35 protein-coding genes are annotated in these 43,080 nt (G+C 34.8%); 19 read left to right on the forward strand and 16 right to left on the reverse strand.

Features of this window, described 5'->3' with window-relative positions; all coding sequences use genetic code 11:
- The first annotated feature begins 6 nt into the window (after positions 1 to 6).
- The 6 genes from ACJAZK_RS09780 (at position 7) to ACJAZK_RS09805 (ending at position 5,890) form a co-directional block, all read left to right on the forward strand.
- Positions 7 to 150: a GIY-YIG nuclease family protein gene (locus ACJAZK_RS09780; protein WP_415223816.1), complete on the forward strand. Its 144-nt coding sequence runs from the start codon at positions 7 to 9 to the stop codon at positions 148 to 150.
- Between the two features lie 229 nt (positions 151 to 379).
- Positions 380 to 1,132 carry an enoyl-CoA hydratase/isomerase family protein gene (locus ACJAZK_RS09785; protein WP_415223783.1) on the forward strand — a complete coding sequence of 251 codons (753 nt, stop codon included), beginning with the start codon at positions 380 to 382 and terminating at the stop codon, positions 1,130 to 1,132.
- An 85-nt stretch (positions 1,133 to 1,217) separates the two neighbouring features.
- On the forward strand, positions 1,218 to 1,814 hold the full coding sequence (locus ACJAZK_RS09790) for a transferase hexapeptide repeat family protein (RefSeq protein ID WP_415223784.1): 597 nt from the start codon (positions 1,218 to 1,220) through the stop codon (positions 1,812 to 1,814).
- Positions 1,815 to 1,870: 56 nt separating this feature from the next.
- On the forward strand, positions 1,871 to 3,157 hold the full coding sequence (locus tag ACJAZK_RS09795) for a dihydrolipoamide acetyltransferase family protein (RefSeq protein WP_415223785.1): 1,287 nt from the start codon (positions 1,871 to 1,873) through the stop codon (positions 3,155 to 3,157).
- Positions 3,158 to 3,264: 107 nt separating this feature from the next.
- Positions 3,265 to 5,316, forward strand: a complete 2,052-nt coding sequence (locus tag ACJAZK_RS09800) for a thiamine pyrophosphate-dependent enzyme (RefSeq protein WP_415223786.1) — start codon at positions 3,265 to 3,267, stop codon at positions 5,314 to 5,316.
- Between the two features lie 202 nt (positions 5,317 to 5,518).
- The gene (locus ACJAZK_RS09805) at positions 5,519 to 5,890 is read left to right on the forward strand and encodes a hypothetical protein (RefSeq protein WP_415223787.1); all 372 of its coding nucleotides are present in this window, start codon (positions 5,519 to 5,521) and stop codon (positions 5,888 to 5,890) included.
- A gap of 70 nt (positions 5,891 to 5,960) precedes the next feature.
- Here ACJAZK_RS09805 and ACJAZK_RS09810 read toward each other — a convergent pair whose 3' ends face one another.
- The 6 genes from ACJAZK_RS09810 to ACJAZK_RS09835 form a co-directional block, all read right to left on the reverse strand.
- Positions 5,961 to 7,637: a SulP family inorganic anion transporter gene (locus ACJAZK_RS09810; protein WP_415223788.1), complete on the reverse strand. Its 1,677-nt coding sequence runs from the start codon at positions 7,635 to 7,637 to the stop codon at positions 5,961 to 5,963.
- Between the two features lie 132 nt (positions 7,638 to 7,769).
- Positions 7,770 to 8,384: a DUF4136 domain-containing protein gene (locus tag ACJAZK_RS09815; RefSeq protein ID WP_415223789.1), complete on the reverse strand. Its 615-nt coding sequence runs from the start codon at positions 8,382 to 8,384 to the stop codon at positions 7,770 to 7,772.
- Between the two features lie 21 nt (positions 8,385 to 8,405).
- Entirely contained in the window at positions 8,406 to 10,403 is a 1,998-nt protein-coding gene (locus ACJAZK_RS09820; protein ID WP_415223790.1) for a urocanate hydratase, read from the reverse strand.
- Complete coding sequence (locus tag ACJAZK_RS09825) at positions 10,403 to 10,588, reverse strand: DUF5522 domain-containing protein (RefSeq protein WP_415223791.1); 186 nt, start codon at positions 10,586 to 10,588, stop codon at positions 10,403 to 10,405. The genes ACJAZK_RS09820 and ACJAZK_RS09825 overlap by 1 nt, the downstream gene beginning before the upstream one ends.
- Before the next feature lie 374 nt (positions 10,589 to 10,962).
- On the reverse strand, positions 10,963 to 15,351 hold the full coding sequence (locus ACJAZK_RS09830; protein WP_415223792.1) for a T9SS type A sorting domain-containing protein: 4,389 nt from the start codon (positions 15,349 to 15,351) through the stop codon (positions 10,963 to 10,965).
- A gap of 441 nt (positions 15,352 to 15,792) precedes the next feature.
- Complete coding sequence (locus ACJAZK_RS09835) at positions 15,793 to 20,091, reverse strand: GEVED domain-containing protein (RefSeq protein WP_415223793.1); 4,299 nt, start codon at positions 20,089 to 20,091, stop codon at positions 15,793 to 15,795.
- A gap of 205 nt (positions 20,092 to 20,296) precedes the next feature.
- Between ACJAZK_RS09835 and ACJAZK_RS09840 the strand changes: the two genes are divergently transcribed.
- Genes ACJAZK_RS09840 through hemL form a run of 3 tightly spaced genes read left to right on the forward strand, consistent with a single transcriptional unit; the run spans position 20,297 to position 23,281 of the window.
- Positions 20,297 to 21,187 (forward strand): 1-aminocyclopropane-1-carboxylate deaminase/D-cysteine desulfhydrase, encoded by an 891-nt coding sequence (locus ACJAZK_RS09840; RefSeq protein WP_415223794.1) that lies wholly within the window; start codon positions 20,297 to 20,299, stop codon positions 21,185 to 21,187.
- A gap of 5 nt (positions 21,188 to 21,192) precedes the next feature.
- Entirely contained in the window at positions 21,193 to 21,993 is an 801-nt protein-coding gene (locus tag ACJAZK_RS09845; RefSeq protein WP_415223795.1) for a glucosaminidase domain-containing protein, read from the forward strand.
- 1 nt (position 21,994) lies between these two features.
- The gene (gene hemL, locus ACJAZK_RS09850; protein ID WP_415223796.1) at positions 21,995 to 23,281 is read left to right on the forward strand and encodes a glutamate-1-semialdehyde 2,1-aminomutase; all 1,287 of its coding nucleotides are present in this window, start codon (positions 21,995 to 21,997) and stop codon (positions 23,279 to 23,281) included.
- Between the two features lie 49 nt (positions 23,282 to 23,330).
- Here the strand turns inward: hemL and ACJAZK_RS09855 are convergent, their stop codons facing one another.
- The 3 genes from ACJAZK_RS09855 to ACJAZK_RS09865 form a co-directional block, all read right to left on the reverse strand.
- Positions 23,331 to 23,660, reverse strand: coding sequence for a hypothetical protein (locus tag ACJAZK_RS09855; RefSeq protein ID WP_415223797.1), 330 nt, complete (start codon positions 23,658 to 23,660; stop codon positions 23,331 to 23,333).
- 118 nt (positions 23,661 to 23,778) lie between these two features.
- Positions 23,779 to 24,228: a hypothetical protein gene (locus ACJAZK_RS09860; RefSeq protein WP_415223798.1), complete on the reverse strand. Its 450-nt coding sequence runs from the start codon at positions 24,226 to 24,228 to the stop codon at positions 23,779 to 23,781.
- A 95-nt stretch (positions 24,229 to 24,323) separates the two neighbouring features.
- Complete coding sequence (locus ACJAZK_RS09865) at positions 24,324 to 25,835, reverse strand: hypothetical protein (protein ID WP_415223799.1); 1,512 nt, start codon at positions 25,833 to 25,835, stop codon at positions 24,324 to 24,326.
- A 151-nt stretch (positions 25,836 to 25,986) separates the two neighbouring features.
- On the opposite strand from ACJAZK_RS09865, the gene ACJAZK_RS09870 reads away from it, so the two are divergent.
- The 7 genes from ACJAZK_RS09870 to ACJAZK_RS09900 all read left to right on the forward strand — a co-directional run bounded on the left by ACJAZK_RS09870 (position 25,987) and on the right by ACJAZK_RS09900 (position 31,165).
- Positions 25,987 to 26,145: a hypothetical protein gene (locus tag ACJAZK_RS09870; protein WP_415223800.1), complete on the forward strand. Its 159-nt coding sequence runs from the start codon at positions 25,987 to 25,989 to the stop codon at positions 26,143 to 26,145.
- 1 nt (position 26,146) lies between these two features.
- Positions 26,147 to 26,605 carry a hypothetical protein gene (locus ACJAZK_RS09875; protein WP_415223801.1) on the forward strand — a complete coding sequence of 153 codons (459 nt, stop codon included), beginning with the start codon at positions 26,147 to 26,149 and terminating at the stop codon, positions 26,603 to 26,605.
- 49 nt (positions 26,606 to 26,654) lie between these two features.
- Entirely contained in the window at positions 26,655 to 27,137 is a 483-nt protein-coding gene (locus ACJAZK_RS09880) for a hypothetical protein (protein WP_415223802.1), read from the forward strand.
- Between the two features lie 466 nt (positions 27,138 to 27,603).
- Positions 27,604 to 28,890 carry a DUF2157 domain-containing protein gene (locus ACJAZK_RS09885; protein ID WP_415223803.1) on the forward strand — a complete coding sequence of 429 codons (1,287 nt, stop codon included), beginning with the start codon at positions 27,604 to 27,606 and terminating at the stop codon, positions 28,888 to 28,890.
- Between the two features lie 3 nt (positions 28,891 to 28,893).
- Positions 28,894 to 29,448 (forward strand): GDYXXLXY domain-containing protein, encoded by a 555-nt coding sequence (locus tag ACJAZK_RS09890; protein WP_415223804.1) that lies wholly within the window; start codon positions 28,894 to 28,896, stop codon positions 29,446 to 29,448.
- A 57-nt stretch (positions 29,449 to 29,505) separates the two neighbouring features.
- On the forward strand, positions 29,506 to 30,384 hold the full coding sequence (locus ACJAZK_RS09895; protein ID WP_415223805.1) for an alpha/beta hydrolase: 879 nt from the start codon (positions 29,506 to 29,508) through the stop codon (positions 30,382 to 30,384).
- A gap of 34 nt (positions 30,385 to 30,418) precedes the next feature.
- Positions 30,419 to 31,165 carry an alpha/beta hydrolase gene (locus ACJAZK_RS09900; RefSeq protein ID WP_415223806.1) on the forward strand — a complete coding sequence of 249 codons (747 nt, stop codon included), beginning with the start codon at positions 30,419 to 30,421 and terminating at the stop codon, positions 31,163 to 31,165.
- Positions 31,166 to 31,171: 6 nt separating this feature from the next.
- On the opposite strand, the gene ACJAZK_RS09905 is transcribed toward ACJAZK_RS09900, so the two are convergent.
- The 7 genes from ACJAZK_RS09905 to ACJAZK_RS09935 all read right to left on the reverse strand — a co-directional run bounded on the left by ACJAZK_RS09905 (position 31,172) and on the right by ACJAZK_RS09935 (position 41,412).
- Positions 31,172 to 31,795 (reverse strand): RDD family protein, encoded by a 624-nt coding sequence (locus tag ACJAZK_RS09905; protein WP_415223807.1) that lies wholly within the window; start codon positions 31,793 to 31,795, stop codon positions 31,172 to 31,174.
- Positions 31,796 to 31,921: 126 nt separating this feature from the next.
- Positions 31,922 to 34,411, reverse strand: coding sequence for a zinc-dependent metalloprotease (locus tag ACJAZK_RS09910; RefSeq protein WP_415223808.1), 2,490 nt, complete (start codon positions 34,409 to 34,411; stop codon positions 31,922 to 31,924).
- A 143-nt stretch (positions 34,412 to 34,554) separates the two neighbouring features.
- Positions 34,555 to 35,811 (reverse strand): hypothetical protein, encoded by a 1,257-nt coding sequence (locus ACJAZK_RS09915; protein WP_415223809.1) that lies wholly within the window; start codon positions 35,809 to 35,811, stop codon positions 34,555 to 34,557.
- Positions 35,812 to 35,937: 126 nt separating this feature from the next.
- Positions 35,938 to 37,473, reverse strand: coding sequence for a fibronectin type III domain-containing protein (locus ACJAZK_RS09920; protein WP_415223810.1), 1,536 nt, complete (start codon positions 37,471 to 37,473; stop codon positions 35,938 to 35,940).
- Positions 37,474 to 37,711: 238 nt separating this feature from the next.
- Positions 37,712 to 39,400 carry a lysine--tRNA ligase gene (lysS, locus tag ACJAZK_RS09925; RefSeq protein ID WP_415223811.1) on the reverse strand — a complete coding sequence of 563 codons (1,689 nt, stop codon included), beginning with the start codon at positions 39,398 to 39,400 and terminating at the stop codon, positions 37,712 to 37,714.
- A 418-nt stretch (positions 39,401 to 39,818) separates the two neighbouring features.
- Positions 39,819 to 40,250, reverse strand: coding sequence for a DUF1573 domain-containing protein (locus ACJAZK_RS09930; protein WP_415223812.1), 432 nt, complete (start codon positions 40,248 to 40,250; stop codon positions 39,819 to 39,821).
- Between the two features lie 106 nt (positions 40,251 to 40,356).
- Complete coding sequence (locus ACJAZK_RS09935; protein WP_415223813.1) at positions 40,357 to 41,412, reverse strand: helix-turn-helix domain-containing protein; 1,056 nt, start codon at positions 41,410 to 41,412, stop codon at positions 40,357 to 40,359.
- A 114-nt stretch (positions 41,413 to 41,526) separates the two neighbouring features.
- Here ACJAZK_RS09935 and ACJAZK_RS09940 point away from each other — a divergent pair, with 114 nt between their 5' ends.
- The 3 genes from ACJAZK_RS09940 to ACJAZK_RS09950 form a co-directional block, all read left to right on the forward strand.
- Complete coding sequence (locus tag ACJAZK_RS09940; RefSeq protein ID WP_084142278.1) at positions 41,527 to 41,685, forward strand: YqaE/Pmp3 family membrane protein; 159 nt, start codon at positions 41,527 to 41,529, stop codon at positions 41,683 to 41,685.
- A 40-nt stretch (positions 41,686 to 41,725) separates the two neighbouring features.
- Positions 41,726 to 42,496: a hypothetical protein gene (locus ACJAZK_RS09945; RefSeq protein WP_415223814.1), complete on the forward strand. Its 771-nt coding sequence runs from the start codon at positions 41,726 to 41,728 to the stop codon at positions 42,494 to 42,496.
- A 164-nt stretch (positions 42,497 to 42,660) separates the two neighbouring features.
- Positions 42,661 to 43,080: lipoyl(octanoyl) transferase LipB (locus tag ACJAZK_RS09950; RefSeq protein ID WP_415223815.1), on the forward strand; the 420-nt coding region annotated here is incomplete at its 3' end.

Consider the following 43,080-nt stretch of genomic DNA (forward strand, 5'->3'; position numbering starts at 1 on the left):
TATATAATAACAAATAAACCAAAAGGCGTTTTGTACATTGGAGAAACAGGTGGATTAAAGAAAAGAATATATCAGCATAAAAATAAAGTACATCCAACGACGTTTTCAGCAAGATATAATTTAGATGTGCTTATTTATTATGAAGAATAAAATTCAGAAGTAGAATCTAAATTAAGAGAAAAACAGATGAAGAAATGGAATAGAGATTTGAAATTAGAGTTGATTGAAAAAGCAAATCCTGATTGGAAGGATTTCTATGAAGAAATTTAAGTTTAATAATTAAGAGATTCCCAAAGGTTTCCCGAGAAATCGGAATCTTAAGAAGATAACGTTTAACCATAAAAATAGATTCCCATTTTCACGGGAACACGCAAGCCTGATGACAGACCCATACGTTAAAATAGACATACAAAACGAAGTAGGATATATCGAGTTTTTCCATCCTGCACACAACTCTTTACCAGGAGATGTACTTGCTAAATTAGCAAATACAATAACAGAAGCAGGAGCAAACAATGCTATTAAAGTGATCGTTTTAAAAAGTGGAGGAGCAAGAACTTTCTGCGCAGGTGCAAGCTTTAAAGAATTAATAAATATCAATGATGCAGCCACAGGAAAAGTATTCTTTTCTGGATTTGCGAATGTGATTAATGCCATGCGTAAATGTCCGAAATTTATTATTGGACGTATACAAGGGAAAACCGTTGGTGGTGGTGTTGGTTTAGCGGCGTCGACTGACTATTGCATGGCATCAAAATTCGCAGCAATTAAGTTGAGTGAATTAAATATTGGTATTGGACCATTCGTTGTTGGGCCAGCTATTGAGCGTAAAATGGGTTTAAGTGCTATGTCGCAAATTGCTATTGACGCGAATTCGTTTTATCCCGCAGAATGGGCTAAACAAAAAGGCTTATTCACACAGGTATATGAAAGTACAGAAGAATTGGATGCTGCTGTAAGAGAAACAGCTGAGCATTTATGTACGTATAACACGGAAGCGATGACGGCGATGAAAAAAGTATTCTGGAAAGGTACTGATGACTGGGATGAGTTGTTAGCAGAACGTGCAAAAATAAGCGGACGACTTGTATTGTCTGAGTTTACAAAAGATAAATTAAAAGGATTTAAATAGGGCTGCCATTCAGAGCATAGCGAAGACTCTTATTATAAGATTGCCACATTTTCGTCCTCGTAACGATATAATTAATAATGTATTTATGATCTACAGTTTTAAAGGCTATACACCAGTTGTCCACGAAAGTAGTTTTGTGCACCCTTTGGCAGCAGTTACAGGAAATGTAATTATTGGTAAAAACTGTTACATAGGTCCAGGCGCTGCAATTCGTGGTGATTGGGGACAAATCATTTTGGAAGATGGTGTGAATGTTCAAGAAAATTGTACAGTCCATATGTTTCCTGGAAAATCAATTACACTTAAAGAAGGTGCACATATTGGTCATGGAGCCATTATTCATGGTGCTAATTTGGGAAGAAATTGTCTCATTGGTATGAATACCGTTATTATGGATGATGCTGAAATTGGAGATGAGTGTATTGTAGGTGCGATGGCATTTGTAAAAGCTCAAACTAGTATTCCAAAACGAAGTTTAGTAGTCGGTAATCCAGCAAAAGTAATTAAAGAAGTTAGTGATGATATGATTGCTTGGAAAACAAAAGGAACACAATTGTACCAGCAATTACCAGCAGATTGTCATGAGAGTTTAAAAGAAGTAGAGCCTCTAAGAGAGGTGCCTTCAACGATGAAAATTCAAGAAGGAGTCTATGATACTTTGAGAGATTTTATGAAGAAATAAAGAGTTTAAAAAGACCTCACGGGCTTTTAAAGCCTGTAAGGTTTAAAAAAATAAACATGTCGAAATTTGAATTAGAAATGCCTAAAATGGGTGAAAGCATCACTGAAGGTACAATCATTAGTTGGTTGATTGCTGAAGGTGATAGCTTTGAAGAAGGTGATGTCATACTTGAAGTTGCTACAGATAAAGTGGATAACGAAGTACCTGCTCCAGTATCTGGAACATTGGTGAAAACTATATTTCATGCTAAGGATGTCGTTCCCGTAGGAGAGGTGCTTGCAATTTTAGAGAGGTCTGAAGAGGTTAAGCCAAAGTCTGAAAATACGCCAATTTCCACAGAGAAAAAAGAGCTTAAGAAGCAACGAGCTGTTAAGCCTCAGACGTCTTCTGCTCAAAGTTTTAATGTGCCAAATTCAAATAATTTCTTTTCACCTTTAATTATTGAAATAGCTAAAACGCAACATATCAGTTTTGAAGAGTTAGCTAGAATTCCTGCAACTGGTCAGGAAGGGCGTTTGCGTAAAAGTGACGTTTTTCAGTATATAGAGGCTGGTCGACCATATAAATTTGCGCAACCTGTCGCAGAGAAAGATCCAACTGCATATAGAATCCCACAACTAACCTTCGATAAAGGAGAAGGGAAAGTGATTGAAATGGATAGAATGCGTCAAATGATTGCTGATCATATGGTGTATTCAAAGCACACAGCTCCTCACGTTACAGCTTATGTAGAAGCCGATATGACTACTATGGTTAATTGGCGAAATGCTAATAAAGTGGCTTTCCAAGAAAAATATGGAGAACGTTTGACCTTTACGCCGCTGTTCGTTGAAGCAGTGGCAAAAGCAGTAAAAGATTTTCCTAATATCAATGCTTCAGTCGATGGTCATAACATTATCGTAAAAGAGGATATTAATATTGGTATGGCAACAGCTTTGCCTAGTGGGAACTTAATTGTTCCAGTGGTTAAGAATGCGGACACAAAAGATTTGAAAACAATAGCTTCAAACGTAAATGAACTAGCAGGAAAGGCAAGAGAAAATAAGCTATCTGGAGATGATATTAAAGGAAGTACGTTTACGATCTCTAATGTAGGAACCTTTGGGAGTGTCATGGGAACGCCAATTATTAATCAACCAGAAGTAGCTATTCTCGCCTTAGGGATTATCAAAAAAAGACCTGAAGTTATTACTACTGAAAAAGGTGATGAAATAGCCATTAGGAGTATGATGTACCTGTCGCTATCATTTGACCATAGAGTAGTTGATGGGTTTTTAGGTGGAAGTTTTGTTAGAAGAGTAGCAGATTACTTCGAGCAATTTGATGTTGATAGAAAAATATAAAGTGTTTGTCATTCCTGCGACGGCAGTAATTCACAAAACGAAGAAATAAATAGATTCTTGCCTTCGCAGGAATAATAAAAAAATACCTGCGTTCGCAGGCATTTCATATGAATAAAGACATACTAAGAAGAGGATTTTTAAATTTGTGTACAGCGAAAGCAATGACGGAGTTGTACGAAGCTAATTTTAAGCAAGTTTCAAAATATGTACATGCCACCTCTAGAGGTCATGAAGCCATTCAAATCGCTTTAGGAATGCAGCTATTGCCTCAAGACTATGCATTTCCATATTATAGAGATGATGCGATGTTGTTGTCATTTGGATTAGAGCCTTATGATTTAATGTTGCAATTGTTGGCTAAAAAAGGGGATCCGTTTTCTGCAGGTAGAACCTATTATTCTCATCCGAGTTTAAAGGATGATGATAAACCTAAAATTCCACATCAATCCTCAGCAACAGGAATGCAGGCTATTCCTGCAACTGGAGTTGCGATGGGAATGCAGTATAAAGAATTGCAAGGTTTAGATGATAAAGCACTTAAAGATTTACCGTTTGTAGTGTGTTCTTTAGGGGATGCATCTGTAACAGAAGGTGAAATAGCTGAGGCTTTTCAAATGGCAGCTTTAAAGCAAATGCCAATTTTGTACTTAGTGCAAGATAATGGTTGGGATATTTCGGCAAATGCTGCAGAAACAAGAGCGCAAAACGCTTTTGAATATGCACAAGGTTTTCATGGATTAGAAGCTATTTCTATTGATGGTGCTAATTTCGTAGAGAGTTACGAAGCGGTTGAAAAAGTAATTGATACGATTAGAACAGAACGTCGTCCATTTTTGGTGCATGCTAAAGTACCTTTGTTGAATCATCATACTTCTGGTGTGCGAATGGAATGGTATCGCGATGATCTCGAAGAAGCAAGATCGAGAGATCCTTATCCTGTTTTAAAACAGCAATTATTAGATAACGGATTTATTTCGGAAGCGATAGATAGTATTGAAAAAGAGGCAAAAGAAAAAGTGCAGTCCGACTTTGAAAAAGCTTTAAAAGCAGAAGATCCAAAGCCTGAAGATTTATTTACTAACGATTTTATACCAACGCCTATTTCCGAAGAAAAAGGAACACGAGCACCGGAAGGCGCAGAAAAAGTAGTCATGGTAGATTGTGCTTTATTTGCAGTTGAAGAACTCATGAAAAAACACAAAGAGTGTTTACTTTACGGACAAGATGTTGGAGGAAGGCTTGGTGGTGTTTTTAGAGAAGCAGCAACGTTAGCTCAAAAATTCGGTGATGATCGTGTCTTTAATACGCCAATTCAAGAGGCGTTTATTGTTGGTTCTACAGTTGGTATGAGTGCTGTAGGGTTGAAGCCGATTGTTGAGGTTCAATTTGCCGATTATATTTGGCCTGGGCTTAATCAATTATTTACAGAAGTGAGTCGTAGTTGCTATTTAAGTAATGGGAAATGGCCTGTGTCTATGATTCTTCGCGTACCAATTGGAGCTTATGGTAGTGGTGGGCCTTATCACTCATCTTCGGTGGAAAGTATCATTACCAATATTCGTGGCATAAAAATAGCGTATCCAAGTAATGGAGCCGATTTAAAAGGTTTACTGAAAGCAGCATATTATGACCCCAATCCTGTTGTGATTTTAGAGCATAAAGGCTTGTATTGGAGTAAAGTTAAAGGGACACAAGGCGCAACATCAATTGAGCCAAGTGAAGATTATGTATTGCCGTTTGGTAAAGCATGGGTATTACAAGAAATCTGGAAGCAAGAAGATGTAGACACATTAACCATAGTAACTTACGGAATGGGTGTGCATTGGGCAATGAATGCATCGGAAGAATTAGGAATGAAAGATCAGATTGAGATTATTGATTTGAGAACGTTATTTCCTTTAGATGAAAATACTATTATGACGTCTGTCAAGAAAACAGGAAAGTGTTTAGTGGTCACCGAAGAACCGTCGAATAATAGTTTTGCACGAGCTTTGGCTGGAAAAATCCAAGAAGAATGTTTCAAGTATTTAGATGCTCCAGTAATGACTATTGGTAGTGAGAATATGCCAGCAATCCCGTTAAATTCAGTTTTAGAGGAAACCATGATTCCTTCTACGGAAAAGGTTAAAGATAAGATTGAATTAATACTCAATTATTAATTAGCGTTTATGTATGCTTGTTTTTTTATAGTAAGCAATCGGTAAATATACTAATAACAGTCTATTAGAATACTGCTATCTTGCTATCTGATTGCAAGCTACGGTTAGCTAAGTTATAATTTGATATATATTATTTACAAAATGGGGTAGTGTTGATTGAACAAATTTTGTATATTGAACGTCTAATTCATTAACATATATCATGAAAAAATTTTTATTATTAAGCGTCGCATGTTTTTTATTTGCTGGTAGCCAATTGTCTTTTGCTCAAACAAAAGCAGATTCTCAAATACTATCGTCAAGTACAACAATTCAAGATTTCCCAAAAGAGAAGACTAATCAGATTGTTAATATGTTAGCAAGAACTAACAAACTAGAAGCTGATCAACAGAAAAAAGTTTATACTATTTTTGCGTCTGTAGAGAAAAAGATGAATGGTATTGAAGCTATGGAAGATGCGTCAAAAAAGAACGCAAAAAGAGCTAAAATGCGAGACTATATCAATAGTAAATTGAAAACTGTTCTAACAGAACAGCAATTTAAAACGTATTTGGAAAATACAATAGCGAGGTAATTTTATCTTCGTTTAATAGTTAAATGACCCTAATACCTTAACTTATTATTGTTAAGGTATTAGGTTTTTTTTACATTTTATATTCTGAAAGTGGCTTTGTGAATTTCTCAGGATCTGCTGCCAAGTGATAGCGAGGATCGTCTATAGCTTGTACAATAACTTCCTTAAATTTAGGGCTTGCTTTAAACATTAGTAGTTTACAGTCTTCACTAAGATGCTTCAGTCTTATGGTCTTGCCTTCGGCTTCATATTTGTTCACTAAATTAGATATAGCTTCTAACGCAGAATGGTCACTCACTCGAGATTCTACAAAGTCTATTTCTACATTTTGCGGATCATTTTTAACATCAAATTTGCTATTGAAATTTTGAATTGAACCGAAGAATAGTGGTCCCCATATTTCATAAGTTTTCGTACCATCAGCTTGTATACGTTTTCGTGCTCTAATCATTGTTGCATTTTTCCATGCAAATACTAAAGCAGAAATAATTACACCAGCAATAACTGCAATTGCTAAATCCTGCCAAACGGTAATTGCAGATACTGCGATAAGTACAATAGCATCTGATAAAGGGATTTTTCTAATAACTCTGAAACTACTCCAAGCAAACGTGCCGATAACTACCATAAACATAACACCTATCAACGCAGCAATTGGGATTTGCTCAATCAACGGAGCTCCAAATAATACAAAGCAAAGTAGGGCTATAGCGGCTATTGCTCCCGATAGTCGGCCACGACCTCCAGAATCAACATTGATAATAGATTGTCCAATCATGGCACAGCCTCCCATACCTCCAAATAATCCGTTAAGTAAATTTGCTCCACCTTGAGCAATACACTCGCGATTTCCACTTCCTCTAGTCTCTGTCATTTCATCAATGAGGTTAAGCGTCATAAGAGATTCAATTAAACCAACAGCAGCAAGTATGAAAGCAGTTGATAATATTAAATCCCAGTGGCCAGCAATTGTTCCGAAGAGACCAAAAATTTGATCTTGAAATGCTGGTAATCCGCCTTCTAATCCTTCTCCGCCTTTTTCAACGATAAAAGATCCTACTGTACTGACATCGATGCCTCCAAAAATAGTAATACATGCAACAACGAGGATGGCAACTAACGCAGAAGGGACTTTTTTAGTGAGTTTAGGTAAACCAAACATGATTCCCATAGTTAAGGCAATAAATGCCATCATTTTCCAAAATATCCCATTAGAGAATAAAGCTGAAAACCACTCTGAAGTATTATCTAAGAACGAAATATCGTTGGGCACTGCATTAGGAAACATTGTTAATTGTGAAAGAAAAATCACTATTGCCAATCCGTTGACAAAGCCCATCATCACAGGATGCGGAATTAGTCGTACAAATTTTCCTAATTTAAAAACACCTGCTAACATTTGAATGCCACCAACAAAAAGTAAAGTGATAAATAACCATTGTAGCCCAAGTAGTTCAATTGGAGTTTCTAAATTTACACCAACCTCATTTCCTTTCTGAATTAAATGCACCATGACTACTGCCATTGCGCCTGTAGCTCCAGAAATCATTCCTGGTCGACCTCCAAAAAGAGCGGTTATAATACCCATCATAAAGGCACCATACAAACCTACAAGAGGTGGTATTCCAGCAACAAAAGCGAAGGCAACCGCCTCGGGAACCAATGCTAATGCTACGGTTAATCCCGAAAGAATATCATTCTTTGGGTTTTGCGTGAAATTTTTTCGGGTTATTTGGCCTAGTATCATAGTTTATATCTCTTAAAAGTCGGCAAAGGTAGGCTTTTAGAAATGAAGCACAAATGCTTAGACGTCAACCATAAAAAAAAAGGAGCACCAACATAAATGTCAGTGCTCCTTTTGATTTTTATTTTCTAAATTTTATTTTTGAACCTCAGGAGGGAATTTTTCCATAACTTTTGATACGAATTCTTTGATGCGTTCATCTTTTTTTTCTAAATTTCGAGAGATGTATCCAGTTCCCATACCTTGCCAAATGAGTTCTTTTTCCTTAGCATCGATTAAGTCAATAAAGAGCGTGCCTTCAGATTGCGTTGAAACCATGGGTTGATTCATTCCCATTCCACCAAATCTCCCCATTCCCCAAGGACCAAAGCCTCCCCAGCCCCAGCCACCCATGCCCCAATTGTTATTGTAGACGTCTACACGTTGTTGGGATTTAGTGAATATACTTATTAATAAGTCTGGGTTTTCAGATTTGATATAGCCTTGAGCTAATAATTCGCTTTCAATTGCTCGCAGAATTCTACGCTTATCTAAATCACTAATTTCAGCCTTATCGATACCTGTTTTGAAGAAGGCAAATGTCTTGTAGCTGTCAAAATTTGCTTCTTTATCATAATCTGCAGCAACTCTAATAGAGCTACATGATGTTATGAACATTAAAACTATTAAGATTGTTGCTATTCTCAGTAATTTTTTACTCATGCCACTCATATTGACTTTGTATTCGTCGACATTTTTTAAATCTTTCATATTGATTTTTTTTTATTTGAATTACTGTAATGTGTCCAATAGTATATCATCTACTATGTTAGGAAGAGTTACCTTTAGATTAGGTTCGTTCTCCATTGCGCGTTTGATAGCAAAAATAGCTCCTTCATTTCTTGCCCAACTACGTCTTGAAATCCCATTGTTGACATCCCAAAAGAGCATGGATTTTAAACGTCTTTCCGCATCTTTACTACCATCAATAACCATACCAAAACCACCATTTATGACTTCGCCCCAACCAACACCTCCACCATTGTGTATGCTTACCCAAGTCGCTCCTCTAAAGCTATCTCCAATCACATTTTGAATAGCCATATCTGCTGTAAAGCGAGAGCCATCATATATATTGCTAGTTTCACGATATGGAGAGTCTGTTCCCGATACATCGTGATGGTCTCTTCCCAAAATCACGATGCCTATCTCTTCCTTTTTAATGGCATCATTAAAAGCTTGGGCAATTTTCATTCGCCCTTCTGTATCTGCATATAGAATTCTAGCTTGAGAGCCAACAACTAATTTATTGTCTTGAGCTCCTTTAATCCATTGGATATTATCTTCCATTTGTTGTTGGATTTCTTCAGGAGAATTCTTTTTAATGTCTTCAAGTACAGCGCATGCAATCGCATCAGTCTTCGCTAAATCTTCTGGTTTACCAGAGGCACAAACCCATCTAAACGGACCAAAACCGTAATCAAAGCACATAGGTCCCATGATATCTTGAACGTATGAAGAGTATTTGAAATCTATACCGTTTTCTGCCATGATATCTGCTCCAGCCCGAGAAGCCTCTAATAAGAAGGCATTTCCGTAGTCAAAAAAGTAAGTGCCTTTAGCAGTATGTTTATTAACTGCTTGTGCATGGCGACGTAATGATTCTTGAACTTTCGCTTTAAATACATCTGGATCATTAGACATCATCTCATTAGCGTCATCAAAAGATAACCCAACAGGATAGTATCCACCAGCCCAAGGGTTGTGAAGTGAGGTTTGATCACTCCCTAAATCTATATGAATATTGTCTTGATCAAATTTTTCCCAGACCTCAACAATATTCCCTAAGTACGCTAAAGAGATAGTTTCTTTCTCTTCTTTTGCTTTTTTAACACGAGTAACTAATTGGTCTAAGTCTGTGATTTTTTCATCAATCCAACCTTGGTCTAATCGTACTTGTGTGATTTTAGGGTTTACTTCTGCGCAAACCGTAATGCAGCCCGCAATATTTCCTGCTTTTGGTTGCGCTCCGGACATTCCTCCAAGTCCTGAGGTGACAAAGAGATTTCCTTTTGGTGATTTTTTTATTTTTCTAAAGGCGTTGAGTACTGTAATAGTGGTTCCATGTACAATTCCTTGTGGACCAATATACATGTAACTTCCTGCGGTCATTTGTCCGTATTGTGTAACACCTAAAGCATTAAATTTCTCCCAATCATTAGGTTGTGAGTAATTAGGAATCATCATTCCATTGGTGACAACAACTCGTGGTGCGTCTTTATGACTAGGGAATAATCCCATTGGATGACCAGAATACATGGCAAGTGTTTGCTCATCATTCATTTCTGAAAGATATTTCATCGTAAGTCGATACTGAGCCCAATTAGAAAAGACTCCTCCATTACCTCCATAAGTAATAAGCTCATGTGGATGTTGAGCTACAGCATGATCTAAATTATTTTGAATCATTAACATAATGGCCGCTGCTTGTTTTGACTTTACAGGATATTCGTCAATTGGTCTAGCATATATTTTGTAGTCTGGACGAAAGCGGTACATATAAATTCTTCCATAGGTATCTAATTCATTCTTGAATTCTGGAAGTAGCGTTTTATGATGTGCTTTATCAAAATAACGCAATGCATTTTTTAAGGCTAGTTTTTGTTCTTCCGAAGATAAAATAGCTTTACGCTTTGGTGCATGATTTATAGATGAATCGTACGCTTTTGGTTCTGGAAGACTATTTGGAATGCCTTCTTGTATTTGATCTTGAAATGTTGTTTTTGGCATTACTTTTTTTTTAATGTAGAGTTGTTTGTCTTGGTTTGTGTAGAAGCATTAAAACCATAAGGGCAATGCCTGCATCCACTTTCACAACAATAGCCTCTTTTGAGATGATATTGTTCTGTGAAACAGCGATAGCCTTCGGGTGTTAGATAGTAGTCACCGTCTTCTATGGGAATAAATTTCTTCATATCTTACAAAGATAATGTAAATTAGAAAGATTTTTGAGTAGAGTTTAATATGGTTGTAATTTCTAAATTTTTGGTTCCTAGAGGATACACTAGTACTGCTATTTGTCCTTTTGTTTTTCTAAAATATATAATGTAAAATCAAATACTGTTGTAATGAATCATGAGCAGATTCAATTGAGACAGCAAATTGAATTATTGATCTTCCCTTTTTATATCTATCTATATTATTGAGTTTTTAATACGCTTGTTAAAATATAAGAAGGGGTATTTGGCATGCCAGAATATTTCTTTTGAGCGTGGAGCCTATTTACATGAAAAAGACCTTAATTGTCTCAAATCAAGGCCTTTTTGGGCATTTTTATAGTTATTTTAGCTTATTGGTTGAGAACAACTTTTTGAATTTTTTGCTTTTCGTTAAATAATTTTGCCTTAACAATATAGGTGCCATCAGAAAACTTTGTTTGCTTTAATATGAATTCTGATTGATTTATAGCTTCAGTTTTGAAAACGACTCTGCCTACAATGTCATAAATAGTTATCGTATCGATGATGCCAATTTCCGAAGTGACTTTTATATAGGTGCTGTTAGGAGCAATTATTGAAATACCATCAGTACCGTCTAACGCGTTTACACCTAAAGTTTCATTTGTATATCTTAGTTCAAACCTGTCATTGATAGTTTCTGTTTGATTAGAAGTAAATACATAAGGAGCGTTTTTTAAATTATGAATACTATTCAACAGTTTATCTTCTATATAGATTTGTTGATTAGATAAAAATAAACCATCTAATGCGTTTATTGCAATGCTATATATACCAGTTTCGGTAAGATTAACTCCTAGTGGTACGGTATCCGAATCAACAAAAGGCGTTTCTTTTCCTTGAATTATGAACGCTTCATCATCTATTAGGGTATAAAGGTTCAAACCTTCACCAGTTGTAGTGACTGCGTCGTACATTCTATCTCTTGTATTTGTTGCGGCTTCGATATAACCTACAAGTGTTGTATTTGTTTTTCCTGATGGTGTAATCATATCTAGCCAAATTCTGTGTTTTTCAACTGTATTATTATCATTCTGTTGAGCATCTACTCTATAAAACTGACTATTATTATAGCTAGGAGATAGTTGCCTCATAGTATTGTTAAATGAGACAGTTGAACTTGAAGATGCTGGTGCAGGTGGTTCATTCATAAGAACAAAGAAACCTTGTCCCGAGGCAATATTACCATCAAAGCTAGCAGGAGTAGATGTGCCTGTTTGGTTATATGCAATATAATCTGCAACTTCATAATTATAAAAATAATCATCATAAAAAGGGTCACCACTAGTTGTGTTTATTTCAGTGCCATGGGTCCATAAATAAACCACACCATCGATGTTTCCATTTGTAGTTAGAAAGTCAATGGCATCTATTGCTGAAGGATATGGATTACCAATTAAGTTCCAATTATCATCTTCGGGTGTGATTTGTGTACTACTTTGATCAAAGTAAGTCTCTGAAATATTTATACCTCTAAAAATAGGGCTAATTATATCTCCATTATTTGGAGTTCCGGTGAACGTTGCAGTATAGTTTGCGGGAGTAGTTGGATGACCATTTGGACCTCTTATAATATACCCTTTCCCTAATGACATATTCCCTGTAGCTGTTTCCCAGCGGCCATAATCATTTGGAACATTTGTTGGAGGAGGACCATTGGGTCTGTCAAAAGAGGGATTCCACTGTAAGATATATCCAGCAGGTGTTGCTGGTGAAATATTAAAAACACTAAAGTTAATTGTTGGAGAAGACCAATATACATAATCAGTAAGTCTAATATTAGTAGTTCTCTCGAGTGTAATATTTCCAGTATTTACTACATTATTTACTTGTATTAAACTCGCACCATTATCTAATTGAAATGTACTTGTGCCTTGAATGTCAACAAAATCTTGAATAGTTACAGAAGCGTCAGATTGAATTGTTAAAGTGGCTCCAGTTAAAATGCTTAAGTTGAGACCATCACCAGTATCATTACTGTAAATTACAGGGTCATTACCAGTAACAGGAATAATAACACAGTCTGAAGATGTTGGTATAGCATTATCAGACCAGTTTAACGGCTCCATCCAGTCATTTGTTGTTTCTGATCCATCCCAAATTTTACCGCCACCAGTGCTCACTATCGCATCATCAGTAATAATTAGTGTGGTGCTATTACAAAGGTTATATGTGACTTGTGCTGTATAAGTTGTTGTAGCTATCGGACTTACTGAAATTGTTGTTTGGCCATTATATGCAGGCTCTAGAGTTCCATTAACTAGCCACTGTAAGTTGGAAATAGAAGTTCCTGCAGGAGTAAATCTCCATGCCTCATTGGTTGTTGCCCAATTATCATCTAAGCTGTTTCTACAGGGAGCTACAACTGCATCAGTTGCTCCTTGGTTTTGTATGCCAACTATAGCATTACCACCATTCCATGGACCATCATCAACAACCTTTTCTTCAATATGGACTTCAATAATATTGGTGTATTCATACATTACAATCATTGCTGTATGACGTTTAGTATTTGATCCAAAATTACCATTAGCAAACAGTGGAATATTATCCCATAATATTACTAAAGCGTTACAGCCATTTACTGAAGTTGTTCCATAGGTTATGGTGCCACCGACACTTGGGTCTATATCCTGATAGGCACTATAAATAGCGTTTTCAAAGAGCGCTCCATTAGTGCTCGGTAAATTATCATTAAATGAGTAGCCTGAAGCTGTATTAGATAAATTAGTATCAAAGGATATGACTCCATTTGCACCAACAACAAAGTCAGTAACAGTAGAGTCATAAAAACAAAAATCAAAAGGTATAGCATAAGAAATATCAGACCATCTGTCATCACTCGCAAGTGTTACAGGATTTGTAGCTGCTGCTGCAAAATTATTGAATGAAGTTGTGTTGAAGGTAATTAAATCTATATCGTAATCTGAAGTGTCTCCTAAATCTGTATAAGTAGCAGTTAAATCTACAGAGCTAATTACTGAGCCACAAGAGTCTACTGAACCTGTATCTGGCGTAATATCTACGATAGGACATGCAAGTGTTGTTAAGGGGGGAGCTGAGATTAAACAAGGCTCTGTTATGCATATATCAAATGTAGAGGTTGCATCTGTGGCAGATGACCAAGTAAATACTTGTACAAAATAATAAGAGCCTATTGTTAATCCATTAGTAACACTGCTGTCGCCATCAGAACAATTTAAATTATCTCCTACCACAACACTACAATCTGTGGAAGCGAAAGGACCATACACAGAATGATACATGTCTGTGGTATTTCCCGTTACATTTGAAATATTAATTGTATGAGTTGTGGCTGTAGCTTGAAATACATACCAAACATCATTGTTTGGTGTTCCACCACAGGCATCAATTCCTGAGTTTGTAGCATTAGAAATAGAACCCGATGTGTTTATACAAATACCATTTGCTGTGAGCATATCAGCATTACATGGCTCATCGTTAGCAGGAGCAGGAGCAGGTTCAGAAACACAAATACTAAAAGTGCCTTGATTATCATTTCCATATTCCCAAAAACGAATATAGATAGTTTCACCAGGAGTTCTCCCTGTTAAAGAGATGGATGGCATAAAGCCATTATCACTATCGTCATCATCACACTCAATTAAGGTTAATGCTTCGCAAGTACCAGAATAAATTGCCATACCTCCATCAAATATATCTCCAGTATCTGTATCTATTACAAAATTACCACTAGCAGGAACAATAACAGAGAACCAAACATCTGCTCCAGCATAACCAGCACAACCTGGATCTGCAACACTACTATCTGTAGCAAACTCATTAGTTTGAGTTGAAAAACTACATGGTGTATTTACGGTTAACGGTGTGGCACCAGAACAATCATCGTTGGGAGGAGGTGTAACCGTATTACATGTTCTAGAAATTGTAAAATCTCCAGTATCAGTACTTCCAGAGAGCCAATTTGCAATATAGACGTAATAAATAGAGCCATTTGTAGTAACAAATGTATATGTTTCTATATCATCATCAAGACCAATATCTTGACATGATATACTTGTTAAGCTTCCACAATTTCCAGAGGAAATTGCCATTTCATGATCAAAACCACCAGAAGACGTAGAAGTTATAGTTGTTTGATTTCCGTCACCTACAAACGTATACCAAACGCCATTGTTCCCAGCGCCACAGCCAGCGCCACTTGCAACTGTTGTAGTTCCATTTGTAGAACCGGTAATATTTGAGTCACCACAATTAAGAGTAGTTGCGTTTGTACACAAATCATTAGCGACTGAAGTTGTTACACAGATAGTACCAGCCATATTGTTAGCGCCACTATTATATCGTATTAAACGAACGTAATATATTGTATTCGGAAGCACGGCCGCATTTGCTAAAGTTGCATCACCGTTGTTTGCATCAACAATACAGTCTTCTTCCGTTAATATTCCTGCACAGGTGCCACTATATAGGGCTATGGCAAGTCTTCTATTTCCAATGCAGGTAATCGTAACGTCAGTAGTTACTGCATCTGTAGTAAAAGAATACCAAGCATCTCTATTCGATGCTGAACAGCTTGGGTCTGCCATTGAATTTGTGAAAGTACCAGGGATATTATAATTTGAATTCATACAGCTAGAGCCTACTGTTAGATTAGTGGCTCCAGTACAAGTGTCAGTCTGACTAAACCCTTGATGGAAAATAAAAATAATAGAGAAAAAGAATAATTTTTTAATCATAATCTATAATTTTAACAGTCTAACTATTATATAATTAGATTTTATTTGTTTTACCTGTTATTCATTAGAGATTTGGGAATTAAAGTGTAAAATATTAAAAATATTAACACTTTAATACTTTTTTTTAATTAATTATCTAATATTTAGTTAACATGTTAAAAATAATCGATTATAAGGGGTTTTGAGTTCATAATCAGCTCTTTAAATAGTTGTGACTTATCAGTCAAGTGACTTTTTGGTAATAAGTTAATGTAATCTTATTGAAGTAAATAAGTGTCGTAAAAGTGCAATTTTAAGCTATTGGAGTTTCAAATTACAGGTGTTTTAAGTGTTGAATTGTTTTTGGATATTTATAAATACAATCCACAAAAAAAGATCTTAATATTGCATTAAGATCTTTTTATTTACATTGCTTATTTAGCACTTGATATAATAATACTTCTATTGCTTAAGTATTATTTTTTGCGTTTTAATTATACCATCAACAAGATTTACTTTTACGATGTAGCTTCCAGTTGATAGTTGTTTAGTTTCTAAAGTTAATTCAGATAAATTTCCAACATCTGGTTTGTCGATTATTACTCTGCCTAAGAGGTCATAAACCTTTATTTGTTGAATAGGGCTTAGAGTTGATTGGATTTTAATATATTTTCCATTAGGCACTAGAATCGTAAGTCCATTAATAGATTCTAATTCCTCTAATGATAATGTATCTTCATTATATCTCAAAACAAAGCGATCGTTAAACAGTCCTGATTCTGAAGTAAAAGTATAAGCGCTCAATCTTAAATTATGAATTGAATTGTTATAAGTGTCTTCTAAAAAGATATCTTGATTTGATGTTTCAAATAATCCATCAACATGATTAATTGCAATTGAGTAATCACCGTTTTGAGGAATTTCATATCCAAGGGGAACAACATCCGTGACCTCAAAAGGAAGCGCTCTTCCTTGAATGGCCATTTTATCATTTTCAATTAATGAATAAAAAAGCGTGTTAGTTCCGGCAAATTGGGTGCCATCATAAAGTCTGTCTTTAGTATTTGTTGCACCATGGATATAGCCTACTAGAATTGAGTTGGCATTATTATTACTGTCTATCAAATCTAGCCAGATTCTATTTTTTTCATCAACAGTTGTTTCTTTGCTTTCAGTTGAATGATCTATTCTATAGAATTGATTATTACTATACACGCCATTTCTCATTGTATTATCAAAGACAAGATTTGAAGGGCTAGTGGCGGCATCATCCATTAATACAAAAAATGCTTGACCAGCTCCAATGAATCCATCAAACCCAGGAGGTGCAGATCCAGTTAAGTTATAAGCGATATAATCATTTGGATTGTAATTGTAAACGTAATCACCATAGAACGGATCTGTTACAGCATTACTTGGCGCAGATTGATTAGACCATAAATAGACAGTTCCTGCTATTGTTGGGTCTATATCGTCTGTAATATTCGCAGCATTCCTAGTGATAAATGTATCAGTATTCAAAGCAGAAGGGAAAGGGTTGCCTACTAGATTCCAGTTATCATCTATAGCCGTAGCAAAAGTTGATCCAGATCCTGAATAATCTATACCATCATACGTTCCTCTATTAATTGGCATATTAATAATACCGTTACTAGGACGACCGGTGAATTCAGCAGCATTAGCTGTAGCTGTTCCTGCTAATCCTCTAATAGCATAGCCTTTACCGGGAATCATGTTTTCAGAAGTTGCTTGCCATTCTCCATAATTACCTGCTCCATTTCCTGCAACGGTTGGACGCCATTCGAGTATAAGTCCTGCATTAGACCCAGGAGATACGCCTAAGACATTAAAATTCTCTACAGCAGATGACCAATACACATAATCTGAGGACGTTAACCCAGAAACTTCTCTTTGCATATTTATAGTTCCTGTATTATTATTGGTTGCTACATTAGTGATTTGAACCAAGTTGGCACTATTTCTAACATTAAAGGTACCACTTGGATCTACGTTTATCCAATCTGTTACTGTTAATGATGTAGATGGCTCTAATTCTAGATAACCATTATTTTTAATCGTAAGGTTTCTTGCAAAAGAAGGACTAGGAGGAAATGGTGGTCCTAATATGGTAGGATTTGGTAAAGCTCCAACATCTTCAATAATAACGCAACTATCATTTGTAGGTATACCATTAGGATACCAGTTATCAGGATCACCCCAAGTGTTATTGTCAGATCCATTCCAAATTTTAGTGTTATTAGTTACCGTAAAAGGGAGTGTAGCCGCACCACAATTATTAGAGAGTGTCGCATTAATAGTAAAAGAATAGGTGGCTTGTTCAAGCTGTGTAATATTTGGTATCGCATACACCGTTGTAAATGCTCCAGTACTGTAAGGAGTATCACCAATATTATCATTATCTGTATCAATATATAAATCAATAATACCAGCAGGAGATGTACTCCAACTTACTGCAGTAATATCTTGATTGCCAAAAAGCTTCACATCATCTACAGCCACTCCGTCTACCCAATCACCGTAAAATCTTATTCTTACACTTAATGTTGGCTCATTGATATACGCATCTAAGTTGTAGGACAATGTTTCAAATTTGTTCCCAATACCAACATCAGCAATAATATTTGGGGTAACGTTAGTCCAAGTCGTGCCGTCTGTTGACGCTTCTATTGCAACATAATCGAGGCCAACTTGATCACCATCATTCCAATATCGAGAGTAGTAACTTCTCAAGCTCAATGTTAGACTAGTAAAGTCTGTGGTGTCATAAGAATTGGTCGTTTCTAGTGCGTTATTGGTTGTAGATGGTCCAACATCAGAGTTGGACATTACAAATTGATTAGATCCAAAACCAGAGGAAATAGCTGGAAACCATACTTGTTCGTTAGGAATAAACGTACTGGTTCTATTTTGCCAGCTTGTAAGTGCATTAATTGTTGGGCCATTATCTAAAATGATTATATTTGAGAAAACGCCTAGTGTTCCTACTTCAAAATCTTCATTAAATAAGTAAACATCGTCAATATCTCCAGTTGCCGAAATTTCAAGCGCATTGTCTTCTCCGCACACCACTCTGTTTGTTATATCTGGCGAAACAGAAAGCGTCGGTATTGGATTGAAATTTACAATTATTGGTGTTCTCACCCAAGACTCACAAGCGCCATTATAAGTAGTTACCCAATAGGTCGTCGTCGCTGAAAGAGAAGGTGTATTCCAAGTTCCAGTTGCTGTTGTAGCTAGAGGTGTTCCTCCTGTTTCATTTGCGTACCATCGATAGTCAATTACAGACGGTATTCCTGTTGCGGTCGCATTGATTGTCACGCTTCCTGGTCCACAGGTATCTGCGCCTGTAATACTCGTAATTATAGCATTGCAAATAGGTTCAACTGTGAATAGATAATCTTCTGCTTCTCCCCAATCGTCTGTAAATCCGTCAATAAATGGTTGACAAGCATCATAATCGATTAAACCAAAGGAGAACGTATCTACCGAGTCGGTATAATTTCGAATACGTATTCTATAATCTCCAGCTGCTGTGCCTAATGGGATTATAAATCCGAAGGTTGTTTCTGCTGTATTTATTCCATTTGTATCGTATACTAGCTCTGTATTGGGGTCATTATCAAAATTCCCGTCATTGTTCCAGTCTATCCAGGCTTTAATTCGTCCAGAAAAAGTTGCTCCCACGAAGACATTGACCCCTTCTCCCTCTACTTGTCTTGCTATAGGTGTCAATCCTGTAAAATCTTGATAACCTGCAGCAAATCCAGAGGTGTTTGAAGTGTCTTCTAATGTGCCTTGAAAACTAACATTTGTAATGTAGAGTGCATCTGGTGTTTCTGTAGTAGTACTGCAATATGGGCCAGGAGTGGTTATACAGATGTCAAAGGTGCCAGCATCTCCTGCGCCGCCATAACTATAAACTCTAACGTAGTATGTTGCACCTATTGTTAAACCTGTTGCATTGATTACTTCATTAGCAGCTCCAACGGTGTTGTCTGCACAATCAATATTAGTACCGTTACAAGCCCCAGACCTCAGTTCTATTACTAAATCGTTTAGAGTCCCAGGGCTTACTGTAATGTCATGATTTGTTGCGGTCGCTATGAAAGAAAACCATACATCATCGTCTGCATTACCAATAAAATTATTACAATTAATCCCTGTTATGCTTTGGGTAGCACTAACCGTCGTCGCAGATACACTTGTTGTGCAAGTGTCATCACTACTTACTCCAATATTTGTTGCATCAGCACAGTCGTCGTTATCTGGTGGAGTAGGTGTATTGAAGACGCAGATAAAACCATCCATACGATTATTGCTATTTTTTCTTTGGATTCTCACTTTGTAGTCAATGCCGATAACTGTATTGAATACAATAGTTTCTGCAACTCCATTTCCGCCTGCATCAGAACAATCAAGGCTTACCATATTTGGATCACATGCAGCATCAAATAATGTTAAAATCGCATCTCGGTTGATGGGCTCATATGTTATGGTTGTGGAAGTACTTGTAGCTGTAAACCAGCCCCAAGCATCATCAAAGTCTCCAGAGAAACAGCCAGCTGCTCCATCCCAGTAATCACTATTGTTATTAGAATCCCACGCAATATTATTGCAAATGACTCCAACTGTTAATTCTGATCCTGCAGCTGTATTGCAATCATCAGAAGGTGTCTGTGCATTTAATCCTAAGCAAATTATAATAGTAAATACGGCACTTAATAGTAGGTTTTTAGTCATAAAAAATCAATTTAAAGCATAGCTCAATAAAATTAAACAATAACTAGGATAAGAAAAACTTATAAAGATATAACGTCATTCTTTAAGATTATAACCCGCTGATAGTAGTGTCCTTAGTAAGGGTTTATAAACTAGGTTATAATCTTAAAATAAAGATAGTTTTTTTGACGTTCTTTGCATTAATATTCAAAATTTATTCGATTAAATGTTGAAATTTAAAGATAAAAGGAACGTAAGCATCGATACTCAGGTTTTTATAAAACCTGAATATTTAAACCATCCTTATATTTCTGGCAATAAATACAGAAAGTTAAAATACAACCTCATTGAGGCTAGAAAAACAGAAAAAGATACCTTGTTAACTTTTGGTGGTGCTTATTCAAATCATATAGCGGCTGTTGCTGCAGTTGGAAGAGAATTTGAGTTTAAAACAATTGGGATTATAAGGGGAGAAGAATTAGCTTCAAAAATAGATTCAAATCCAACGCTTAAGTTTGCCCAATCTTCTGGTATGTCATTTAAGTTTATTTCACGAGAGCAGTATAGAAATAAGACAACTGATGAGTTCATCTCAGATTTAAAAAATGAGTTTGGTGATTTTTATCTTATCCCAGAAGGTGGTACAAATACTTTAGCTATCAAAGGTTGCGAAGAAATATTAACAGAAGTAGATAGAGAATACGATTATATTTGTTGCTCCGTAGGAACCGGAGGTACGATTTCAGGATTAATAAATTCTAAATTACAACACCAAAAAATTCTTGGTTTTCCTGCTTTAAAAGGTGACTTTTTAAGTGAAGAAATCACTAAATTTGTAACTCATGATAATTGGGAGTTAATTACCGATTATCATTTTGGTGGCTATGGAAAAGTTAGCGATTGTTTAATAGAGTTTATCAATAATTTTAAGAAAGTGCATAACATACCGTTAGATCCTATCTACACTGGTAAAATGATGTATGGAATTTACGATTTAATTGACAAAGGCTATTTTCCGAAGCATTCTAAAATATTAGCAATACATACAGGTGGTTTGCAGGGTATTGAAGGAATGAACCAAAGATTAAAACAACAAAATAAGCCGTTAATCATTTAATATTTATGAAGAAAATAGTTGTTTTTTTATTAGTGAGTTTTGTGGTTTTTAGTTGTGGTTCTAAGAAAAAGATCGTCACTAAAAGAGATAAAAGGACTCCAAAAACTGAGCACGTCATTGTCAGTCCAAAGACAGCTACTCAGCCTAAGGAGGTTACGACTATACCTAATGTGGCCGAAAATTCAAACCTTAATGCCGTAGAAATTTATATTTTGAAATATAACGCTATTGCTATGGACGAAATGCGCACATCAAAAATTCCAGCAAGTATTACATTAGCTCAAGGGATTCTAGAATCTGGTTCTGGTAAAGGGCGATTATCGGTTGAGGCGAATAATCACTTCGGAATAAAATGTCATGGATGGACTGGTGAAAAAATATATCACGATGATGATCGGTCTCAAGAGTGTTTTAGAAAATATGATTACCCACATTCTTCTTTTAAAGATCACTCTGAATTTTTAACAGGAAGAGGCAGGTATGCACAACTATTTAAACTTAAGCCTGATGATTACAAGGGTTGGGCAAACGGGCTAAGAGCTGCTGGCTATGCGACTGATAGAAAATATCCAGAAAAATTGATTAGCTTAATTGAGCGTTATAATCTCGATAAATATGATATCATTATTTTGAGCAACAAGTCTGCTGTAAAAGACATGTCCTTTAATCACATTGTGATAACAGGTGATACACTGTATTCATTATCAAAAAAATATAATACGACCGTTGATGAACTTAAACGTCTCAATAGTCTTAATTCTAATGAGATTTCATTAGGTCAATTTCTTATTATTAAACCCAATTAATATGTTATATAAACGTAGTAGTGCGTTATTTAAAAATGCTGAAAACGTTATTCCAGGAGGTGTGAATTCACCAGTTCGAGCTTTTAAAGCAGTAGGTGGAACTCCAATATTTGCTAAATCAGCAAAGGGTGCTTATGTGTATGACGAGGATGATAATCGTTATATCGATTATATTAATTCTTGGGGTCCAATGTTGTTGGGTCACGCGTATGAGCCAGTTGTAAAAGCCGTTATTGAAAAAGCTAAAAATGGTACGTCTTTTGGAATGCCGACAGAAATCGAAACCAAAATCGCAGAGTTAGCCGTTTCAATGGTACCAAATGTTGATAAAATACGTTTTGTAAATTCTGGAACAGAAGCTTGCATGAGTGCTGTAAGACTAGCGAGAGGATTCGCTGGTAAAGAAAAAATCATAAAATTTGCTGGGTGTTATCATGGTCATAGTGATTCTTTTTTAATCCAAGCAGGAAGTGGGGCCGTAACTTTTGGGAGTCCAAATAGTCCAGGTGTTACTCAGGGTACAGCTAAAGATACGTTATTAGCCAGATACAATGATATTGATAATGTGAAAGCATTAATAGAAGCGAACAAAGATGAAATTGCTTGCATAATTGTAGAGCCAGTTGCTGGTAATATGGGGTGCATTCCGCCAAAAGATAATTTTTTACAGAAGCTTAGAACATTATGCGATGCACACAATATTCTTCTCGTTTTTGATGAGGTAATGACAGGTTTTAGACTTGCTAAAGGTGGTGTCCAAGAATTGTACGGAGTTGCTGCTGATATTATTTGCTTCGGAAAAGTCATAGGTGGAGGTTTGCCTGTTGGGGCATTTGCTGCTCGTAATGAGATCATGAATCATCTCGCGCCTTTAGGGAGCGTGTATCAAGCAGGAACACTTAGTGGGAATCCATTAGCAATGGCCGCAGGTCTAGCGATGTTAACTGCAATTAAAAATGATGAAGATCTAATTCAAAGATTAGCAGATAAGACTGAGTATTTGCACAAAGGTTTTGCTAGAGCTTTAGACACATATAATGTCACGCACACAATTAATAGGGAAGGATCAATGATTTCAATTCATTTTTCCGAAGATGAAGTTGTGGATTTTGAAACCGCTGCAAAAGGGGATAATCAGACCTTTAAATCCTTTTTTCATGGCATGTTGAATGAAGGTATTTATATCGCGCCAAGTGCCTATGAATCATGGTTTATAACAGATGCTTTAACCTATGCTGATTTAGATGAAACCATAAGGGCTGTTGAAAAAGTAGCTCAAACATTATAAAACAAAAAATGCGACTCCGATGAGTCGCATTTTTTATGTATTTCGATTTTTATTTATCTCTAAAATACTTTAGATAAATTAGGTATTGTTCTTCGGTAAGAATTTCTCCAAGTTGGCTATCTAAGAACGTGTCAATTTTTTTAAGACGATCTGCATTACCTTCTAAGTCACTGCTTATTTTTTTATAAGCGATACCGTAAGACTGGTAAGCTTTATAAACAGCATCCATTTTTGTTTCCTCAAACTTTACGGTTTTTCTAAGCGCTTTGGTTTTAGAGTTTGCTTCTGCATTAATCTCTAGTGTATTTTGTGCAGTCATATTTTGAGAGCTCAATAATAATGTCAGAGCAAATAGGCAAAGTGTAATTAGTTTTTTCATTGTGGTGTTTTGTAAATGGTTTTACGAATTATAAAATTAGTGTTTTTTGTCATAAAAAAAAGCATCGACGTTAAAAATCGATGCCTATTAATAAAATCTAAACTATTGCTTTTTAATTTTAGGCTCTTTTTTTGCCTTTTGATTTATGCTGACGAAGTGTTTTCATCTTAGTCCATTTTTCATATTGCTCTGCTGTCAATATAGATTTCATTTTTTGTTTCATTGCAATTTTGGTGTCTAATTTTGCATTCAAATGTTCAACACGCTCTTCTTTTGTAGGTTTTTTGGCATCATCATTATTTTTCATTTTCTCACGCTCTGCCATGTTTTGTTTTCTAATCGTTGCTTGCTCTAAAAGCGCTTCTTTTACTTTAGCTTGTTGATCTATAGATAAGTCTAATGCTAAAGTCATTTTTTTTGAACCTAAGGTTGCCATTTCTTCTGGAGAGAGGTCTTTCATCATTTCTCTTTTACCGTTTCTTTCTCCTTTTTTATCTCCTTTTCTGTTGTCTTGTGCAACTGCTTGAAGTGTTATAAAAGCAAAGGCAATTAAAATTAATGTCTTCATAATATTTCTGATTTAATTATTGTTTTGTTTTTAATCGATTGCTCTTTGGACTGTATAATTTAAATTAGGTTTAATATCAATTATGATTTTAACCTCTAATTAACACCTTGTGCTTTTTTTACAAGCGTTAAAGTGGTTTCATAGAGCGTTCTATTTTCCATTTTACTTTTTAGCCATGCGTAGAAACTCATTACGAAAATATCTTCTTGTTTTTCATTAATCCATGTAAAGGAATGTTCTACTTTATCTTTGAATTTTTGTGATGTGACATGCTCAGGGTTTTTGTAAAAAGACTCTACTATTTTTATAAACGTAACAACACGTTCCTGCTTGATTCGCGTTAAGTAATCAAAGTATGAGCGTTTAAAACTTTTAAGTCGGGACTCTATTAAGTCTAATTCTCCAAGTTCTATATAGATAATGATTTCTGCTATATTTTTCTTAATTATCCATTCTTTGCCAGCTTTTTCAATGTAGTATTTGTCGGTGTGGTAGAATTTAGAAAAGATGGTTTTAGCTTCTTTAAATTCTGCTTTTTGGATATAAAACATGACAAGGCCTAGATTAATATCTAATAAAGATTCAATGTCTGCATGCTTGGTTTGTTTGACAGATTCTAAGAGTTCAATGGCTTTATCTTGTTTGTTACTGTAATTATGATTTAGGGCTGCGAGTAAGTAATATTTAAGTTTAAATGAAGAATAATGTTTTTTTCGTTGCTGATGCATTAAGTCATTCATTACATCTAAATGCTCCAAAGATTCTTTGAATTTTTTATTTCTGAATAAGGTATTCGCAATCATGTAAACAACCTGAAGATGGTAGATCAACTGCTTGTCTTTAGCTATGTGGTTTTTGATTTTCTCGTAAGTTGCAACTAAAAAGGGCTCAACTTTCAAATAGTCATTGGTCACAAAAGCAGAAAGACTCACAATGGTCATTAACTGATATAAAGATTTAAATGACAAGGATTCACTTATTTCAATATTGTGTTCTTTAAGCGTGTTATTGAGAATGGTTTCAAAATCTAAAACTTTTCCTTTATAAATCATATCATTTAAGGTTTGTCTAATTTTTGCATAAACGATATTTAGCTCCTCTTCAATAAAATGATGTTTTTGATTACTTCGGAAATTTGCAATCAATACATTAATATCCACGGACGGATTAAGATAGGCATACTGGATTTTTGTATGATAAATTTCATTTAAAATAGGAAACAACTGGTGATCTTGGGCTAAACTTTCAGCTTTGTCTAGAATTTTATAAGCTATGTCTGGTTTTTTGTGAATGAGAAACGTTCGAGATGCCAATATGTATTTTATGATTTGCATGTCCACAGAATTTTCTTCTTCTAAGTTTAAATTCGCTGTAAAGTCAATAAGAGATTGGTATAAGCGTTTTCTCAATGCGTGATAAGCGACTTTGTTGTCTGTTTTGTAAATCGTTTTGCAAATGGCTTTAGATGTTAGTTCCTTCTGGGCTAAAAGTGTAAAGAGTTCTATGTTTTTGGTGTCACTACGTTTGTTTTTTTTCTCTAGATAATTGATGAAACGTTGCGCGTCTTCCGAAGAAAGCGTGGAAACTATAGCCTTTAAGTCTGTCATTTAATCGTCAGTTAAATTATGATATATTAAGTAAATATAATAGTTAAGTAGGGATTTATTAATATATAATCGTCTGTTTTTAGAAAAAATCGGATTTTTTAACCTTACAAACTGTCGAATATTTGTCCGGTAATCAATACAACAAAATAGTATGCAACAGTTTATTAAAACCACAGCTTTTATTATAGCGATAAGTGTGATGATTGTGTTTTCAAAGCAGATTCAAGATGAAATTGTAGACAGTTATAATCATTGTGTATATCAATTAGCAAGTAGAACGATGACGAGTTCAAATCCAATTGGTTTTTAAAATGCAACTTAAAAAATTAAATAACGCATTTATTGTCACAACTGGAGTCTCAGCAGTTGTATTTGTCTACTTGGTGTTTTTGGGATATGATGAAATCAAAACTTTAAAAGATGTTGTGAAAATTATAGCATCCATCTTGTTCCCGTTGCCAATGTTGTTTTTTGTGCGCTTTCTATTGATTGAACATTTTTTGCCACAAAATACAGATGAATATAAGCTGAAACACCAAAAACCAGCAACCATTTTACTAGTCGCTAGTGTTATTATAGGCGTTGTGAGCATGCAAGTTGTAGAAAGGGTCACAGGTCAAACTCTAGAAGATCATCTTGTTTTTGCGCATCTCATTAACTCCACAGCGTTAAGTAGCTATGTGCTTAATTACATTTTGTACAACAATTTGAGAGTCAACGGAATTTTAAGTGGTGTTCTACTCTCATTAGCTGTTCATGTTTTTTTTTAACCGCTTAATTAAACGAAAAATAAAGTAAAATCATCAAAAATTTAAAATTATGAATCCAATTATTCAACCTCTAAAACCGAGAAGTAATGCAAACAAAAGGGAATTGCTATTTACATTTCAATCCATAATTCTAACCGGTTTACTAGCCTTTACTGCTATTGCGTTTTTCTTTTACTATGATTTAACCATTGTAAAAGGGATCAAAGTCATTTTTGCTCCATTTTTATCTGTTGTCCCACTTCTATTTATTTTATCCATCCTTAGAGATTTGAGAAAAGGCTTTGAAGAAGGGAATTACGCTAAAAATGAGATTGTCAAATTCTGTCTCATTACAATAGGTATTACTATAGCATTTACAGGAGTTACTTATTTGCTCTCAAGAATTGATGCTTTAGAAATATTATTAGCAGCTATCATGACCATATTAAGTGCGGTATTCTTTCTAAGAAGTAAAATCAAAGATATTCTGGGTATGAGTATTATTACAGGGATTGCCGAAGGGATTATCGTCTATATGATTTTTTTGTTTTGATGACTGGCAATTTAAACACTACAATTTTAAATCAGTTTTAAAATTAGTAATGCCTTTTGCATTAGTGTCAATTGCTGTCTTTATTGGTGTTGGTTATATTCAAGGAACACTAAATCTAACATGGCACTGTTATTCATCACATATTCAATTTAGGCAACGGTCCAACAATTTCTAACTATTAGTTTGGTTTCTAGAAATTTGAGTAAATTTAAATCAAAGTAATTTAAAAAGATAAGTACCATTCTTATCATTGCTACTTTGTTTTCTTTAGAGCATTATCCATCAGTTTAGTTATTGATTGTTACATTTATCCTCTCGGTATTTCATAGGTGTATTTATTTGAAAGCTAATAACCTCTATGTATTAGTTGCATTTCAAGGTTGGTTAGTCACTTTGTTTTACAATAACCGTTGTTAATCAAGAACCATTTGCAGATGTATATTTAAAATATTTAAATAAATAAGTTATGAATTCAAAGCTCATTAAAGACTTACCAGATTTGGTGACTAACGATGTGATTTCTCAGGATGTTGCTTCAAAAATTGAACAGTATTATTTAGCCAAACAACAACAGACTCCTAATAGGTTATTTACGGTATTTGGTGTTTTAGGATCGCTATTGGTTGGTTTGGGTATCATTCTCATTCTTGCCCATAATTGGGATAATTTTCCGAGAGGTGCTAAAACTATTTTAGCTTTTTTGCCATTGGTAATTGGTCAATGTTTTGTAGTGTTTTCAATTCTTAAGAAAAAAAGCGTCGCGTGGAAAGAAGCATCAGGCACTTTTCTGTTTTTTACCATAGGATCTAGTATTGCACTTGTAAGTCAGATTTATAACATCCCAGGTAATTTGAGTACCTATATATTAACTTGGATTATTTTGAGTCTGCCTTTAATATATCTACTCAAATCAAATGCAGTTGCAATATTAAATATGATATGTATTACGTATTATGCTTGTGAATTGGGTTATGGTTTTGGGTCATTTGGTCATACACCTTGGTTATATCTTGTAATGATGGCAACCATTGTTCCTCATTATTATAGATTACTCAAACATCATAAAGAAGCTAATATTACATCTATATTTAATTGGTTAATCCCAATAAGTATGACGATAGTATTAGGTGCTTTTGTAGATCAGTTAACAGAATTAGGTTTCTTAATGTATCTCTTAATGTTTAGTCTATTTTATAATATTGGTAAGATTTCGTTTTTTGATCAACAAAAATTACGACGTAATGGCTATTTAATCTTTGGTTCTTTAGGAATCGTAATAATAGTTTTAACTATGAGTTTTGACGGCTTTTGGTATATGGAGCGTTTCTTTATTAACACTCAAGAGATGTATGTGTCAATAATTCTATTTGCAGCTAATTTGGGTCTTCTTATATATTCCTATTCAAAGGGATGGTTGAAAACGTTCAATTTATTTCAATTTGTATTTATACTGTTTTCTATGGTGTATATGTTTGGACTAAATATACCAATCGTAGGCACAATAGTGGTCAATCTGACTGTCTTGGCCTTAGGGATTATGACTATTAAAATAGGAATAGATAAATTTCATTTTGGTGTTTTGAATTATGGATTATTAATCATTACAGCATTAATTACTTGTCGGTTTTTTGATACTAATATGAGCTTCGTTATTAGAGGTTTATTATTTATATGTATTGGTTTAGGATTCTTTCTAACCAATTATATAATGCTCAAAAAGCAGAAATCAAGAGTTGAATCATTAAAACATTAAGTTATGCAACGTAAACATATATTTATTGTATTTATCATTTTGGCGATAGTTCAAATTGCAGTGCCAGCACAAATGATTTTTAATCGCGAGGCTGTTTTAAAATCAGGAACAGCTTTTAAATTTAAGACAGAACCAATAGATCCCTCAGATCCATTTAAAGGAAAATATATTTCTCTAAATTATGACCTTGATAATTTTAAAACAAAAGATACCATTTGGATGCGAAATCAAGAGGTCTATATTTCAATTGCAAATGACAGTTTAGGCTTTGCTAAGGTGATTTTGGCTAGTTTAGAAAACCCTAAAAAGGGACATTTTGTAAAAGCTAAGGTTGATAGTTATTCAGAATATGACAGCATTTTAAGGTTTTCATTACCCTTCAATGAATTTTATATGGAAAAGACTAAAGCTTATAATGCAGAGTTAGCTCATAGAGACGCTCAGCGTGATTCGTTGTCAGATAATACGTTTGCTCTGGTTTACATAAAAAATGGCGACGCTGTTTTGGATAACGTATTTATTAATGAGATTCCAATTGCCACTTTTGTTGAGGAGTAGTTAAATCGTATTCATTGTAATTTTTTGTTATCTTGTTATTAAAACAAAGTCTCTTATATGGCATATTGGTTATCTAGTATTATTACAGTTCTTGTTGGTTATATTGCAATTAGTACCGCATTATATTATTTACAAGACTACATGCTTTTTAAGCCAGAGAAGTTGCCAATAGATTTTCAATTTGATTATGAAAATCAGGATACGAAGGAGTATAACCTTGAAACACGGGATGGCGCAACGATTAACGGATTACGCTTTTTTCCTAAGGGAGAAAGTAAAGGGGTTGTATTGTATCTCAAAGGAAATTCTAAAAGCATTAAAGGTTGGGGGAAGTTTGCGGTAGATTTTACAAGACATGGCTATAATGTGTTGATGGTCGATTATCGTGGCTTCGGAAAAAGCACAGGCAGACGCTCTCAAAAAGCTATTAAACGAGATTTGCAACTCGTCTATAATAAGCTTAAAGAGCAAACAACAGAAGACCGTATTATTCTATATGGAAGATCACTAGGCTCAGGTTTTGCAGCAAAACTCGCTTCAATGAATCATCCTAAAATGTTGGTTCTCGATGCACCATATTACAGTTTAACTAAAGTGACAGCAAGATATGCGCCTTTTATGCCTTTATCTTTATTGCTGAAATATCCACTACCAACCTATAAATGGCTCAAATATGTACAATGTCCAATTCATATTATTCACGGGACACATGATAAATTAATTCCGTTTAAAACGAGTATTAAATTATCGAAAGTAAACCCAAAATTGACGAAATTACATACCGTTATTGGAGGAGGACATAAAAATCTAAATAATTTTGAATCGTATCATAGTATGTTGGACGATATTTTAAATAAAATACCTAAAACCATCGATTTACAAACCACAAGTATCAATGTCATCCATTCCTCAAAACCGAATAAAAAAAAGGCTTAACAAAGTATTCAAGATACTTTTGATTTTATATCTTATGATAAGCACATTACTCTACTTTTTACAAGAAAAACTACTATTTTTTCCTACGGAATTAGCTCAAGACTATCAATATCAATTTGCATATCCTTTTGAAGAGCTGTTTCTTAAACCTTCAGAAAACGTTAGTATCAATGCTATTCATTTTAAAACCGAACACCCAAAGGGGGTTATTTTATATTTCCATGGGAATGCAGGAGATTTAAGTCGTTGGGGACTGATTTCTCAATTTTTCGTGGCAAAAGAGTATGACGTACTCATTATGGATTATCGTACCTATGGAAAAAGCAAAGGGAAACTTAGCGAGCAAGCTTTTTATGAGGATGCGCAATATTGTTACGATTATTTATTGAAGCAGTATTCGGAAAGCAGTATTACCATCTACGGCCGTTCTTTAGGAACCGGTATTTCAACGTTTTTGGCTTCTAAAAATAACCCGAAGCAATTGGTTTTAGAAACACCTTATTATAGTATTTTGGATGTAGCTAAAAATCGATTTCCTGTTTTTCCTGTGTCTTCATTGCTGAAATATAAGTTTCCATCAAATGAGTTTATATTGGATGTAAAATGTCCAATTACTATGTTTCATGGCACAGACGATAGTGTGGTACCATATTCTTCCGCAGAAAAATTAGAAGCGGTTGTCTTAAAAAACAAAGCGATGTTAATCACCATAGACAGTGGTAGTCATAATAATCTGATTGATTTTGAAGAATATAGGAAAGGAATTGATTCTATTCTATAAGGCGGTTTATCTGTATTTTTTTAGTGCTTTTTTTTTGCCAATTCTTCTAAATCCAACCAGTACTGCATAAACCGTTGCGAGTATTAGCGCAAGGAGTAATGCGGTTTCTGAAGATGATTTATCAAGATTAACGGTGAAGTAATAAATCCAACAAACAACCAAAAGTAAATTGAATAACAAGATCATTGGTTGTCTAGATTCTATCCTTTTTAAAGTACTGTCTTGAACAACAAACGTATTAGATATCGTGTCATGAATAGCTCTTTCGTCATCGCTAATTCCAGAGAAAATACTAATAAATCTACTTATACTTCTTATGAGTAATTGAAAAATACTCGGTTTTTTACCATCCTTATTGACCACTTTTGTTTGTGTTTGGAATTTCCCAGGAGTTCTACTATACATAACTTCAAAACAAAAATAATACACAAATCTAACACCTAGATAAATGGCGAAAGCTTTAAGGTATATTGAAAAACCTAATATTATTGAAGGATAGATTAGGTAGGTGATTGCTACAACTAGAAGTCCTAAAATAGAAGATAAAATAAAATCGATACCTAGATTTTCACCACGTTCAGTTTCGTTGGCTAAATTGTGATTTGGGTATTTTTGGTGTGTTATTTTCATAGATTAAAACTAAGATTCAAAGATATAAACTAAAAAAAGAAAAAGCTCCAGATTTCTCTGAAGCTTTTCCCATATTTCTTATCTTATATAAACACACTAAAGTGTCTGATAAACAAGTCTAATTAATTATCCATTAGGATTCAATATCGCATCAATACGCTCAAGAGCATCTGCAATGTGCATTCTACTTAAGGTATCTGCACCACGAGATGAACGTAAAGAGCTACGTAAATATTTTAGTTCTGCTCTTACAACAGCTCTAATATCTGACTGGCTTGTATTAACAGGAGTGATTTTTACATAAGGACTAGATGAGCGTCCACTTTGATTACCAATAGTCATCATTTGAGCTAATCTATCAATGTGAGCACGTTGTAAATTACGTCTGTAAGTATCAATTTTATTACCCTTTTGTAATTCACTCCAAATACCTTTACGAAGATCACTCATCATATCAGGTAATGAATATGCATCACTATCGTAAGTATGTGCTTCTGTCAAACGTTGCATTTTGCCTAAGCTCATGATGTTGTTAAGTGATCTTACTTGTATTGCGCGAACACGCTCTACTGAACCCGTAAATTCGATACGATCAAAAATAGTTTTGTCAATCAACCAATCTTGTGTTGTAAATAAATTATCTTGGATGAATTGCATCGCCTCCTCTTGTTTTTCTTTTGGTACAGCAGTATAGACTGCTCCTGGCTGATCTGCAGCTTTATAATTTTCATAAACACCACCAATGTTATTAGAAACGTGTCCCATATAACGGTTGTACTGAGAAATTACATGACCATACATTTCTTGCAAGTCGTCATAGTCTTCCCCAGCCTCTGTAGTCCACTCAATTAAGTTGGGTACAATACGTCTCAAGTTTTTAATTCCATATGAACTCGCTAACATAGCATCGTCTCCTAAGTCTTCAGTTTGAGAACTTGGATCTACAACATCTCCAGCTTGTTGGTGGCCAAAACGATACATTGGGTCTCCTGCATGATCCATAATCCATTTGTTAAGGATAGGCTTTTCTTCCTCTGCAGTTTTTCCGAAGATAGGTCTGTAACCCCAAGAAATGGCGTATTTATCATAAATTCCAATATCTGGCATTAGTGCGACGCCTTCGTCACCAGGCTGTGCTATGTAGTTAAAACGTGCATAATCCATAATTGATGGCGCAGTACCATATTTTTGTGTAAATGCTGCATCACGTAATTTTTCTACGGGATACGCAACACTACTTCCCATATTGTGAGGTAAACCTAAGGTATGTCCAACTTCATGAGATGATACAAAACGAATTAAACGTCCCATAACTTCATCTTTAAATTGCGGACTCTGAGCATCAGGGTTAATAGCAGCAGTTTGTACAAAGAACCAGCCACGTAATAAAGACATGACGTTGTGGTACCAGTTAATATCACTCTCAAGAATTTCTCCCGTTCTAGGATCACTTACGTGAGGTCCATTTGCATTTGGAATAGGAGAGGCTAAATAACGCACAACTGAGTAACGGGCGTCTTCTGGGCTCCATTCTGGGTCTTCTTCAACTGTTGGTGGATCCATAGCAATAATTGCTTCTTTAAATCCAGCGGCTTCAAATGCTACTTGCCAATCTTCAATACCTTGTTTGATGTATTTTCTCCATTTTACAGGTGTCGCTCTATCTATATAGTAAACAATTTGTTTCTTCGGAATCACCAATTCTCCGCGAGTAAATGCAGCGATGTCTTCATCTTTAACTTCTAATCTCCAGCGGTCTAAAAACTCTAAGGATTTACTTTTTTGATCTTCTAATCCGTAATCTGTTTGACTACTTGTAAACCAACCAACTCGCTCATCAAAATAACGACGCTTCATTGGGTTGTCTGGTAATAAGATCATGGAGTTATTAATTTCAATAGAAATACTTCCCGTACTTGAATTAGAAGGTGGTCTTCCCGCAGCATATGTTTTTACGTGTCTCGCTTCAATATTTCTTGGGTAACTTTTTATATTTTCAATAAAAGATTTATCACTTTCTAAGCGTGTTACTTTAAAAGGTGTTCTCCGGAAAGATGGTAAACCTAAAGATTTCACGTCTTTTTCAAATAAAGGTGTCGCATCAATGACAGTACTTGTTGAATCTTTACTGAATGCCTCAATTGGAAACGTATATAGAACAGGTTCAAAATTTGAATTTAATACTGCTTCACTAACTGGTAGTGAGTCTGCAGCAACAACGTTATAAGAGACAACGCGTACAATTACTTTTTTGCCTTTTTTCTCCCAACGTAATACTTGTTCATTTTGTTTTCCCCCACCAAAACCTAATCCGCTGGCAGTTTTAGAAATACGAGTCACCATTAACATCTCTCTATCAAAAAGAGAATCTGGAATTTCGTAGTAGTATTTGTCATCCAATGTGTGAACAGTAAATAGCCCAACGTCACTTTTTGCATCTTTGGTAATGACTTTATTGTAAGGTTTGGGGTCATTTTTTCCAGGCTTCTTTGCTGGGGTTTTAGCAGCAGCGGCAGCAGCGGCATCTTTTTTGCTCGCTTTCTTTGCTGTTGAACAGGATACAGCAACAAAGAATACGGAAACTACTAGTAGTAGTTTAATAGTAAAGTGTTTCAAGGTGGTTGATTTTTAAATTAGTCTCCTAAAATAAGAAATCCCTATGTCTGATGGAAATGGATAGGATGCTTTTAATATTAATTTAACTTAATATTTAGTAAATCGACAAATAGAGATAGCTAGGCTAAAGACTTTTTTTAATCTTACTCTAAAGTGTCCAAATATTCTAAAATTAATGCAACACCCTCGTCATGCAATATTGTCGTTCCAATCCATGGCATTGTTAATCCTGGTTGAAAGTCTGAGGAGACCCTTAATATAATGCTGTTCTTTCTATTTTGAATATTTGAATCTGTAAGGCTATTCTCGTAGTCTAGCCTCAATATAGATTGTGTTTCACAATAGCCTCCATCAGTATGGCAATGTGCACAATTAATGTCGAAATAAGCCCTTGCACGTTCTTCTAATGAGTAATTGGTATCATCCCATTTTGGTAAAACAGTCACCTCGGATGGATTTGTTAATCCGTCGAGAAGTTCACTGTCAATTAAACTTTGTAATTGATTTACACCATCCACATTAAAATTTAATGTTCTTAGTCTTGGGCCAATTGGTCTTTTTACGTCATCACTTCTATGGCAAGTGAAGCATTGGTTGTCTGAGGGTATTTGGTAATTAATAGAGTTTGTTTCTCCATCAGCATCGATCCAAGTTACTGGAACAATGCTACTATCTGGATTTAAAAAAGCTTCAGTTTGAGCGGCATTCCACTTATAATCACCAGTTTGCCATAATCCATCAATTTTTATAAGAATTCTAGTTTCGATAATGTGTTTACCAAGAGATAAATCTGTCTCATTATTATTGTAGTAAAAGGTCTTGGCAATCAAGGAATTGTTAGGAAATAAAGGTAAGCCATCTCCATTATAAGTCATTTTCTCACCATCAGGAAGTACTATAAAACGCAGTTTGTAGGCATAATCTGAAAATAACGTGCTATTCAAAGTGTATTTAAATGATTGTGGTGTGGGTTCTAAGTTTTCAATATTTCCAACAAACAGATTTAATTCTGAAAGTGTTGTTTTAAACTCCGGAACTACAGCTGGTGAATTGGTAGTAAAACTATAAACATTGGTATACATACTAATATTACTCACCGAGCAAATAGTTTGTAAATACATATCATAGATGGTATTAGGATTTAAACTTATAAGGTCAATACTAGTGTCTGATGTAGAAATTAATGTTCCAGATCCTAAGGAAAATCCAGTAATTCCATACTCTAGTGTGTAAAGTGCAGTTGTGCTTTCACTGTCCCAAGACAATATTGCTGAGTTATCAGTTACAGAACTCGATGATACATTAATACCTTGATCACACGCTGCAATTAAATCATCATCACTAGTACAATTAAATAAAAACGTAAGGGTGAAAATTAATAAACAGATTTTTTTTAACATATGTGATGCTTTTTCTTTGTACAACTTGAGTACGAATTTAATAAAAAAATAGTAATTCTTGGTGTCGACAAGAAAGCCACGACATCGTGGCTTTTTTGTTACTTATTACTTTGAAATTTTGCTGGATTACTCCAGTGAGTTTATGTACTCAATAAGCAGGTCAACGCCTTCGTCATGAATAATTGTAGTGCCAATTAAAGGCATCCCATATTGTGGAATTGTATTTTGAATTCTTGTTAGAATACTATTGCGACTTTGTGAGATTGAAGATTCTTCATAAGCCGTTTCATATCCTAATCTTAAATTTGATTGTTCTTCACAAAAACCACCTTGAATATGACAGTGCGCACAATTGATATCCATGTAGGCTCGTGCGCGCCTGTCTAAAGATACCGTTGGGTCGTCCCATTTAGGTAAAAGACTAACGCTTGTTGGGTCAGATAACCCCTCGAGCATATCATTATCAATTAAACGCTGTATTTGATTGGATCCATTAAAGTCAAAGTTGATAGTACGCATTTTTGGACCTATTGGAGTCATTGAGCCACTCGTTTGGTGACATTTAAAGCAATCTGTGTTTGATGGAATTTCATAGTTAACACTATTAGATTGGCCTTCAGAGTCAATCCAACTCACAGGAACAGTGCTTCCATTGAAATCTAAAAAAGCTTCAGTTTGAGCGTCATTCCATTTGTAGTCTCCAGTTTCCCATGATCCCTCAATCTTTATAAGTAATCTCGTTTCTATAATTTTTTGTCCAAGTGATGGGTCTCTATCATCAATATTGTAGTAAAATGTTTTTACTATGATTGAATTTTCCGGAAAAATAGGTAAGCCTTCTCCATTATATGTTAATTTTTGACCCGTAGGTAAAACAAAAAAGCGCTGTTTTGTAGCATAATCTGAAAATAATTTTGAATTTAAATTGTATTCAAAACCATAAGGTGTAATATCTAAATTGTTGAGGTCGTCTATGAATAAATTCAATTCTGAAAGTGTAGGTCTAAATTCTGGAATAACAGGAATTGCTAATGTTGTAAACGAATTCGTACTGGTACTTGGGCTCACATTACTACCATTGCAAATAGCTTTAATATAGAAGTCGTAATTGGTATTAGGCATTAGACCTGTAATATCTAAAGAGGTATTGTTGGCTGCTAGGGTTGTCCCAGAACCTAGACTAAATCCAGAGGCTCCAAATTCTAACTCATAAGTGCTACCTGTGTTAACAGTGTCTTCCCAAGCTATAACTGCAAACGTATCTGTAATCATGCTTGAACTTATATTTGTAACTGCTGCACACGGTGACTCAGACGTTGTAAAACTATACCCATCAGTAAACATACTTATGTTATTCTCAGAGCAAACTGTTTGAACATAAACATCATAAGTTGTGTTGCCTTGCAACCCTGAAATAGAAACATTAATATTTGTTGACGATATTGAAGTTCCTCCGCCTATTGCAAATCCGGAAAGGCCATATTCGACAATATAGGACTCTGTATTGCTAGCATCATTCCAAGATATATGTGTTGAACTATCTGTTACTGAATTTGATGATACGCTAGTAACAACATTACAAGCAGCTACCATGTCGTCATCAGTATTACAGGCAGTTATAAATACTACGACAAACAGCAGTAAAGCAATTCTTTTAAGCATTTGGGTTCTTTGTTTCTGATTAATAGCACAACGAAAGTAGTAATTTTATTCTCAGAAGACTTATTAATTCGTTGTTAGGTAATATTTTGACTTTGAAATAATAATAATTTTATCTATTTGTTTTTTCAAGGCTTGAGAAAACAAAAAAGCATATCCTAATTAAGAATATGCTTTGTGATTACTTTTATGTTCTGTGTATTATAATTTGTTTAATCTATTTTCCGCAGAAAATTGGGTGTTACACCATTTCAACAAACAAGTCATCATCGTTCTTGATGACTTTTGCAACACTTTTAGATGTTAATCCTTTTATAGATTTATCCCACTTTTTGTTGCTTAAACCAGATTGTGCTTTAAGGTCATTAAGAGCTATTGGCGAATTTGATTTAAGAATGGTGAAAATTGCTTTCTCTTCTTCACTCATTTCTACTTTCTTCTTCTCTGGACGCATTTGAGGAAAGAATAATACTTCTTGGATGGATTGATTGTTTGTTAAAAACATCACTAAACGATCCATTCCAATTCCCATTCCAGAGGTTGGAGGCATACCATATTCTAGGGCACGTAAAAAGTCTTCATCTATAAATTCGGTAGCTTCATCATCACCTTTTGCAGCAAGTTTTAGTTGATGCTCAAAGCGCTCACGTTGATCAATTGGATCATTCAACTCAGAATAGGCGTTAGCAATCTCTTTTCCGCAGACCATCAATTCAAAACGCTCTGTTAGTTCGGGGTTATCGCGATGTTCTTTACATAAAGGGCTCATTTCTTTTGGATAATCGGTAATAAACGTTGGTTGGATATAATTACCCTCACATTTTTCTCCAAAAATCTCGTCAATGAGCTTTCCTTTACCCATAGTATCGTCAACTTCAATATGCATGTCTTTTGCAGCTTGGCGAATTTCAGACTCACTCTTATCCGAAATATCAAAACCAGTAAAATGTTTAATAGAATCTGCCATGGTTACACGAGCGTAAGGTGCTTTGAAGTTGATTTCATGCTCTCCAAAGGTGGCTTCTGTTGTGCCATTAACAGCCATTGCGCAATGTTCTAAAAGACGCTCGCAAAAAGCCATCATCCAATTGTAATCTTTATAGGATACATAGATTTCCATAGCGGTAAACTCAGGATTGTGAGTTCTATCCATTCCTTCATTTCTAAAGTTTTTAGAAAACTCATAGACACCATCAAAACCACCAACAATCAATCGTTTTAAATACAACTCATTGGCAATTCTCATATATAACGGAATGTCCAAGCTGTTGTGATGTGTAATAAACGGACGAGCAGCTGCACCTCCAGGAATAGGTTGAAGGATGGGTGTTTCTACTTCGAAATATCCCGATGTATTGAAAAACTCACGCATTGCAGTGAACAACTTTGTACGTTTCAAAAAGACTTCTTTAACTTTTGGGTTTACTACCAAATCTGCATAACGTTGCCTATAACGTAATTCTGGATCTGTAAAAGCATCATAAATTTTGCCATCTTTTTGTTTAGGAATTGGTAAGGGTTTTAAAGATTTACTTAGCAATTTAAAATGCTTTACCATGACGGTTTTTTCACCAACTTGTGTTGTGAATAATTCACCTTCAATACCTACGAAATCTCCTAAATCTAATAATTTTTTAAAGACATCGTTATATAAAGATTTGTCTTCGCCAGTACATATTTCATCCCTATTAAAATATAATTGAATACGACCTTCACTATCTTGTAACTGTCCAAAAGAAGCTTTTCCTTGAATATTAATAACCATTAATCGACCAGCAATAATAACCTTTTTACCATTTTCAAAATTGTCTTTAATCTGTTTTGAGGTATGATCTACAGGAAATAAATCTGCAGGATAAGGATTGATGTTTAAGGCTCTTAATTTTACGAGTTTCTCGCGTCTTACTAATTCTTGTTCTGAAAGCTGCATGCTAAATATATTTTAGAGATCCTATCTTAACGATAAGAATCGCAAAATTACATTATTTACCATTATTAACGTAAAAAAACCATTAGGTTTTATGATCCTAATGGTCTCTTTTTAATCTATTAATTTAACCCGATGTTCATTTTGAATTATTTCATCGATTTCTCCCTAATGCCACAGGACATATCGATTAAACTTTTGATTTCCATTTTTGGTATTAAAGTTTCCAGGAGATTTGAAAAACAGATACGTTATCCTAATTATGCTACTATTAGATCCAATCGTGCAACTATTTAATGTCGTTTGTTTTTACAACTTTAAGATTTTCTAGGGAACCTTTATTGTCTGGAAATGATTTAGTATCTAAATCAAATGCTATAATTGCCGCTTGTTGTCTGCAGGGTAGCGTTTATAATAGTAATTATTGACCATCTAAATTTTTCAAAACGTCACCTTTAATCCTTAACATCTTATTGCTTTCACTAGCATTTGACATCACAGTAATAGTTTTAGAGAACTTACCAAGTCTGTTGGTTGCATATTTAATGCTAATCTCTGCAGAGTCCCCTGGGAGAACTGCTGTTTTAGGATATGTGGGTTCCGTGCAACCACAAGATGTTTTTACATTAGAAATAACAATTGGAGCATGACCTGTATTTTTAAAATTGAAAATTCTAATACCATCTGCATGTTGTTCTATGGTTCCATAATCTATGGTTTCAGATTCAAATGTAAGTATACCAGACGTCTGGCTTTGAGCAATGGACAGACTAGTAAATAGTAATACGATGGCAATTAGAGTGACATTTAAAATTGATTTTAAACTGTTTGTTTTACATGTAATGAAATTCATAATATTTTGTTTTTGGTTAATAGGAAACAAACATCATGAATAACTATTAAAATTGTTTGAAATTGTAGGTTGAAATAGGTGCTAGTCCCTAGGTTGATTTTTGTAACTATTTATAAAACAGAGACTTTAATTCGTCTCTAGAATTTACATTTAGCTTTTTGTAGATGTTATTTACATGAGTTTTTACGGTACTCACGCTTATAAAAAGAGTTTCTGCTATGTTTTTGTTGGTCTTATCCTCAAGCAGTAAGGCCAAAACATTCTGTTCTTGCTTTGTGAGCTCCTCTTTAGCCTTGTTACGCTGTCTTGATTTTTTTTGTTTTGCTGAAATGAGAAACCATAAATTTACGATAGATGACACAATAAGTAAGCTCACCCAGAGATAAGACCAGCTAAAGTTTGATTTTGTTTCCGAAGATAATACAATAAACTTATCTGAAGTTAACTCGGCCTCATACTGTTTTGTATAGTTAGAATGTGGATATGCGTTTTTTAATCGTTCTAGTAATTGGTCATAATATGAGTTCGTTTTTAAATCTTCTAGATAATAGTAATGTAATTGATTGCCACGATCAGATAAGAACGCATAAATATAGAGTTCAGCTAGAGGTTCATTCAGGTCTTGGCCATAATCTTGTAACGTTTTAAACCATTTTTTGTTGTTTAATTGTCGGTTAGCTTTGCTCCTATATTCAGAATAAGCAAATTTCATTTCCTCTTTAAGCGAGTCAATTTTAATGAAAGCGTTCGTCTTTGGATTGTTTGAGATGATATCACAAAACATTTGGGCATCAAAAGATAGAGGGAATGTTATCGAGTCTGTACGTTTCGCAATGAATAAAATGTCCTTATAGTCTGTGCAATGACCATCAAAATGCTTGCCGCTTTGGTTAAACGATGTGCAATTGTCCACATGTAGTTTATATATTTTTTGGTTGATATCCAACTGGTTTTTATCAAACTTAAAGAAACCACTAGAATCGCTTTTTACTTTTGTAATAATCTGTTCTTCGTCAATGCCGTCAAATGTTCGGTAGTCTTCAATAACCGAAAGATAGATGTCGTTTTGCCAACGTTCATTATCAATGTGACCTTCAAAATGGTGTTGCGCTACAGCCACATTTCCGAAGAAAAAAATAATGATGTATCCTAAATATCTCACAGCACTAAACTACTATATTTTATTGAAATGTAACAAAGAAAAGCAATTGACGTCCTATAATTACTGCATTCAATTCTTGTCGAGTATATTTCGGCATCATTAAAATACTTAAATATGAGTTTTTGGAGAGTTATTCTCGCTATTATTTGTCCACCTTTAGCCGTTATAGGAAAAGGTTGCGGTTCTATTCTAATTGTCTTTATATTATGGATTTGTGGATGGGTTCCCGGTGTGATCGCAGCACTAATAATTCTAAATAATCCCGAGAGATAAAACCGTATCTTTGTGGTAGTGAATCATTAAATAGTTTGAAATGAATAAGTTTTTTACAGGTATAGTATGCGCTATAACATTGACACTTACGAGTTGTCAGTTTTCTGAAAACATATATATCAATGAGGACGGAAGCGGTAAAATGGAGTTCTCTATGGACGCCTCAGAAATGATGGAAAGGGTTTCTCAAATAGGAGATGGAGAAGCTGCAAAAGGTATGGATAGAGTGATGGACTCTACGATAGTTTTCAAGGATTTTATTATAGAAAACAGAGATAGCATCGCTAATTTATCTCCCGAAGAGCAACAAAAAATAATGGCGCTAGAGGATTTTAAGATGCACATACAAATGAATCCTGAAACAAAAAAAATGGTCTTTGATTTAACTACAGATTTTATAGATGCGAATGAACTTCAGGACATGCTTAAAGCGATGAATAGCTTTAGCAACTTACAAGGTCAAGGTGGAGCGTCTCAAAACTCACCGTCAACTTCTTTTTCCGGTATGGGACAGGAGGGTTCTACAGCGGTTAGTTATTCTTTTGACGGGACTGTTTTTAAACGATTTTCTAAAGTTACAGACAAAGAATTACATGCCCAGTCAATAGACAGTCTAGGACAGTCTGCTGCGATGTTTGGTACGTCTAAATATAAAATCAATTATCATTTCCCTAGAGTCGTAAAGTCATTCTCTAAAGAAGGCGCTATGTATAGTGAGGATAGAAAAACTGTTACTTTTGAAGTTGGATTTATGGACATGCTTAAAGATCCTGAGTTATTGGATTTTGAAGTTGTTTTAGAAGATAAATAATGTGAATTCATCTTCACTTTTTCTTTTAACTGCAAAATTTCTATTTTGCACTTTACTTTCCTTGTTTTTTATAAGCGTAGCGGTGCTATGTTGAGTAAAAACACCTTCTTTATAGCACAAACACCAAACTTTTCGGTTTAAAACTAAAGCTCAAGATAAATTCAATGAATAAAGTTATAAAACTCCAAGATTTAGGAACTAAAGACTTTAAAGAGACTTGGGATTACCAAGAACAACTCTTTAAAGGTGTTTTAGAAACAAAAATCAAGAATAGACGCGAGGATGCTGGATTAGAAACAGATAATTATTTTCTGTTTGTTGAGCATCCTCATGTGTACACTTTAGGTAAGAGTGGAGACCTATCTAATTTATTGCTCTCTAAAGAGCAGCTTACTCAAAAACACGCCACCTTTTATAAAATAAATAGAGGTGGAGATATTACCTATCATGGACCTGGTCAAATTGTAGGGTACCCTATCTTAGATTTAGATAATTTCTTTACAGATATTCATAAATACCTCAGATTTCTTGAAGAGGTCATTATTCTTACTTTGGAGGAATATGGCTTAAAAACCGAACGCAGT

Source organism: Psychroserpens sp. (assembly GCF_047633235.1).
Taxonomy (GTDB): Bacteria; Bacteroidota; Bacteroidia; order Flavobacteriales; family Flavobacteriaceae; genus Psychroserpens.

Coding starts and splice junctions, on each gene's coding strand:
- ACJAZK_RS09890 (WP_415223804.1), top strand. CDS start 28,894: ATGCAACGTAAACATATATTTATTGTATTTATCATTTTGGCGATAGTT.
- ACJAZK_RS09790 (WP_415223784.1), top strand. CDS start 1,218: ATGATCTACAGTTTTAAAGGCTATACACCAGTTGTCCACGAAAGTAGT.
- ACJAZK_RS09940 (WP_084142278.1), top strand. CDS start 41,527: ATGAGTTTTTGGAGAGTTATTCTCGCTATTATTTGTCCACCTTTAGCC.
- hemL (WP_415223796.1), top strand. CDS start 21,995: ATGTTATATAAACGTAGTAGTGCGTTATTTAAAAATGCTGAAAACGTT.
- ACJAZK_RS09835 (WP_415223793.1), bottom strand. CDS start 20,091: ATGACTAAAAACCTACTATTAAGTGCCGTATTTACTATTATAATTTGC.
- ACJAZK_RS09840 (WP_415223794.1), top strand. CDS start 20,297: ATGTTGAAATTTAAAGATAAAAGGAACGTAAGCATCGATACTCAGGTT.
- lysS (WP_415223811.1), bottom strand. CDS start 39,400: ATGCAGCTTTCAGAACAAGAATTAGTAAGACGCGAGAAACTCGTAAAA.
- ACJAZK_RS09875 (WP_415223801.1), top strand. CDS start 26,147: ATGCAACTTAAAAAATTAAATAACGCATTTATTGTCACAACTGGAGTC.
- ACJAZK_RS09805 (WP_415223787.1), top strand. CDS start 5,519: ATGAAAAAATTTTTATTATTAAGCGTCGCATGTTTTTTATTTGCTGGT.
- ACJAZK_RS09825 (WP_415223791.1), bottom strand. CDS start 10,588: ATGAAGAAATTTATTCCCATAGAAGACGGTGACTACTATCTAACACCC.
- ACJAZK_RS09865 (WP_415223799.1), bottom strand. CDS start 25,835: ATGACAGACTTAAAGGCTATAGTTTCCACGCTTTCTTCGGAAGACGCG.
- ACJAZK_RS09810 (WP_415223788.1), bottom strand. CDS start 7,637: ATGATACTAGGCCAAATAACCCGAAAAAATTTCACGCAAAACCCAAAG.
- ACJAZK_RS09820 (WP_415223790.1), bottom strand. CDS start 10,403: ATGCCAAAAACAACATTTCAAGATCAAATACAAGAAGGCATTCCAAAT.
- ACJAZK_RS09900 (WP_415223806.1), top strand. CDS start 30,419: ATGATAAGCACATTACTCTACTTTTTACAAGAAAAACTACTATTTTTT.
- ACJAZK_RS09915 (WP_415223809.1), bottom strand. CDS start 35,811: ATGTTAAAAAAAATCTGTTTATTAATTTTCACCCTTACGTTTTTATTT.
- ACJAZK_RS09895 (WP_415223805.1), top strand. CDS start 29,506: ATGGCATATTGGTTATCTAGTATTATTACAGTTCTTGTTGGTTATATT.
- ACJAZK_RS09815 (WP_415223789.1), bottom strand. CDS start 8,384: ATGAAAGATTTAAAAAATGTCGACGAATACAAAGTCAATATGAGTGGC.
- ACJAZK_RS09830 (WP_415223792.1), bottom strand. CDS start 15,351: ATGATTAAAAAATTATTCTTTTTCTCTATTATTTTTATTTTCCATCAA.
- ACJAZK_RS09795 (WP_415223785.1), top strand. CDS start 1,871: ATGTCGAAATTTGAATTAGAAATGCCTAAAATGGGTGAAAGCATCACT.
- ACJAZK_RS09800 (WP_415223786.1), top strand. CDS start 3,265: ATGAATAAAGACATACTAAGAAGAGGATTTTTAAATTTGTGTACAGCG.
- ACJAZK_RS09930 (WP_415223812.1), bottom strand. CDS start 40,250: ATGAATTTCATTACATGTAAAACAAACAGTTTAAAATCAATTTTAAAT.
- ACJAZK_RS09845 (WP_415223795.1), top strand. CDS start 21,193: ATGAAGAAAATAGTTGTTTTTTTATTAGTGAGTTTTGTGGTTTTTAGT.
- ACJAZK_RS09785 (WP_415223783.1), top strand. CDS start 380: ATGACAGACCCATACGTTAAAATAGACATACAAAACGAAGTAGGATAT.
- ACJAZK_RS09880 (WP_415223802.1), top strand. CDS start 26,655: ATGAATCCAATTATTCAACCTCTAAAACCGAGAAGTAATGCAAACAAA.
- ACJAZK_RS09870 (WP_415223800.1), top strand. CDS start 25,987: ATGCAACAGTTTATTAAAACCACAGCTTTTATTATAGCGATAAGTGTG.
- ACJAZK_RS09855 (WP_415223797.1), bottom strand. CDS start 23,660: ATGAAAAAACTAATTACACTTTGCCTATTTGCTCTGACATTATTATTG.
- ACJAZK_RS09920 (WP_415223810.1), bottom strand. CDS start 37,473: ATGCTTAAAAGAATTGCTTTACTGCTGTTTGTCGTAGTATTTATAACT.
- ACJAZK_RS09885 (WP_415223803.1), top strand. CDS start 27,604: ATGAATTCAAAGCTCATTAAAGACTTACCAGATTTGGTGACTAACGAT.
- ACJAZK_RS09945 (WP_415223814.1), top strand. CDS start 41,726: ATGAATAAGTTTTTTACAGGTATAGTATGCGCTATAACATTGACACTT.
- ACJAZK_RS09905 (WP_415223807.1), bottom strand. CDS start 31,795: ATGAAAATAACACACCAAAAATACCCAAATCACAATTTAGCCAACGAA.
- ACJAZK_RS09860 (WP_415223798.1), bottom strand. CDS start 24,228: ATGAAGACATTAATTTTAATTGCCTTTGCTTTTATAACACTTCAAGCA.